The sequence below is a fragment of the Dawidia soli genome (assembly GCF_018598185.1).
GTDB lineage: Bacteria > Bacteroidota > Bacteroidia > Cytophagales > Cyclobacteriaceae > Ohtaekwangia > Ohtaekwangia soli.
This window is the reverse complement of record NZ_JAHESC010000014.1, coordinates 1-57,671: the sequence shown is the minus strand read 5'-3', so window position 1 is coordinate 57,671 and position 57,671 is coordinate 1. Positions and strand designations below refer to the sequence as shown.

Below are 57,671 nucleotides of genomic sequence, written 5' to 3'. Positions count from 1 at the left end.
TGATCTTATAATACGCCCGCCGGTCATACGGCATCGCCATGGGCTTTCCCGACACCGACGCCAGGTCAAACACATTAAAATGCCCGTGATGCTGGTTTCCTTCCGGCACCGGCATCCCCGCATCTCCCTTCCCCGCATCCCGCAGCTGCTTATAAAACTCCTCGACCGAGACGATCTTCACGACGTATTCTTTTTGAGTTACCAAACTTACGAAAATCCGAGTATATTATTTTAATGTGTTAGAGATCTCGCTAAAGCGAAACAACCGCGCGGAGCGAGCAAAAGGCAAGCTCTGGCGTGGGGTACTGTCATAAGATCCAAGCAGTGGATTAATAATTTCGTGTTAGTGATAATCGGCACAGCAAAGCTTTGGGTCATAGGGGCGAAGCCCCTATATACATTAATATCTGGCGCGAGTCTTCCGACCAGCGGGAGGGCGACTTGTGCCACGCATTGTGCCGGTCTCCAGACCGGCATGTTGACCCAGCCTGATGCGGGACCGAGATCGTATTAATCTTTTCGAGAGGTAGCCAACTCTTTTCTTTTCAAAACGACTTTCCGGTAATTGCATATTCCTTGCCTTCAGTGGTCTGCTTGATGAAAAAATATCTGTTTAGTCTAACTATTTAATCAAAGCAAACTGCTCCCGATACTGCGTCGGCGTCATCTGTGTAGCCGCCTTAAACGCCACATTGAACGACGTCACCGTTCCAAACCCACAGTCATATGCAATGCTGGCCACCTTCTCGTGCGCGTAAGCAGAATCCGCCAGCATCGTCTTCGCTTTTGCAATGCGATAGTGGTTCACAAACTCTGCAAAGTTCTTCCCCTCCTGCTCATTGATCGCCTGCGACAGATCACGGGCATTGACCGATAATTGCGCCGCCGCGCGTTTCAGCGTAAGCTCACGATCCAGGTATGCAGCCTGTTGCTCAAACAGATCCTTAACCTGCCCGACCAATCGCCTTGCCGAGGCACTGTCGATCGCAGAGCTGGTATATTTCTCCAACGCAAACACATGCCGCTTCAGCAGCATGTACGAGAATATATAAACCAGCAACGAAAAGAACACGGCGCCTAAAATATAGAACGGGATCCATCCCAGGTAGACGCCCCCATACACCAGCAGCACGATGCTCACGCCGGTCACAATATTGCGATACCACGACTTCAGCCGTGTGCCCGCCGGCACGTTAAAAAGGTAGTACCATGACAGGATGAGGTACGCCGTCTGGTGCAGAAGCACGCATGGGTAGAGGATCCGCGACAGCAGGCTGCCGTCGTTGGGAATGATGGGACTTAACAACGCATAGAGCGCAAAAGGACCCAGGTGCAGATAGCGGCGGGGAGAGAAAGCCTGCCGTTCCAGGAGCGCCTTGCCGTAGAGCCACAACAGAGGGCCGGTGGCCAGGACGGTGGCAATGGCCAGGTTGCGAATGCGCGGATCGAGATCCAGGTAGACGTACACCACAGACTTGCCGATGCGCACCGTCAGGCTCAACAGCAGGAACGCCAGCAGCAGGTTGGAGCGCCGGTCCCGCAGGCTGAACAGGTACACACACAGGAACAACGCCTGGATCACCCCCAGGCAACTCAATACTAATATGACACCTTTTGCCACCATGATCTTCGCCGTCCAACCGATTTTTCTTTCGCGCCCAATTAACCCATAAGCCGGTACTTTATCCTTACCCGACCGACAAAATTTTTCCAGGCGTCACGCCGCCGACTTTTTCGGAAAATGCCTTTTTCATATTAAAAAACATGTTTTTTAAAGCCTTCCACGATCCAACAGCGCATCCTTGCAGGAAAAACAAGAAGCGATGGAACGCCCGATACCGACACACTATACGCTGGTCTTTTTACTACTGACGCTGTTTTCCACACAGGCTTACGCCCAGGACCGCCACACGCTGACCGGCCGTATCACAAGCCCGGCCGGAGAGCCGCAAATGGGCAATGCCCTGGCCCTGTCCGTACGCGACTCCAGCCTGCTGCGGGGCGTCAGTTTCCTGGAAGGCGACTTCACGATCGCCGACCTGCCCCAGCACGAGGTGTTGCTCAAGCTCACGTCCATCCAGTTCGGCGACACGATCCTCTATGTGTCTCTGGCGGGCCGGCCCCGCGTGGACCTGGGCACCGTCGTCGTACACGACAACCCGGAGCTCCTCGGCGAGGTCGAGATCACAGGCGATGCGCCGTTGTTCACCACCCGCCCCGACGGCGTGCTGCAGATCAACGTGACCAATACCGTACTGGCTACCAGCAACTCCGTGCAGGAGATCCTGACGCGTTCGCCCAACGTCATCTCAGACGAAAACGGCGGCCTTTCGGTCTTTGGCAGGGGCCAGGCAATTTTATACCTCAACGGCAAACGCATTACGCCGGAGCGCCTGGCGTCGGTATCGGCCGCGCAGGTAAAAAGCATCGAGATCATCACCAATCCCCCCGCGTCATACGATGCCGAAGGCCAGGCCGTGATCAACATCATCACCAAAGCCGATCTGCCCGACGGCTACCGGGCCACTGTCAACCAGCAGGTAACATGGTCGGAGTATGCCGGCGGTGCCACTACTACCCAGCTCAACGCCAACGCCAAGAAAGGCCGCATCGACCTGGCCGGTAACTTCGACCTGCGCCGCGGCAACGACCGCCAGGTACTCAACACCACGCGCACCCGCCCGGCCGACACCGACTATCTTAATTCACAACTACGGTGGGATAGCCAGCGTGACTATGCGAATGTGTCGAACTACAGCCTGGGCATGTCATACGCCCTGCGCGGCGGCGGGTATGCATCGGTGGAATACAACGGCTTCTATGAACGCATCGACGATGACCTGCAGAGCCGCAACTTCATCACCACGCATACCGAAGACAGCCGCTATAGCTCCCGCACCGCGCGCATGAACCTCACCCGTAACAACGCGGTCACCATCAATAGCAAAACGATGCTCGACACCCTGGGGTCCTACCTCTTCCTCGGCGGCCAGTTCTCGGCCTATAGCTGGTACCGGGACGACGACATCCACGAAAACAATCGCATCAACAACGAAGAGTTCACCCGCGTGCTGGGAAGCTCCCAGAACAACCCCATTAAAATACTCAGTCCCCAGGCCGACTTTGTGCATGTATACCCCCGCGGGGGCAGACTGGCCGCCGGCGCCAAGCTCAGCCACGCGCGTGTGGCCGCCGACCTGTCGTTCTACGAAGTGGCCGAGGGGGGAGAGCACATCCCCGATGCCCAGCGCACCAACGACTTCTCCTACGACGAAACGATCTCCGCGGCCTACACGCAATACGACGGCGTCATCAACAAGTCCACGACATTCGGCGTTGGCCTGCGCGCCGAATGGACGCGCTATGCCTTGTATACCTCGATCCGCGAGCAAGGCACCCTCCGCGACACATATGTAAATCTCTTCCCGCAGGCACAGATCGCCGTCACGGCATCACCCGACCTGAAGCTGCGCGCCGCGTATACTTCCCGTATCATACGTCCGTCGTACCAATCACTCAGCCCAGCGCTTATTTACCAAGACGCCTTCACCTCGTCTGCCGGAAACCCCGATCTGAAACCCGAAAAAGTGCATGCATTGGAAGTGGGAGTAGCCTGGCGCATGCTCGACCTCAAAGCCGGTTACAGCTATAGCATCACCCCTCTCAGCGGTGGGGCCATACGCGGCGCCGACGACAAAAGCTACGTACTGAAAGCCATCAACCTCGGCCACGGCTACAGCTACTTCGCCACCGTCTCGGCCACCTTCAGCCGGCCGTGGCTCACATCCACCAACAGCGCGAGCGCCAGCTATACCAAAAGTGTCGACAGCGACAACGGGTTCACGACGCTCGCCATCCGCCCCCAGGTATATTTATATACGAACAACAAAATAAACGTAGGCAAACTCTTTTCCTTACAACTGCTGGGCTGGTACCTGGGTCAACGTTCCCGAGGCCTGTATTTCGACTACGACCGCTGGCTGGTCACCCTCGGCGCCGAAAAAGAATTCCTGAACAAAGCCCTCAAAGTCAGCTTCACGGCCAACGACATATACCACACCAGCTACCCCGCCGGCCACTACAATGTCAATCAAACACACATCATCTACCAACGCACCTTCAACACCGACTACTACCGGTTCATCATCACCTACACCTTCGGCCAACTAAAAAAGAGCACCTACCAAAGTCAATCCACCGGCACCACCGAAAACAGCCGCGTACGATGAACCCGCGCGAGTGTGTAGCGTGAGAGCGATGCATTCTGGTTCGAGGTACCGTCATAAAAATCAAGTGTTAGATGGATAATATTCAGTCGCCCTGACTACAGGCACAGACTAAAGCAACCAGCGCGCGCAGCGCGAAAAAAAACAACATGGAGGGCGACCCGATAGCTATCGGGTCGGACCTAGCATGCGGGCAGTCTCCCGACTGCCCCACGGTACCGTCGTAACCTGCTCAACCATATACACACGTATATAACTATACACCCATCGCAAATAAGATTAAGTTACAGTTACCCCCAATGCATTGATCAACAACTGAATATTCGCATTGCGTCCAGGCCAACCGTACTAAGTAGATTCTGCCAGCCCTGCTGAGAAGATTAAAAACCCACAAAGCGTCGCCAGCCACCACAGGATTTAAACGAGATTTCAACCCAGAAACCGTAGCAGAAAACACCTGGCGGCTCACGACTACCCAGAACAATGTTATCCACAATTTCCCCAAAATTCACATTTCCGATGGGAGCCGCCGGTCGGCGAATAAGCGACAAATAAGCCCATTCCGAAATTTCGGGCGGCATACATGCTGTTCCTGAAAATGCCAAAAAATTCCAAGACCAAGCCAAAGATCTGATTAAATATGGAATAGATATCCAATAGCTAACTAAAAGATATAAAGCTGATGTTCAATAATATATAAGATATTGAATATCTATCGCTAAAATTCAAACACAGAAAATTGTATATATTCAATTGATTGGTGAATAATACACTTTCGCTATCTTCCATCCCGACACCGTTCTGACCCCGGCGGCTGTTATTGGTAATATATTCGTTAAACGAAACTGTTTAGTCTATGGCCTTTTTAGAAGGACTGAAATTCACCGGAAAATTGGGCGAATTAAGCGCCTATCGTATGCGCGGGTGCGCAAAAATCGTTGTTCGTCGCAAGGGTGGGCCGTCTGCGGAACAGATCAAAAAAAGCCCAAAATTCAAAAACACCCGATATACCATGTCGGAGTTTGGAGGTTGCTCGCGCATGGGTAAACATGTTCGCTATGCACTTCATCCCCTAAAGACGTTGTCAGACAATAATTTTGGCAGCGACATCAATAGTGTTATGCGCAAGGTACAACTTCAGGACAACACCAGCTTGTGGGGACGTCGGAATATTATACTCTCCGACTACGCTCGCATACTGGAGGGATTTCCACTCAATTCAGAAAGCCCTACGTTCGATTCTGTTATTCGCAATCCGGTATATTATACGATTGATCGTGCGCAACGCTCCGCCAGAATAGATATACCCGGGCTGTTGCGGGGTGTTAATTACTTTCCACAAAATGGTCACGCGCTATTCCGGGTGATTGTTACACTGGGCGTTGTACCCGACATGATGTACGATGCGGTATCACGCGAATATCAGCCGGCCAAATGGTTTGACGCTGACTATTTCCCGACAGAGGTCACAACTTCCTGGTGCCCTTCCTTAGAAGGAATGCCCGCTACAACGCTGGAGCTCGGCGTAAAAGAGACGCCGCCGGACAATGGTTGGTCGCTGATGTTATCCATCGGAATCCAGTATGGATCACTAAGCGAAGGCGGCGAGATTAAGGAAGTAAAGCGTTTTGGCGCGGCAAAGATTGTGGCCTTGCGTGGACGGGGCAACACAACGGATGGTCTGGAAACGATCGATGAAGAGCAGAGGTCCGAGCCCGCGGAAGCGCCTGCGCCGGAGGTGTTGGAAACAAAAACGCAGGTGAACGAATCACCCACCGTGGCGATGCCTGACAATGAGGTCTCTGTTGCTACCGTGAAGTCAGAAACGCAGATACAAACCTTTTGTTACGATTACGTTTCCGCATCGGCATCTGCCGCGCAGCCAGCGGCTGCGGTATATACATACACGTATGCTGTAACAGAGGCTGGCTCGGAAACACCTAAGAGCACTACGAAAGAGTCTAAACGGCGACCTTCCCCATCCGTTCAGGCGCGGAAGATGAAAACCTCTACAGGCAACGCAACGGCCGTTGAACGATGGGGCATGACGAAGGCGCCGTTGTACGGGGAAGTCAGATCCACGGTCGCAACGTTGTCTTCGCGCTACGTGCTGTCGGGCCAATGGCGCTTGTAGCTTGTAAGCCATAGGTCCGTCACCGGCATTCGGCACGGTTATGCGAAATGACGCCGGAACGGCTGGATAAAACGCTCGTCGTTTGATTTGATCGCAAATACGATCCGCTCAAAACGGTTTTTGAATTTCCCTTCCAGCAGGTGCTGCGCAAAATAGCGGGCAACGTCTTCCGGATCGTTCTGGAATACGCCGCAACCCCAGGCGCCTAACACCAGCGTCTTGTGTCCGTGCAGTAGCGATACTGCCAACACTTTTTCCATGCGCCGCAGCATGATTGGTGCAATATGCACAACCTTGTCAGGCTCGTTGCGGCTTACTGCGCCGGCGTTCACCGCCGGCGAGGTAATGATCGACAGTCGATAATAATTGTCCAATGCATTGCCGTCGTCGTCTTTCCAGACGGGTACGTCCGGCGAATAGATCATGGCATCGGTATATAAGCATGTATCGAGCGCGCGGTTTGTTTGGTAGAAGTCCATGTGGTGCGTGATCGACTCGTACAGTCCGCTGGAACGTGCAATGCTTTCTTCCTGTGCCTGGCTGCCGTTCAGGAAACCGCCGCCGGGATTTTTGGCCGATGCAAAGTTCAGGCACATCACGGACGGAGCGCCGGCGAATACTAATTGCTGGCTGGCTTCCAGCGACGTGGCGCCGGTCACTTCAAAGTGTGTGGTGCCGGTGGGTGGTGTCGCCAGCAAAGCGTCGATCTGCGATGTCAGCGAGTCCAGCTTCGACTCGGTATAATGAATGGAAGACGCGACACTCCGTTGCTGGTCTTCACGGATGGAGACAGTTTCGCCTTGCGTGTTTATGTAATGGCCTTGTTTGATGATACGGAGGGAGTCTTCCGCAATTTGAATGCGTGTGGTTTTTTTCATGATAAAAAAATAAACGGGTTGTTAAAATCTAAAGTTGATCCTGCTGGTAACGTATACGGAGGATGTATTACAGGAGATGTATTCGGTGTGATCGGGGTATTATAGCCTTTATAGAGCATAGTACGGAACCAATGCCCATTGGGTTGCATTTCTCTGCCAGGTTAAATGCGCGGCGTTACGGGTTACTCGATTTTGATCTTGTACTTGTCCAGCAATCCGACCACACCGCTCAGGGAGAACTTGGCCTTGGTGATGTGGTTACGCTCGGGATCCATGGAGTAGTTGTAGGCGCTGCGGAAGTCGGCTCCTTCCAACAATGTATTTTCAAAACGTGCGCCGAGCAGGTCGCAGTCGTCGAACCGGGCGTTGGTCAGGTCGGCTTCGATGAACTCAGTCTCTTGCAGCTTGCAGTCTTTGAACGAAGTGCCTTTGAGCTTGAGCCGGTAAAACGATGCGAAGTTGATGATGCACGACTCAAAGCGGAAGGCTAATAAAAACTTGCTGCACTCGTCGAAACGCGCGCCCAGCAGCTTGCAGTTTCGAAAGGTCACGTCGCGGAACGAGGCGTCCTGCAATATGGCCATGCTCAGGTCGCAGTTGATGAACCGGCATTCCATGAATGTACTACCGGTCAAAGCGACCGAAGCAAGTGTGCAATTATTAAAGGTGCAGTTGTCGTACTCGCCGCGTTCAAAGCCGTTGGTGCGATAGTCGATACCGGCGAAATCCTGGTCCTGCGTGGAGGGTTTGCTCATAGTGATGTTTTATCGGGGATCATGACAGATCTGCCTGTGACGTTGTGAATGGCTTATGCCTGAAGGCTTGCATTGGCCGGAGATTGATGATGTATATCCCGAAAATACCATTGTAAATTCCCAGAAGATAAAAAAAGATGCTTCCTTGATCGCCGCTGCTCCAGGTAAGGTATACATAGGCCAGGCCTTGAAGAATCAGCAGAATACCTGCCACCCAGACTGCCCACAACCTTTTCTGAATCGCGAGGGAAATAAGAAGTAACAGAATTGCAGCTTTTATTATCGAGTCAAAAAAATGGTGAGGATAATAGAAGTCGTAAACGTAGGACAAGCTCGACCAGAAGAGACTAACGAGTAGTTCTGTTATATAAAACAGGGAAAATAGTATTGCCGAGACTGTCTGTCTGGGTTTTGGTGATACAGGCTGTTTCATAGAGATTAACCTCGGCGCCAATCTACATAAAAGGCCTCGCTTTCGCTACTCACCACCCCGACTACTCGTAGCGCAACGAATCGACGGGGTTGGTACGGGCCGCGCGCAGCGTCTGGATGCTGACGGTCAGCAGCGAGATCAGCAGCACGATGGCGCCCGCGCCGATGAATACAAGCGGCGAGATCGACGTGTGATACGCAAAGCGCTGCAGCCAGCTGTTCATCAGGAAGTATACCAGGGGCACGCTGAGGACGATAGACAAGGTCACCAATCGTACATAGTCTTTCGACAGCAGTACGAAGATGCCGCCTTCGCTGGAGCCGAGCACCTTGCGGATGCCGATCTCTTTCGTACGCTGTACGGCCGTGTAGGCAGAGAGGCCCAGCAGTCCCAGGCAGCCGATGGCCAGCGCCAGTGCCGCGAACGTTGTAAAGAGCATGCCGAACTGGCGCTCATTTTTATACTGGCGATTGAAGTAATCGTCCAGGAAGAAGTAATCGAAGGGGTTGCCAGGGAAGGCTTTTTCGTATGCTGCCTGTACGTTGGCCAGCGTGCGTTCGAGGTTGTCGTGGCCGGTGTTGATGCGCAGGGAATAAAACTCGCCTTCATACGGTGCACACTGGAAGACGACCGGCGTGATGGTTTTCTTGAGCGACAGCTGGTGATAGTCGTTCACCACGCCCACGATAATACTGCTGAAGTCGTAGTCTGTGAAGGTGAGCGTTTGCCCGATGGCTTCCGCGGGGGATTTGAACCCGAGGGCTTTTGCCGCCGAAGCGGTAATGATCAGCGATGTATCGGGGTCTTGCACATAAGATTGGGAGAAGGCGCGGCCGGCAAGCAGCTTCATCTTAAACACGTCGGTAAAGTCATAGTCCATCGTGTTCAGGATGACGGTGGCGGACTTGTCGTCGGTTTCGCCGTAGCGTTTCATCTGGGCCTTCCACTCGCGCTGGGCGCCGGGCACCGTCGTAGAGGAGGCAACCGACTGGATGGCGGGATCTTTGCGCAGCTCGTTGTGAAATACATCGACGGCCGGGCCGCGTTCTGACGGCATCACGCCGGGGCGTTCCACGACCAGCACCTGGTCGATGTCCACGCCGATGTCGCGGCTCATCATATAATTCAGTTGTGTATAGACAATGAACGTGCCGGCAATGAGCGCCACGGATGCCATGAACTGAAAGACCACCAGCGAACGGCGCAGCACGATGCCGCGGGTGCTGTTCTTCAGTTTACCTTTCAGGATCGTGGCGGGTTTGAACGACGACAATACAATGGCCGGATAGAATCCCGACAGTACCGTACCCGTTGCCCACAGCGCCAGTACCAACAGCATGAACCACGGTTGGAACAAATGTGCGGACTTCAGGGCCAGGCCGGAGAGTGTGTTAAACGATGGCAACGCCATGCCGACGACGGCCAATGCGACGAGCACGGACAGTAAATTAACGACCGCCGCTTCGGCCAGGAACTGGCGGATAAGCTGAAAGCGTACGGCGCCCATCACTTTGCGGACGCCCACTTCCTTGGCGCGCTCCAGCGCTTTGGCGGTGGAGAGGTTTACATAGTTGATCCAGGCGATGGCCAGTACAAAGAGGCCGATCAGGCCGAGGAAGTTTACAATGCTTTCGTCGCCGTTGGCTTCGGCTTCGTCCGAGAGACGCGAGGTAAGGTGGATGTCGCGCAACGGCTGCAGCGTCATGACGTAACGCTCGTTGCGTTCTTTCAGGTCGGGTACTTTTTCGGCGATGATCGCGGGCAGCTTGGCCTCGACCGCGCGCGGGTCGGCGCCGGGCCGCAGCTGCAGGAACGTATACATATCGTTGCGATACCAGCTGTTTTCGTAGCGGCTTACGCCGAAGTCGGGGCGGTCGGGGCGCGTGCGCGCGAGCAGGGTCTTATACGAAAAGAGGATGTCGAACTTGAGGTGCGTATTGTCGGGTACGTCGGGCAGTACGCCGGTGATGTGTACCAGCTCGTTGTTGTTGTCGTCGTCCTGCATGCGCAGGGTTTTGCCAAGAGGGTCTTCGTTGCCGAAGTAGCGGTGGGCGAGGTCCTGGGTGATGACGGCGGTATTGGTTTCGGCCAGGGCGGTGTTGACATCGCCGGCGGAGAGGGTATACCCCATCATGGACAGGAACGCGGCGTCTGCGTATAGGAATCTCCGTTGTTTGATGGCGACGGGAGGCATGGCCTCTTCGTTGGTAATGACGACGTTGTTCTTAAAGCCCATGTTATACAATCGTGCAGAGCGCTCGATTTCCGGCAGGGCAGCCGTTAGCGCGGGGCCTGCCGCCGGAAAATTCTCGGCGCTGGAGAGGACGTGTTCAGGACCGCTGTAGGTATCGAGTGTAAGGCGGTAGGTATCGTCACCTTCGGGTACAAAATCTTCATAACCGGTCTCAAACTTTACATACTGTGCGATGAGCAGGAACACGGCCATGCCGATGGCCAACCCCAGCATGTTAAGCAGAGAGAAGAATTTATTCTTTACGAAGCTACGGTAAGCACGGCTGAACATGGTCTGGATCATAGAGGTTGTGTGTTTCGGCACCTGGCGTTTTACAAAAAGGCCGCCAAAAGTTCGCCCGGCATAAAAAACAGGGTTTATTGAAACAAATTGGCCTTTTTTCTCTTCGCGGCTTGTTCGTTTTCCGATCTTTTTGTCCGCCTGCGATCGATTTTTTTTCGTTTCCGGTCGGAAGGATCGCGATTATCTATCCACAATCTATCCACAAAATATGATTTAAGGATCGAGGTATCCTTATACTGAGCGCATCGAAGAAGGTCTTTGAGGGTGACGGCGATATGGTACGGGGGTGCGTGGGGATAAACGAATGACGACGTCTTACGACATTTGATACATAAAATTTTTAAAACAAGAAAGGGGAAAACCACTGTAAGAATAAATGTTAAAAGCGAATTTTATAGCAAAAGCATTTGTTCTATAAACTTTGGGGGTGGTGCGGTGTGAAAATATGGGGGAAGGACCTGTGTTATGCATAATAAAAATTATGAAGAAAATCGTTCTGATCGTTAGATAGTTGAGGAAGTAACCTAAACGTCAATAGTTATTAATATCTTTTTTGAAGTTATCTTGTCATGGATTTTAAGAACTCATGGAACTCACACAACGGGCATACAAAGACGAAATAGAGAAATTCTCGACCGCCCAGGTGATTGATATGATCCGCCAGCTGCGCGACGGTCTGATCGCGGAGTTCTTACAGGAAGAAAAACTTCGTACTTTTTTTGTCGAGCACTACGATGTGAAGAGCCTCAGCCAGGTGCGCATCGAATTTTTAAAACGCGATCTGAAAGAAATTCAGAAGTCGCCCCTCGACCTGGCCCACTATGCCGGTCTTATCAAGCTGATCAAAGAAACCAACTCGGCCGCCTTGTCAGGGGGCAACGACGCGCTCTTCTTTAATGAGCTGGAGACGGTGTTTAAGAAGTATACGTACTAGCTCTCCAGCCTTTCTTTCCTCTTTATTATTTTTTTGGCGCGTGCAGGGGCACGGAGCATGATTTTATTGCAACGGTGCTACGATTTCGCTGTCGATCAGCCATTGGTCAAGCTGTGCCTGGACGTCCGGATTGTTCAGATAGTCGATCTTAAAGCGTTCGGTATAGTAGTCCATGGCTTCTTTTGAAGAGATAGCCATGTCGGCATACTCTTCATCCGGGATGTCCACGTTAAGCCTGAGATAATGCCTCTTGCCACTCTGGAGAAGAAAGAGGCGCTCCATATGCTCATCCACCGCCTGGCTATTTCCCCACATAGAAATATCGATGATCGGTCTTATCCAGGCTATTTGTCCACCGCTGTAAGCATGACGCGTTGAAACGAACTTATTGTGCCTGCCCGTGCCAATGGATAGAACGAAGATGTCGTCGAGCGTGATAGACTCGCCATTAGCGTATTCTCGGGGATACTTGAATACTTCAACCAAGGCCGTGGTAGTCGGATTATTTTGGAAAACGCCGCCATCAATACAAATCATTTCTCTTGGCTTTTGCAGGGTATGAGCGGGCAGATAGGTCGGTCCTGCAGACGTGGCTCGACAGACATCTGTCAGGAGTAATTCAGGTCCGGCTCCAGCGCAGCTGCTCGTGAACTGAAATAAAACGGTTTGTTGCAGCTAACATCGTACGTTGTTACAATGATAGGCCTTATGCAGCTTAAGATCCTGGTTGATTCGAAAATGTCCTTTAATACAGTCTCGATACCATGTTTGCCGAACTGAGGCCTTATATAATTTTTGAGTTTATTGTATCGCTTGACCAACCAGCGGGTTTCGTGTGGAAATATCTCTGGTCCGCGTGTGCGATAGATACTTTCAATAAAATCGAAGTCATACTTTGTGGACTGGGTATCTTCATTTGTGCCAAGGGTTGCCCCACAGGCAATTAGTCCTCCTGTAGAAGTACCCGAAACTATATTAAAATAGTTTACCAGGCGCCGGCGGGATTGCGTTGACTCCTGGACTTTTTCTTCGATATGTTTTAGAATTAACACGGGAATAATCCCTCTCAGGCCACCGCCATCGATGGCCAATGCGATACATGGCATAACGGGAAAATTTAAACAACTACTTAACCGCTACTGACTTGGCGAAGTTGTAGGTAGCTTCAGCTAAATGGGCAACGGAGTTTTTATTGGTAATATTTACGGTTTCAACTTTCTCAAACGGCGTAAAAAATGAGTCTCTTCGCAGGACGATCGCCCTTCCATCTTTTGGGGCAAATTCGATCCGTAACGCAGCAGTATTTACGCCCCGGGTTTGTTTCAGGGTGCTTTCCGGATAATAAAGAACCTCAATAAGATTGGTATCCCTGGCAGGAGTAATTACTTCTAACAACTTTCCGTTTTCCGCAAAAACAGGCTTTAATTCCTCGGCGAGGGTATTGATGGCATCTTTGATCTCCGAAACCATTCCCTCGGAGACTTTTTCGACTTCTGCGGACGCCGCTTTTTGGGCAGCAGATTCTTCTAACGCCTTACGCAAATCATTCCCCGCATCGCTGAGTCGCCCATTCATATATTCAAGATACACAATTATTTCCTTAACGAAAAAGAGACCCTGTTAGTTAGTCCTACCCACCTAATCTTGTCGGTTTTGTTCTATCGGGGCGGCGGGGTTTTGAGGTACTTGCTTCAAAAAACAACAGCTATATGTGTTATCCCGATTCAAAAAAGAGTATTCTGCGGCTGGCCGGTGTGGCGGCCCTGATGATGTTGCTGGTGGCCGGTAGCGCTTTCCGGCAGGGGCCGGCGGCGCAACATACGGGTGCCGGCGAGAGTTTATATAAACAGTATTGTGCACGCTGTCATGGCAACGATGGGACCAAAGGGATGTTTGGCGCCCGGAACCTGCAACGAAGTACATTGGCGGACACTGCCGTAACGCTGCAAATCCAGCGCGGCAAGGGGTTTATGCCCGGCTTTCGGAAAAAGCTTTCGGCCGAACAGCTACAGGAGTTAGTGACCTATGTAAAATCTTTACGCGTGCAACCATGAACCTGAACCGAACGACTACAACCGCTAAGACTATGACCGTATCAACTATTCTTTTGGTAATTGCCGTGCTTACGACGGGGCTTATGGCCGGGCTGTTCAGTGCCTGGTCGTATGCCGTCAGTCCCGGACTGGCACGGGTACAAGACATCGAGTTTATCGCTTCGATGCAGGCGATGAACCGGGCGATCCTCAATCCTGTATTTTTGTCGTGCTTCCTGGGCACGGCCTTGCTGTTGCCGTTGGATGTATACCTGCAATACCGGTCGTCGCTGCCGGTGCGCTTCTGGTTGCTGCTGGCAGCGGCGGTGCTATATATAGTCGGCGTGATCGGGATCACGATGGGCGGTAACGTGCCGTTGAACGAAGCGCTCGACGCATTCCGGCTGGAAGCGGCGTCGCCAGAGGAGATTGCCCGGCAGCGGGAGGCTTTTGAAGGGCCCTGGAACAGACTGAACGCGCTGCGAACCGTGGCTTCGTTGCTGGCGTTTGTGCTGACCGTGGTGGCTTGTGTGATGCCAGGCGAGCAGGAGGTCGCTTAATGCTCGGTGTATGCCTGGGGTTTGGGAGCAAACTTATAGGCTAAGGCGAAACTTGCGGGCCAGAGGATCAGGATCAGTAACGGCACCTGGGAACAGATCACGATTATGATCAGGGTCGAAAGAAATCCTGCCCAGCGGAAGAATCGCATCTGACGTGCTTTCGTGGTGTAGCCGTCCTCTTCGCTGTTCATGCCGAAGGCACCGATGACGATACCCAGATAGGGCGGTATGAAGAACGCAAAAAAGTAGAATACTTTCTGCCACGGGGACAGGGGTACCAGCGATCGCTCGGTGAGTATCGCTTTATTCACCGCTGTTTTGAACTTGAATTCGGTGACGTCTTTCTGCGGGATCTGGCGGTTGTCAATCTCCTGGCGTAATACCTCGAACGCTTCCGGCGTATAGTCCCGATGGTCTTCGACCATCTTTAAAAGCTGATCGTTGGAGAGTTTGGCGTAACGTTTGGCCAGGGCGATTTTGTCTTGTTCCATCCCGGTAAAGGTACAGATTCTTACCGGACTTCGCTGCTGACGTTTGTTTTAACGGGGTGTTGACGTATGCGATGCCGGTCGAACCGGGCGGCTTAAAACAAACGCACGTACATCCATAGATGATGTAAAAGTTTTTTCATAAACTTGATAGGTTATTTACATAACTACTGCTTTTCTCTGACCGGATAGTTGGTAGCTCTCAGGGTCGGGAAAAGCAGTTTTTTTTAAGACGGAAGTCTTCCGAAAAAGGATAAGATCTTTGCCGGAGCCAGCCGGAATATTCCCATACACGTTGCTTACTGTTTTTCTTCAAGACCGCGAATGACGGATTTTTAAGCAACGAACGTAAAGGAAAATCGTATCTGGATCAGAAAAGGACATTTCTGTCCCTACTTGTTACTATATGGATCTACGCGAAAAGGCAGTTGCCGCATTATTGGGTGTTGCAGTGGGTGACGCCCTGGGGGTGCCATACGAATTTTTGAGCCGCGCTGAGATGGATGCTACCCCCGCACGGGACATGCGTGGGTATGGTACGCATCATCAACCGGCCGGTACCTGGTCGGACGACAGCTCGCTGACGTTCTGCCTGGCGGAGTCGTTGGCGCACGGCTATGACCTGGCCGATATGGCGCGCAGGGTTGTGCAGTGGAAAACGGAAGCTTATTGGACGGCGCACGGAAACGTCTTCGACATCGGTATGCGTACACGCGAGGCGATTGCAACGTTGGAGGTCATTCTTGACCGCGGCGACATGACTGAGCTTGAGCTACTGCGCTACGGTGCGTCGGAGGAAGATAACGGCAACGGATCGCTGATGCGGATACTCCCTTTATTATTTCACATTCGCGGCCTTGACATACGGCAGCAGTTCGAGATCACCTGGAGGGTATCCGCACTGACACACGGGCATATTCGTTCGGGGATGTGTTGTTTGATATACCTGCGGCTGGCGGAATATCTGTTACAGGGGTTGAGCAAGGAGGAAAGTTACCAGCGCATGCGCGGGGACGTAGTTGCCCTGTGGAAGGAAATGGACTTTGATGCGGGTGAGCAACGGCACTTCGAGCGAATGATCCAACAGGATATTCGGGAAGTTTCGAAAAACACGATTCATGGAAATGGTTATGTTATAAAGTCATTGGAGGCATCCCTCTGGTGCTTTTTGGCAACGGATAATTTTGAGAGTGCCGTATTGTCGGCCGTGAACCTGGGATATGATACCGACACGACAGGGGCTATTACCGGCGGCCTGGCGGGAGTGTATTACGGCAGCGCGGCCATACCGAGCTACTGGCTGGCGGTGCTGGCAAGGTTGGAGGATATTCGCGAGTTAGGCATGGCGTTGGGTGATAAGTATAGTAAATAGATGTATGAAGGTGTTGAAAACGATCGAACTGGATGAAGAGGCCCGGTTTGAGCGTTATGTGCTCGATATTTTTTTGGTTGCGCTGCTGCCCATCGGGATTTGGTTTTTGCAGCCGAGGGTTAACAGGGTGGTGGCGGATTAGTTCCATGCTTCCGTTGTGTGGTTGTATTGTCTGTGAGTTGCTTGTGCAACACTGCGCAACTACTGCGCAACTTTGTGCAACAAAATAATCATGTTGTAAGGGCGAAAAGTATATATCTGGTTGGGATCGTTCCCGACTACGTTGCGGGAGAAAGTATATTTCTTTTAATAATTCTGCGCTGCCGTTTAATAAGTGGATTCTGTGGGTAGGGCAAGTGTCCCATAGTTTTGGGGCCTATTCACATAATCCCTTTTTTATGAAAAGATTATATCTGTTTCGATCGGTGTGCGCGTCGTTGCTGGTGCTGTTGTGCCAGCTGGTGTATGCACAGTTTAAAGTCGTGGGCTACCTGCCTTCGTGGGCGGGTAACGTGAGCGATGTGCAGTTCAGCAAGCTGACGCACATCAACTACGCGTTTGCTTTGCCGACACCCACCGGGGGTCTGCAAAGCCTGGGCGGTGGTGCTTCCAAGCTGCAAAGCCTCGTGTCGGCGGGCCATGCTGCCGGCAAGAAGGTGTTGATTGCCGTCGGCGGCTGGAACAACGGTGACGATGCTGCTTTTCGCGCGCTGGCCGCCAATGCCACGTACCGTACCAATTTCGTCAACGCGTTGATGGGCATGGTGAACCAGTACAACCTGGACGGCGTGGACATCGACTGGGAGTACCCCACCGGCGCCGAGTCGCCGAACTTCACGCTGCTGATGCAACAGCTTTCCAACGCGCTGCATGCGCAGGGCAAGCTGCTGACGGCCGCCGTGGTGGCAAGCGGGTCGACCGGTGACGGCATACAAACCCCGGTATTCGGCTACGTTGACTTCCTGAACCTGATGGCGTACGACGGCGGGGGCTCGAACCACTCGACGTATAACTATGCCGTGCAGTCGCTCAACTATTGGAAGGGCCGAGGCCTGCCGGTGAGCAAGGCGATCCTGGGTGTGCCGTTCTACGGCCGCTCGGCGACGGAATATGTCGGGTACGACGATCTGCTGGTGCGCGGTGCCAGTCCGAACGCCGACAGCTTCAACGGCGTGGGGTACAACGGCATCCCTACGATCAAAAGCAAAACCAACCTGGCGTTCGACCAGGGCGGTGGGATCATGATCTGGGATCTTTCAGACGATGCGCGGAACGCCAACTCGCTGCTGACGGCGATCGACCAGGTGGTGCAGCAACGCGGCGGCGGCAACCCCGGCTGTGTGCCCGTGGCGGCCAGCGCGGACGACGGTAACGTACCGGCCAACGTACTCGACAACGACCTCAACACACGCTGGTCGGCCAACGGCGATGGCCAGTGGATCCAGTTCTGCCTGAGCACGCCCACTACGGTAACGGGTGTTCAGGTTGCATTCTATAGCGGCAACACACGAACGACAACGTTCGACGTGCAGACTTCCGGCAACGGCACGGCGTGGACGAACGCCGCCACCGGGTTGGTAAGCAGCGGTACCTCGCTGGGGCTGGAGACCTTTAGCTTCACACCGCGCACGGCGCAGTACATCCGCATGGTGGGTCATGGCAACTCGGTCAACGCGTGGAACAGCCTGACGGAAGTAAAGATCACGACCGAAGCGCCTTCTATTCCCGTGGGGCAGACGGTATGGCTGCGCGGTTTCAACGATCAATATGTAAGCTCGAAGAACGGCGTGGGGCCGATGTGGTGTAATGCTACCGCCGTGGCGGGCTGGAACCAATTCCTCGTGGTCGATGCGGGGGGCGGTAAAGTAGCGCTGCAGAACCAGAGCCTGTATGTCTCTTCGGAGAATGGTGCGCAAGCCATGACGTGTAATCGTGCCACCGTTCAGGACTGGGAGAAATTCGACTGGATCGTAAACACAGACGGAACGGTATCGCTGCGCGGCAACAACGGTCTGTATGTTTCTTCGGAGAACGGCACACAGGCGATGACCTGTAACCGTGCCACGATCGGCGGCTGGGAAGCTTTTGCCTGGGGTGTTGCAACCCCCGCGGCGGCAGCGCGTGTGGCTTCGGTCGATGCGGCCGGCCTGACCGTGTATCCCAACGAAGTATCCGACAAGGTATACTATGTGTTGCCGGCAGGTGCCAGCGTACACGAAGTGAAGGTGGTGAACCTCAGCGGCGAAGTGGTATATCAGGCTACGGCCAAGGCACAGGCCGAGAATACCATCGAAGCGTCGTCGTGGAAGCGCGGCATCTATTATGTGACGATCGCTACCGACGGCTTTACCAAATCTATCCGGATCATTAAAAACTAATCGTACCCTAACTATGAAGAAGATATTATTAACGGGTATGCTGGCCGTTGCTCTGTTGACGGCAGCGTTTGCCCAGGCCCCGGCGGTGTTCCGTCATCCGGGCGTGTTCAGCAGCCAGGCTGAGCTGGACTTTATCAAAGCGAAAGTAGCGGCCAACAGCGGCCCGATCGTGCAAGGCTACAATGTACTGGCGGGTGATTCGCGTGCCAACCTGAATTACAATCCGGAGCCGTATGCGGTAGTATATGTAGTAGGCTCGGGCGGCTCGCCGCAGGAGGCGGCGTTCCGTCGCGATGCGCATGCGGCCTACGCACATGCCGTCCGTTGGGTGGTGACCGGCAACGTGTCGTATCGCAACAAGGCGGTACAGATCCTGAATGCCTGGTCGGCAACGTTCCAAAGCATGACGACGGATGCCGGCACGCCGAACCAACGCACGCTGGAAGCTTCGTGGGCACTGCCGATCTGGATCGCCGGCGCGGAGATCATCCGGTATTATAACAACGGCGCGGCCGGTTGGGCGGCTTCGGAGGTAACACGTTTCGAGTCGTTTGTCAACAAGGTGCTGACGTATGTGAACGGCCCGATCTACCAAACAGCCAACTGGCTGATCTCGAAAGACCTCGCCCTGCTGTCGGCCGGTGTGTTCATGAACAATGCGTCGTTGTATAACCAGGGTTACAACCACGTAACGGGTCAGCTGGATCAGATCAACACGGCCGGTCAGATCCCGGAGCTGTTCCGTGACTTTGTGCACTCGCAGTATGTATTGATCGGCCTCGCGCAGTGCGCGGAAGTGGCACATCAGCAAGGCAGCGACGCGCTGTTCACCCGCACCAGCGGGGCTTCGCAGCCGCGCCTGTTGCTGGGGGCTGAAGCCTATGTAAAAGGCCTGCTGGGTACCGGCTCGCCGAACTATCGCGCCGACTCGGAGTGGGCCCGTAAGAGCGCTCCGTATGAGATCCTGCTGTCGCGCTACACGGCCCTGGGCATGAGCGTACCGCAGACGCGCACGTATGTATTGAACCAGAACCGCCCGGAGAATGCCATTGAAGATCACTTCCTCGGTTGGTTGACGGCGACACACTCCGAGCTGCCGACCGGTACGGATCCCAACCCCGGCTGTGTGCCGGTAGCGGCCAGCGCAGACGACGGTAACGTTCCGTCCAATGTACTCGACAACGACCTCAACACACGCTGGTCTGCCAACGGCGACGGCCAGTGGATTCAATTCTGTCTCAGTGCTCCGGTGTCGGTCACGGGCGTGCAAATCGCTTTCTATAGCGGCGACACCCGGACGACGAGCTTCGATGTACAGGTATCAGGCAACCCGAATGCGGGCTGGACAACGGTAGGCGCCGGTCTGGTGAGCAGCGGTACGTCGCTGGCGCTGGAGACGTACTCATTCGCCCCGGTAACGGCGCAGTATGTGCGTATCGTCGGTCACGGCAACTCGGTGAATGCCTGGAACAGCCTGACCGAAGTGAAGGTGAATACCGCGGCGCCGACGATCCCCATCGGACAGACGATCTGGCTGCGCGGGTTCAACAATCAATATGTAAGCTCGAAGAACGGCGTGGGGCCGATGTGGTGTAATGCCACGGCTGTGGCCGGTTGGAACGGATTCCTGGTGGTAGATGCAGGGGGTGGTAAGATCGCGCTGCAGAACCAGGCGATGTTCGTATCGTCCGAGAACGGCGCCCAGGCGATGACCTGCAATCGTACTGCTTACCAGGATTGGGAAAAGTTTGATTGGGTGGCGAATGCTGACGGTACTGTTTCGCTGCGCGGCAACAACGGTATGTATGTCTCTTCGGAGAACGGTACCGTGGCGATGACGTGCAGCCGTGCGACGATCGGCGGTTGGGAAGCTTTTGCGTGGGGCGTTGTGGCCCCGGCGGCGCGTATGGCTGCTGCGGCGGGCGATGCGGTGTCGGTATATCCGAATACGGTGTCGGACAGGGTGAATTATACCCTGCCGGAAGGGACACAGGTGCATCGCGTGCAGGTGAAGGATCAGACGGGGCGTGTGGTGTATACTTCGGTAGCGGCCGATGCGAGCCTGGATGCTTCGGGATGGAAGAGCGGGTTATACTATATTACGATTATTGCTGACGGCATAGAGAAGTCTTTTAAGGTGATCAAGCCGTAGTGAACGATACACAACATAAGTAGGGTAAACGTTGTGGTGCCGCCAGTGCCAGGCGGGGACTGGCGGCTTAAAAACAGTGTGAGTGTGAGAGCGGGAGCGAAGAAACGTGTTCTGTTTTTTCTTCGCTCTCACGCTCACACTTTTAGAGCTATTGAGTTATCGGTAAGATTATATAGAAAGTGGACCCTTGCCCGGGTGTCGAGTGGGCGTAGATCTCGCCTTTGTGGTTCATGACGATCTTTTTGCAGAGGGCCAGGCCGATGCCGGTGCCGGGGTAGGACTGGCGGTCGTTGAGGCGTTGGAAGATGACGAAGATTTGCTCGGCGTATTCTTCGGAGAAGCCTATGCCGTTGTCGGCGAACTCGAGTTGAACGTAGGGACGGCCGGGGTCGATCTCGGGGTGTGTTCTTACTTCGGTTTCGGCGAGCGTGCGTGCGTGGATGTGAATGAGCGGCGGCCGGTCTGTTGCCACGAACTTGAGCGCGTTGCTCATGAGGTTGGTGAAGAGCTGGTTGAGTTGCAAGGGTATGCCCCGGATAACCGGCAGCGGATCGACGCGCACGGTGGCTTTCTTTTGCTCGATCAACAGCTCGAAGTCATTGTGTACGTTGGCGACGATCTCGTTGAGGTCGACAGCGGTAAAGATCTCGCCTTCGCGCGCGAGCTGCGAGAAGTTGAGGATGCTTTTGATGAGCGCCTGCATGCGGGTGGAGGCGGCGGTAATTTTGGCGAGGTAGCTGTCGGCGCGCTCGGGCACCGTGCCCAGGGCGCTGCGCAACATTTCAGAGAAGGTGGCGATCTTGCGCAGCGGCTCTTGCAGGTCGTGCGAGGCGACATAGGCAAACTGCTGCAGCTCGATGTTGGAGCGTTTGAGATCACGGGTGCGCTCTTCGATCTTGCTTTCGAGGCTTTCCTGGAAGATCTTTTGATCGTGCACGTCGGTACAGGTTCCGACCCACATCGTCAATTCATGATGCGCGTTGAAGATCGGCACTCCTTGTGTGAGGTGCCAGCGGTATTCGCCCCAGTTCTTCTTATACCGGGCTTCGTATTTAAAGGGATGGTGTAATTGTATGGAAGTGTTCCACTCGGCCAGGTACCCCGCGACATCGTCGGGATGGACGACTGCCAGCCAGCCGTTGCCTTCGCCGTCGTGGGGTCGCTGGCCGGTATAGTGATACCACTGCTCGTTGAAGTATGTGGCTTCGCCGGCAGGGTTGGTCGTCCAGGCCATTTGTGGAAGCGACTCGAGGATCGACTGCAGGTAGTCGCGCGCCTCTTCCAGTTTTTTGCGGGCGGTGACACGGTCGTTTACATCGAGGATCATGATCATGACCCGATTGTCCTCGGTGTCGGGGTCGTTGATCGGCGCGTAAGCCAGGTCGACAAATATGCTTTGCAGTACACCGCGCCGCTTTAGCCGCAACGGTATTTCTTTTATGTTGTGCGGCAAGCCGGTTTGCATGGCGTGTGCCAGAGCCGCCTCTAATTCCGGCGTATGCCCATCGATCAATACTTGCCAGAGCGGTTTGCCGAGATAGTCTTCGCGGGCGCTGCCGGTCCACTCGAGGTAAGCGTCATTGACGATCTCGATGGTAAAGTTTTCGTCTTTGACGATGATGATGGCGGCGGGAGTTTCGTTTATGAGCGCGCGAAAATTCCGCTCGTTCTCGATCAGCTCTTTCTTCGCCAACACGGAGTCCGTCACATCGACGGCCATGTGATGGATGCCGTAGATCACGCCCTCGGTATTGCGCAGGGCCTTGTAGGTATAGTTAAAGTAAAAGTCGCGGAGCTTGCCATCTTCAAACAGCTGTGCCCGGTCTTCGCGGCCTTCATAGGTCTGGCCGGTGGTATAGACGGCTTTCAGCCGATCGATGAAGGGCTGCCCTTTAAGTTCGGGGATAGCTTCTTCAATGGGCTTGCCCGTGATGGACTTGTCTTTATCCCAGAACTTCAACATCACGTCGTTGGCATACCGGATGCGGATCTCCGGGCCCGTGTAGAGTGCGGAGCCGACCATGGAGGTTTCGGTGATGAGCGTGCGGAACCGCTCTTCGCTTTCGCGCAGCACGCGTTGCGAAGATTCGTTGGCCAGGCGGATCGCTTGCTGTGCCTTTTCTTCGGCTTCCGCAACTTTCTTGCGTGCTTCGACCTGGTCGGTCACTTCATAGCCCATGAGTAATACAGACCTGATGGTGCCGTCGGCGGCACGCAGGGCTTTGGCCATAAAGTTGGCATACACCACGCGGGTCGTGCCGTCGGCTTCCTGGAGGTAAACCTTATTTTCCCGGCCTTCATACCCCTGGCCCGTGCGGTAAACTTCGGTAACGGCCTGGTAGGCGGCTTGTCCGGTAAGCTCGGGCATCGCATCGAGCAACCGCTTGCCGATGATAGAAGCATCTTTGCCCCAGAGCTTTAGCGTAGCATCATTGGCCAGTTCGACGATCAGGTCGGGGCCGGTGAGCAGGGCGGTGGAGACGGGTGCTTCCTTGAGGAGATATTGTAATCGTTCTTTGGATTCCTCCATGTCGGATGAGGCTAGTCTGTTCGGGTGGCCGGATCATGTCGCGAAGCGGTAAATTAAAAAAACTATGCCGTAGATCACAGGCTATTTGGTGATTTGAGAGAGGAATGCAGCGGTTTTTGTATCTTGCTCTTGTTATTATGAACTGTTATGAACGCACTACAATACCCCAGTAAAAAAGGCGTGCTGACCGGCAGCATCATGGCCGGCGTAGTGTTATTCCTGATCGGTGGAATGGTGCTGCTGCCCTTTCATGACAAACCGATCGCGTATGTGCTGATGGCGCTGCCGATCGGGTTGATAGCATGGACGTGGTTCGGTACGTCCTATACGCTCGACGCCACCCACTTGTATTTTACCTCGGGGCCTTTTCGCGGGAAGATCGCGTTGACAGACATCACGCAGCTGACGTGCGGTGAAACGATGTGGGCCGGCTACCGGCCGGCTTTAGCGCGTAAAGGTATCGTTGTGCGTTATGGCCGTTGGAACGAGATCTATATCTCGCCCAGAGATCAGGAGGCCTTTGTCGCCGAGCTGGCGGAGCGCAATCCGAAAATTGCGATCGTCGTTAAGAAATGATGAGAGGTTTACCGGGCGATAACCTGGTAGCTCTTCTGGCCAGACCCTTCTACTTCGCGGATCACGCGGCTTTGTTGCAGCTCGTGCAACATCTGGTTCATGGTTGCTTCGTTTTCGGCACCCAGGTGGGCGAGTAGTTCCTGGTATGTCTTGATGTCGTTGGGGGCTTTGCGGAAACTTGTGATGAAGTTCAGAATATCAATTTTTCTCATGGACGTTGGCCGGTTTGGTCGGCTACAAGGGCCGACATCAATCCCTATGCCATACGGAAATGTGCCCTTCCCCGGCGTTAATCCGCATGTGTCCGCCCACGGCTGTCCGCAGTCGGTCAATGTCTGCGCGCTTGCGAGCGATGTGGTCAGGATGGCCGTGCCTTTGTGCGCAACGACGACTCGCGGATGATCAGCTCGGTCTTGAGTATGCGCTGCATGGGAGCGTAGGGTCCTTCTTCCTGTTCGATCTCCTGTAATAAGAATTGCACGGCAGTCTTGCCGATCTCATCGAGCGGTTGCGCGAGTGTTGTCAGCGCCGGGTCGATGAGTGCGGACGTGGGCTCGTTGCTAAAACCCACTACGGCCAACTCAGCGGGTATGCGAATGTTGCGGCTCTTGGCGACGAGGAGCAGCTGGATCGCCGCCGGGTCGTTGACGGCAAAGATGGCGTCAGGCGGTTGCGGCAGATCGAGCAGCCGGCGGGCGCAGGTTTGTGCGCTGGCATTGCTGAGGTCGTAGTATACGATCAGCTCTTCGTCGATGGGCAGGTTGTGGTCGCGCAGGGCGTCGAGGTATCCTTGCAGCCGCTCGCGGCCGATCTGCAGGTTTTGCGGGCCGGCCAGGTGCGCAATGCGGCGGCAGCCTTGCTGGATGAGGTGTGTCACGCCTTTATAAGCGCCGTCGTGATCGTCGACCAGTACTTTGGAAACATCCAGCCCTTCGCAGATGCGGTTAAACATCACGAGGGGGATACCCGCCTTTTGAAACTTGCTGAAATGTTCGAGCGTTTTTGTTTCCCCGGTAACGGAGGCGATGACCCCGTCTACGCGGCTGGCCAGGAGCACCTGCGTGTTGGCGATCTCGGTCTCGAGCGACTCGTTGCTTTGGCAGATGATGACGTGGTAGCCCGCGGGGTTGGCGACTTGCTGCGCGCCGATGATGATATAGGGAAAAAAGCTATTGATAAACTCGGGAACGATGATGCCGATGGTATAACTGCGGCTCCTGGCGAGGCCGAGGGCGAGCAGGTTGGGTTGATAGTCGAGCTGTACGGCCATGTCGAGTACAGCCTTGCGCGTGTTGGCGTTGATGTCGGAGTGACCTTGCAGCGCGCGCGACACGGTGGATTTTGAGATGTTCAGGGCGCTGGCGATATCCATGATCGTCGTCTGGTGACGGCGGTGCAGGGCCGGTGCTTCGGGCTCGGCGTGGGTGGGTTGACTGAAATAACAGTCGCAGCGCTTACAGTAGTACCGTTGTTTGCCGCGCACGATGCCCGCTTTTGCAATGGCATCAACATCCCCGCATTTAATGCACTTGACCATGTTCAGATTTAGGCTCGGAAGGACCAGGGTCTGCGGTCATCCACCATGAAAGTAACGAAAATATTCCGGCTTCAGAACGTCGCTATCGATTGAAATTTTTACCGTGGTAACGATTACAAAAACTACCGGGAGCGCTTTCGCAACCGGTCTCGATAGTTCCTGGAGGTCAGTTTCAATCGTTAGCAATCAGTTTTTTGAATGCTTCCATTACTTTTCCGGTCACAAACAACACACCTATGAGAAAAAACTCTACAAACCTGCAGGTCCTGTTACTGGGGTTCCTGCTTTATTTTCTGGTCAGCCCCGGCCTCGTCTACGGTCAGGGGGCCACGGTGCGGGGGAAGGTGAGTGCGGAGACGGGCGAAGCGCTGCCCGGCGTGAACATCGTTGTAAAAGGATCGTCGCGGGGTGCTACCTCCGACGCCAATGGCGAATATGTATTGCAAGACCTCAAGCCGGAAGATGTACTGGTATTTTCCTTCATCGGCTACACGGCGCAGGAGATCACCGTCGGCCAGCGCACCACCCTCGACGTGGTGCTGGGCGCCGACATCGAGACGCTGAACGAAGTGGTGGTCGTGGGGTATGGCACGCAGCGGAAGATCGAGACCACGGGCTCCATCGCTTCCGTGAAATCGGACGACATCGTGCAAACGCCGGTGACCAACGTTGCGCAGGGCCTGCAATCGCGGGTGGCGGGTGTACAGATCACGCAGAACTCGGCGGCGCCGGGGGGTAACATCAGCGTGCGCATCCGCGGTACGAACTCCATCAACGGTACGTCTGAGCCTCTGTACGTCGTGGACGGCATACAGATCTCCAACACGGGGGGCATTACGGATGTAAGCCCGCTGTCGATGATCAACCCGAACGACATCGAGTCGGTTGATATTTTGAAGGACGCTTCGGCGACGGCCATCTACGGCGCCCGTGGTGCGAACGGCGTGGTGCTTATTACGACGAAGCGCGGCAAGGCGGGCTCCACCCGGGTGACGTACGACGGTTACTACGGCGTGCAGGAGGTTCGCAAGAAACTCGACGTGCTGAATGCCACCGAGTTTGCGCAGCTGGAGAACGAAATATACAAGACGGCCATCTATGCCGACCCGGCGTCGGAAGGCGAAGGGGTAGACTGGCAGGACCTCATCTTCCGCTCGGCGCCGATGCAAAGTCACCAGCTTTCGGTGAACGGTGGCAGCGAGAAAACGCAGCTGGCGCTGTCGGCCAACTATTTTGACCAGGACGGTGTCATCATCAACTCGGGGTTCAAGCGTTACTCGTTGCGCCTGAACATGGACCACCGCGTGAGCGACCGCGTCAAGATCGGCACGAGCATTATGGGCAGCAGTACTGTCAACCAGGGCATTCCCACCGGTACCCAGGACGTTGGTAATGCCGACGTCGTGACGGCGAGCATTGTCGGGGCCGCCATCGGGGCGCCGCCTACGTTGAAGCCTTACCGCGACGACGGCACCTTGTTCCCGTTTGCCGAACAGCGCGACGGCCGCTACCGCGAGGTGACGAACCCGCTGGGGCTGGCGTCCGTGAAGAATGAAGACAAGATCCAGCGTATGTTGGGCAACGTCTATGGCGAAGCCACGCTGGTAAAGGGGTTGACGTATCGCGCCTCGTTCAACGTCGACCTCCAAAGCGGCTTGCGCGATTATTATTCGCCGCGGTATATCATTGCGACGAAAGACCTGAACGCCAGCTCGGGCAGCGCGAAGAAGACCAATACCAACAACGTGATGCTGCTGCACGAAAGCATCCTGACCTACGAGCAGCGCCTGGCGGTAAACCACAGCCTGAAGTTTACGGGTGTGTTTGCCACGCAGTCGACACAATACCGTGAGAATTATACCATCGGCAACGGCTTTCCGAACGATGCCACGACCGACGAGGCCCTGCAACTGGCCACGAGCGTGTCGACCTCCAGCAAGCGTACAAAGGAGCGCCTGGACTCGTACATGGGCCGGATCAACTACGGGTATAAAGACAAGTATTTCTTCGACGTCACCGCCCGGGTAGACGGTTCGAGCAAGTTCGGGGAGAACTACAAGTATGGTTTCTTTCCCGCGGCGTCGTTCGGCTGGCGGATCATTGAAGAAAATTTTATGCAGGCCATTCCGGTTATCAGCGACCTGAAGCTGCGCGGCAGCTATGGACTGACGGGAAATGCGGGGGCGATCGATCCGTACAAGTCCCTTCCGCTGCAGGGACCGGGGAGCGATTACCAGCTCAATCACACGTATGTAAAAGGCATCAGCCCGCTGGGGCTTTCCAACCCCGACCTGCGGTGGGAAAAGTCGTTGCAGGCTAACTTGGCGTTGGATGTGAGCTTGTTCAACGACTGGCTGAACCTGACGGTGGAAGTATATAAAAAGAAAACAACGGATTTGCTGTATGAAAAGACACTGCCGCTGTCGTCCGGCTACGGTACGATCATGACCAACCTGGGGGGTATTGAAAACAGAGGCATCGAGCTTTCGGCCAACGCCCGCATCCTGGACGGTGATTTGAAATGGAATGTGTCGGCCAACTTTACCGCCAACCGCAACGAGGTGACGGACATTGACGGTGGCGTGACGAAAGAACGATTCATTACCAGCTATACCTTGTTGAAGGTCGGCCAGCCGCTGGGTGTCTTTAAAACGTATCTGTTTAACGGCATCTACCAGACGGGCGAGACGATCATACCCGGTGCCGACGGACGCATCGGCGGCACGAAGGTGGTGGACTACGATGAGAACAATCTGATCACCGCTGGTGACCAGGTTATCACCGGCAATCCCAACCCCGATTTTATATTCGGTTTTTCCACCAACCTGGCGTATAAGAGCTTTGATCTGAGCGTGTTCCTGTCGGGCACGTACGGCAACGATGTATACAACGTGAGCCGAGCCTCCTTTGAAAATCCGTTGGGGCAACGAAACCTGCTGCAGGGTGTCGTAAATCGATGGACGCCGGAGAATCCGAACAACGAGTACGCCGGCGCCTTGCAGGCGGGCCGTTTGCCGATCACCAACCGGTTTATTGAAGACGGCTCCTACCTGCGGTGCAAGAACGTCACGCTGGGGTATGTGTTGCCGGCGATCAAGGGTATCAACCGGGCGCGGATCTATGTCAGCGCAAACAACTTGTTTACGGTCACGGACTACACGGGGTATGATCCGGAGGTAAACACGTTTGCCGGGCAGAACACCGCGATCGGTATCGACAACCTGGTGTACCCGTCGTCGAAGTCGTTCCTGGGAGGTATACAGGTAACATTCTAATCGGAAGCATTCGCAACAGAACATTTTAATAAAAGCTATATGAACCATATTCTCAAGGCTTTTCTTCTCACCGGCGGCGTAGCGCTGGCGCTCGTGTCGTGTGAGCTGCAAGAAGAAGTTTATTCTTCCATTTATACCGCGAATTTTTATAAGACGGCGTCAGACGCCGAGGCGGCTATTGCCGCGGCGTACGACCCTATTTCAGATATGTATGGCGGGCCGGCGGCGTTGCTGTCGTCGGATCTGAGCGCCGATCAGACCTACCCGCGGGTGGCGGTGTCGCGCAATACGTTGACATTATTCTCGTACGACGCGAACTATACCGCCCAGCGCACGGCGGGACGTATAAACGAGTCGCCGCAACAGATCTGGACGTCGAGCTATGATGGCATTGAAAAGTGCAACTGGGTCATTGAAAAGGTGCCCGGTACACAGATGGATGCCAATCGTAAAAAGGAGATCATCGGCGAGGCCTACTTCCTGCGGGCATTTTACCACTGGACGGTCACGAAGAACTTTGGGGATGTGGTGGTAAAGACAAAAGCCAGCGATGTGGAGGCCAATGCGTATGTGGGCAAGAGCGCAAAGGCGGATGTATATGCACAAATCTATATCGACCTCGATTCGGCGGTGGCAAAGTTGCCGGAGCATTCCGCCGGATTGGTGAAGGGCCGTCCGTCGAAGCAAGCGGCGCTGGCGTTGTACGCCAAAGCGGCGCTGTACAACGAAGACTGGCCGACGTCACTGGCGAAAGCAGAGGCCGTGATGGCCAACGGCTACCTGACGCTGATGGACAGCGTACGCGATATTTACGATGTGGCGAAGGAAGATATTGCCCGGATGGAAAACATCTTTGCTTATGAAGCGGAGTCGATCAACTCGGTGTCGGGCTCTACATCGTCGAAGTCACACCAGATGACCGGTCTGTGCGGCCCTCCCGGAAATGCCGCGCCGGCGTATGGAAAGACCACGTATGGTTCGTTCTTTGCCTATCAGGCTTTCTTCAATTCGTTTGACCCGCGCGACCGTCGGCGGGGCATGCTCGATACCGCGTACGCAAAGTCGAACGGCGATATTGTGCACCAACAGAATATCACCCCGGTAACGAAGGACGCCGTGCTGGTGAAGAAATACCAGGACCCGGTGTCGCCGACGGGCGCCACGACGAACAACATTTCCATCCTGCGCATAGCGGATGTATACCTCATAGCCGCCGAAGCCGAGGCGCGTGGTCAGCAGGCTGCTACGCAAAAGGCATACGACTATATCAACGCGGTTCGCCGCCGGGCGATGATCGACGATCTGCCCGCGGGCATGGGCCTGCCGGACTTTACGGCGGCGGTATTGCAGGAGCGCTCGTGGGAATTCTTCGCCGAGGGCGACCGTTGGTACGACCTGACGCGCACCAATACGTTTATGGACGTGATACCGGATGCGGTCAACAGCTACTACCCGGAGCGGCACCCGGAAGCCAAGCACCGGTATTTTCCGATCCCGCAAGATGAGATCAATGCCAATACAAAGCTGGTACAAAACGATCCCTGGAAGTAAGGGGTACAGCACATGCGGATCCTGTTCACACTTTGGGTTTTACATATGGTAGGGTTGGGCTATGCCCAGGACCTGCAGCTATACCTGCTGGCGGGTCAAAGCAATGCCGTGGGGCAAGGTGACAGTGCCTTGTCCCCCGCTTGCTCCGCGGGCACGGCGTGGGAGTATATTGCCACGCGCGATGCGCTGGTGGTGCTAAGGGATCCGTTTGGGCAGGATGAGCTGCATTTTCAGCGGGCGCATACAGGCAGCCTGGCACCGGCGTTAGCGGAAGCGTTGTATCGCCGCACGGGTAAGCCGGTGGTGCTGGTGGCCGCGGCCCGGGGTGGCAGCGCGTGTCACACACTGGCCGAGCTGAACGACTACGGCACGTGGGATGTGCAGGGGCGTCTGTTGCTGATGCCATTCGCCATTCAAAAGGTCCAGGCGGCGGAGCGGAAGACAGGCAAGCGTCTGCAGGGCGTTGTGTGGGTGCAGGGCGAGCGCGATGCGAACGCCATAACGATGGAAAGCTTACTGCCGGGCAGTACCGGCAGGCACTGCAACGTGTCATTGCGCGGTTTCGCGAGGCATTTGGGAAGGAGCTTCCCTTTTATATTGTACAGACCGGGTATTATACCGGTCATCCGCACACGGGCTTTGATGCCGTGCGGCAAGAGCAAGAGGCCGTGGCGGCCGCGGATCGCCATACACAGATCGTGTACCGCGGCACCACATCTTTTGCCGACCAGGGATGGATGCACGACGCCATTCACTATAATCAAACAGGTTTAAATCATATCGGCGCCGCGGTAGCGGAGGCCCTTGTAAACAATTATCGTCCATGAAGCTTAGGTATCTATTGATCGTCTTTTGTTGTCTTCCGGTTTGTCTTTTAGCCCAGCAACGCACGGCCTTGCACGGCGAGTGGAGCTTTGCGCTTGACCCGGTACAGGTAGGTGAACATCATGCATGGTACAGGCCCGATTTTCCCCTGACCCGTTGGGACAAGGTAACGGTGCCGCATTGTTTTTCTGTCGACCCGCGGTATATGCTCTACACGGGCACGGCCTGGTATGTAAAGAAATTTCAGCACGCGGCAATACCGGCCGGGCATCGTGCATACCTACGCTTTGAGGCCGTGTTCTACAAAGCCCAGGCATGGCTGAACGGGCAAAAGGTAGGCGGGCACGAAGGGGGCTATACGCCGTTTGAGTTGGATATCACGGCGGCGTTGAAGGGTGAGAACACCCTGGCGCTGCAGGTGACCAATGCGTGGGACACCACGACAATTCCCGGCGCGAAGACCCGCATTGCGGATACGGATGAAAATACGGGCCAGCTCTTTCCATGGATCAACTACGGCGGCATTACCCGCGAGGTGTATGTCATCGTACGGCCGGAGGTATATCTACAGAATGTAAAGATCACGACAGATCCCGATCTTACCCGGAAGACGGCGAAGGTATCGCTGGCGGTGCATGTGCGGAATACCGGCGGCCGCGCGGCGAAGCCGGCCGTACAGATAGCGTTGTATCGTGCCGGGAACAAGGTGCCGGTCAAGATGTCGGTAAAAGTGCCGGAGGTACCGGCGGGGGCGACGACGGTCGTGCAGGCGGAGGCGGTGCTGCCGGCGAAAGAGGTGAAGCTGTGGTATCCCGATGACCCGGTACTGTACCAGGCGGAGATCATTACCGGTACAGATACGTTGTCGCGCATGTTCGGCATCCGGCAGGTGGCGGTACAGGGCACGCAGCTGTTGCTGAACGGTGAGCCTATCCGCATGGGCGGCTGCAACCGGCCGCTGGACTATCCGGGCTATGGCTCGATGGACCCGGCGGTGGTATTGGAAAAAGATCTGACGCTGATCAAGAACGGCAGCATGGAGCTGTCGCGCATCAGCCACTATCCCGTGTCGACGCAATTGCTCGATTGGGCCGATGCCCATGGTTTGCTGATCATTGCCGAGGCGGGCAACTGGCAGCTGACGCCCAGGCAGATGGCGGACCCCGCCATGCGGGCGCGGTACCAGGCACAGCTGCGCGAGATGATGGAGCGCGACTGGAACCACCCGTCGGTAATTGCGTGGAGCGTGGGGAACGAATATCACTCGCATAAGCCCGAGGGACAGGCCTGGACGAAAGACATGTATGCCTATACCAAGTCGATCGACGCCTCGCGGCTCGTAACGTTTGCCAGCATGTTTGTGTTTCGCGACATCATTCGCACGCCGGAAGATGAAGCATCGCAGTACGTAGACTTTGTCAGCGCCAATATCTATGGCGACCACCTCAAGAACTTAAAACACATACACGAATTATATCCCAACAAGCCGGTATACATAAGCGAGTTCGGCTTGCGCACCGACGGTGTGAAAGACGAGCAGGACCGTGTGCGGCACCTGCAGAAGGCCATGCAGGATTTTCGCCAGTGCGATTTCCTGGTGGGTGCGTCGGTATGGACCTTTAACGACTACATGAGCCGGTTTCCCGGCACCAATCCCAATGGCTACCGGCCGTGGGGGCTGGTGTCGCCCGAGCGTGACCTGCGCGGCATGTACCGGGCATGGCAGGAGGAGTTTGCACCGGCCACCCTTTCGGTACGGGTGTCGGGTACGCAGGCGTCTGTGACGGTGACGGCGCGGAACGATTTTCCGCGCTACACACTGCGCAACTACACGGTACAGTGCGGAGGCAAGTCCGCCATGATCGATATGCTGAAGCCGGGCGAAAGCAGGACGCTTACCCTGGAGGTTGCACCGGGTGCGGCCGATGTGAGCCTGGTGAAGCCGGGTGGCTTTGTCGTGGTTAAAAAATCCATTCATCCTTAAACGTTCAACGGTAACATGATTGTATCGGAAAGTATAGCTTCCAGATCGCTGCGGCAGGATGTGCTGTCGGCGGACCTGGTCATTGTGGGCGGAGGTTTGTCGGGTGCCTGTTGTGCGATCACCGCGGCGCGCGAAGGTCTGAAGGTTGTCCTCGTACAGGACAGGCCCGTGCTGGGGGGTAATGCCTCCAGTGAAGTGCGGCTGTGGGTGCTGGGTGCGACGTCGCACATGGGCAACAACAACCGGTGGTCGCGCGAGGGCGGCGTGATCGATGAGATCCTCGTCGAGAATATGTATCGCAACCCCGAAGGCAACGCGGTGATCTTTGATACGGTGCTGTTGGACAAGGTAATGTCGGAACCGAACATTACCCTGCTGCTGAACACGGTCGTGATGGAGGTTACAAAAGCAGGAGACGCGATTGCTTCGGTACGTGGTTTTTGCAGCCAGAACTCCACGGAGTATGTGTTAAAGGCTCCGCTGTTCTGCGACGCCTCCGGCGACGGGGTAGTGGGTTTTCTGGCGGGGGCTGCGTTTCGAATGGGGGCGGAGACGCGCGAAGAGTTCAACGAACAGTTTGCGCCGGAGAAGGAATATGGTGAGCTGCTGGGGCACTCCTTGTATTTCTATAGCAAAGACGTGGGCAAGCCTGTCAGCTTTGTTCCACCGGCCTATGCCTTGCAGGATATTACCCAGATTCCCCGCTACCGCAGGTTCAATGCAAAAGAATACGGGTGTAATCTTTGGTGGGTGGAGTACGGCGGCCGGTTGGATACGGTGCACGACACCGAGACGATTAAATGGGAGCTGTGGCGCGTGATCTATGGCGTGTGGAACTATATCAAGAACTCCGGCAAGTTTCCCGAGGCGCGTAACCTGACGCTCGAGTGGGTGGGGACGATCCCCGGTAAACGGGAGAGCCGCCGGTTTGAGGGCGACTATATCTTAACACAGCAGGACATTGTCGAGCAGCGGCCGCAGGAAGATGCCGTGGCATTTGGCGGGTGGTCGATCGACCTGCACCCCGCAGACGGTGTGTTCAGCGAGCGGCCGGGATGCAATCAGTGGCATGCCAAGGGTATATATGATATTCCGTATCGCAGCTACTATAGCCGCAATGTCAAGAACCTGTTCCTGGCGGGGCGGATCATCAGCGTCAGCCACGTGGCGTTCGGATCGTCGCGGGTGATGGGCACGAGCGCCTACGGGGGCCAGGCGGTGGGCATGGCGGCGGTGTTGTGCAAGCAGTACGGTGTGCTGCCCGCCGAATTGCCGGCGAAAGGTCTGGTGCCCGCGCTCCAGCAGCGGCTCATGGCGCGGGGCCAACATTTACCGCACCGGCGCCTGCACGATGCGAAGAACCTGGTGAACGAAGCGACGCTTCAGGCCTCGAGCACGCTGTCGCTGCAGGCGTTTCCCGAAGGCGAGCTGCGGCCGCTGGACCCCGCGGTGGCACAAATGCTGCCGCTGCCGGCAGGGCCCATGCCGGGCGTATCGTTCCACGCGTATGCCGAGCAGCCTACTACGTTGGAAGTAGAGTTGCGGGTGAGCAGCAAGGCCGGTAATTATACGCCGGATGTGACGCTGGCCGCGGTGCGCAAGGAACTGGCGGTGGGCAAGAATTGTGTCGACCTCGCGTTTGACGTTTCCCTTCCGGCAACGGCGTATGCCTTTGTTGTATTTCGGAAGAACCCACTGGTGAAAGTGCCTTTCTCTTCGCAGCGTGTAACGGGGGTGCTATCGGTATTTAATCACATCAACGAGGCCGTATCGAATTATGGCAAGCAGACACCTCCCGACGACATTGGCATCGATGCTTTTGAGTTCTGGTGCCCGCAACGGCGCCCGGGCGGGCAGAATGTAGCACTGCGGTTGTCGCAGCCGCTAACATGCTTTGGCGCCGAGAATATCCGGAACGGCATCGCCCGGCCGGTAGATGCACCCAACGCGTGGGTGGCCGACAGCAAGGATGCAAACCCGGCGCTCACGCTCACGTGGGATGCGCCCCGTACCTTTCGCACGGTGGTGTTAAAGTTTGATACCGACTTCGACCACCCGATGGAGACGGTGCTGATGGGACATCCGGAGCAGGTGATGCCCTTCTGCGTGCGGCAGTATACATTGCGCGACGAGCACGGTGCCGTGCTGTATCAACGTGAAGGGAATTATCAGACGCAGAACGTGATCCGGTTCCGGGAGCCGGTAACGACACGTTCGCTGACGTTAACCGTGGCCCACCCGTCGGCGGAAGTACCGTCGGCCGTATTTGAAATACTGTGTTATGAAGATTGACATGAGCAGGATCGTATCGATGAGCGTTTTGATCACGGCGCTCGGTGTGGCGGGCTGCCAGCAACGGGACGTAAGCCTTGGCAATGACCGGCTGCAGCTGCACTGGAAGCAGGAGGCAGATGGCTGGCACGCCACGGGCGTGCAGGTGCGAGTCGGGAATGCCTGGCAGGACGCCGGCACGCCGGATGGAAGCTATACGTTGTTATATAGCGAGCAGAAGCCAGACAGCACCCCCACGGTATTTAAGACCAACACGGGCGTGCCATTTCCCGAGCCGGTGTATAAATATCAGCAAGGCTTTTGGAAGGACGCGACCTCGCCGGTATCGTTGAACACGGCGGGCGAGGCGGTAACAGCCTATCCGTCGGACGTGCGGGAAGACGGTAAGCACCTGGTATTTACCGTCGACAACGCCTGGGCGAGCATCACGGCATCGTGGGCGTTGGACGAGCGGTTTCCGAACGACGTGGTGGTAGAGCATCAATGCATCGTCAAGAAACCGGGGTATTATTCCTTTGCTACGCCCACGCTGGCGACAGTGGCGGAAGACGATATGGCGTGGGCCACGGTGCCGGGGTATTTCCAGGGCGACTCGATCCAGCCTGACTTTATCCGGGCATATGCGTATGGGCAGGGCGTGCCGGCGCTGCCGGTGATCTATCGCGAGCGTTGTGCCAGCACACTGGCGGCGATCATCGATACGAAGCAGTCGGTGTCGCTTGCGGTGATACCCCGTCCGGGGCTGGGCCGCGATCCCTGGGCACACGATCACATCACACACGCGGACTGGAACATCGGGCTGTCGCACCGCAACCGTGCGGGGGCCTTATCACCTTCGCTTTATTACCCGGTACTGGGTCAGAAACCTTCCCGCCTGGCGGCCGGCGACACGGTAAAATTCTCCTATCGCTATAGTTTGCGCGAGGGTACCTGGTACGACCAGGTGAAACACACGGCGAATGATGTATATCAATTCAAGGAAGCATTGGCGTTGCGGCAGAACAAACAATCCCTGACGCACCGCATCGAGGCGATGTACCGCTACCTGACCGATACAAAAACGTCGATGTGGCATGTCGAGTCTTTTGAGGGCCGACAGATCGGGGGTCAGTCGTATCTCGGCGGCGTGGTAGGCTCGCAGGGTGATGCGATCAAGAACTCGGACTACGGTGCGATGTGGATGCTGGCCAGGGCTACCGATGATCCGGCGTTGCAAAAGCAGGTATTGCCCTATGCGCTTAATTTTAAACTGGCGCAACAGCAAACGACGCCGGGCTTCTTTCAGGGAGCAGCCGTGGGACAATATTACCTCGCCAAGCGCAAGGTATTTGTAGAGGAGTGGGGTGAGTTTGTCGAGCCGGTGAGCCTGACGTACTACACCATGCTGGACGATGGAAACATTTTGTTATTCGAACCCGATCACAAGGTCTTGCTGGAGCGCTTACGCCTGGGCGCGGAGCTATTGTTAAAGTGGCAACAACCGGACGGCAGCTGGAAGGTGGCGTATGACCGGAAGACAGAGGAGCCATTGTTTCAGGACATTGACGATCTGCGACCGACGTTCTATGGGTTGATCGTGGCGCATCGCATTTTGAAAGATCCTAAATACCTGGCGGCGGCGGAGAAAGGTGCGGCGTGGTTTATACGGCACGGCGTAGAGAAGGGACACTTCATCGGGGTGTGTGGCGATGCCCGGTATGCCCCCGACTTTGCCACGGCCCAATCGGCGCAAGCTTTGTTAGACCTGTATGACATTACCGGTAAAAAGGAATACCTGGAGGCGGCCCTGCAAGCGGCGCGCATCTATACCACGTCTGTTTATACGCACCCCATTCCCAGCCGGCAGCCGAAGATCGTATACGGCACGCCGCGCGAGGATTGGGAGATCTCACAGGCAGGGCTAAGCTTTGAGCATGGCGGCATTATGGGCTCGGCGCAACGCCAGGGGCCGATACAACTGGCGAGCCATGCGGGCTTGTTTGTACGGGCATTTCAACTGACGCAGGATTCCTTGTTCATAGACATGGCCCGTGCGGCAGCGATCGGGCGCGATGCCTTTGTGGATTCCACGACGCGTGTGGCCTCGTATTACTGGTACGCGATGAACAAGGGGGCGGGACCGTATCCGCACCATGCATGGTGGCAGATCGGGTGGATCACGGATTATTTATGGGCGGAGGCGCAGCTGCGCTCCGCGGGCGACATTTCGTTTCCGCGCGGTTTTGTGACGCCGAAGGTCGGTCCACACCAGAGCTACGGTTTTGTGCCCGGTACCATCTATGGAGATCTGGCCGACCTCGTGATCCGGCCGGGGCTGGTCGTGTGCGACAACCCGTCGGTGGAGTATCTTACAGCATATTCTGCTTCCAAAAATCGTTTGTTTATTATACTATTGAATGATCTACCCACGGCGCAGCATGCACCGGTGGCGATACACGTGGATGCGTGGAAGCCCGGCACGCGGGTAAAGGCGGTGACGTCGCTGCCGGGTGGGCAGTCCGTGGCGGCCCAGGATGGGCCGACGGTCGACGTTTCACTGCCGCCGTATGGCCTGACCGTGTATGCGCTGGATCTTCAATGATGTTTTTCAATCTCTGATTTCATGGTACAATTGGATTTTATTGTCATGGCGGTATTTGCCATGTTGATCTTTGCGATCGGGCTGGCGTTTACCCGCACGGGCAGCAAAAGCAGTCAGGCGTTTTTTGAGGCGGGGGGCGAGACGCCCTGGTGGATCAACGGTCTGTCGCTCTTCATCAGTTACTTCTCGGCCGGTACGTTTGTGGTGTGGGGGTCGATCGCCTATAAGCACGGTCTCGTGGCAAATACCATTCAGCTCACGATGGCCATCAGCGGGTTGATCGTGGCGGTGTTTATCGCAGCCCGGTGGAAACGGACGGGCACGCGCACGGCAGCGGAATATATCGGTATCCGGTTCGGAACGAAGGCGCAGCAATTTTATACCTATCTTATCCTGATCCTGAGCCTGGTCAACACCAGTGCCGTGCTCTACCCGGTGGGCAAGATGGTATATGTGGCGACGCCGTTTTCGCTGGAGGCCTGCATCATCGGTATCGGCATCCTGATCGTATTGTATACCGCGGCCGGCGGGCTGTGGGCGGTATTGGTGACGGACGTCGTGCAGTTTATTATTTTGATGGCGGCGGTGTTGATCGTTATACCGGCGTCGTTCGCGCAGATCGGAGGCGTTAGTAGTTTCTTTCGCCAGGCTCCGGCCGACTTCTTTGAGCCGTTCGCCAATGATTATACCGCCGGTTTTATGCTGGCCTTTATCGGCTATCAAACCGTTTACATCGGTGGGAACTGGTCGTATGTACAACGGTATACCAGCGTGTCGAACGAGCGCAATGCGAAGAAGGTGGCGTATCTGTTTGCTTTTCTGTATGCGTTGAGCCCGATCATCTGGATGCTGCCGCCGATGGTATACCGCATCATCAATCCCGGCTTGCAGGGGTTGGAACCGGAAGGCGCGTATATGATGCTCTGCCAGCGTGTATTACCGGCGGGGTTGATCGGCCTGGTGTTGTCGGGTATGATCTCCGCCACGTCGAGCAAAGCGAATACTACGATCAACCTGTCGGCTACGGTGTTCGCCCAGGATGTATACCGCAGTGTGTTCCGGCCGGATGCTTCGGAGAAGGAGCAGATCCTGGTGGCGCGGCTTTTCACGTTACTGTTTGGCGCCGGAACGATTGGCGTGGCGCTGTTGGTGCCGCTGGCGGGCGGCATCGTGGAAGTGGTGTTGAGCATCGCGGCCATTGCGGGTGGTGCCTTGTTTGCGCCGATCATCTGGTCGTTATACTCTTCCCGACAAACAGCGTTCTCGGTCGTGTTCACTACGATCGTGGCGTTGGTCGTGAGCTTATCGTTCAAGGTATTGCTGCCGGCACTCGCGGGATTTAAACTGGATCGCTCGGTGGAGACCCTGCTGGGCGTGGGATTGCCGCTGGTCGTGCTGGGCATCTTTGAATACTATTATTATAGCCAGGGCATAAAATCGCCGCGCGCATTAGCCATGCAACGAGCAGCAGCATTGGAGCCGCCGGCGGTTCAACAGTTACATCACGAGGCCGCGCAGCAGCAGAACCGGTTTGGTATTACCGTCATTACCGCGGCGGCGGCCTTTGTCGGTGCAGGCATTGCATTGCTGGGCGTGCTCGCCGGCGGTAACATGACCGTGGTGGCGGTGGGCAGTATCATTTTTCTGCTGGCAGGCACGGCGCTGTATCGCTATGTGCTGAAGAAGGCGTAGATTATTCCCATGCGTCGAGCAGGCGCCGCACGACGATGATCTCGCCCGTGTGATAGGCGTTGTGGTCGGCAATGAGCAATGCTTCGCGCAGCAGGTTTTGTCCGTCGCCGTGCTCAAAGGGTTCGAGCAGGTCGCGCTTGGGGTTCTTCAATAGATTAAAGAAACGCGTGCGGTCTTCTTCGATCTGGGCCAGCGCCTTTTTCCAGGCATAGTCGCTTACTTCGTCCGGCACTTCTTCGGGCCAGTAACCTTTGGGCCACGGGGGCGACTCGTGCGTGGCGGAAGAACAGAACTCTACAATGTCCCATTGGGTGATGCGCATGTGCTCGACGAGTTGCCAGATGCTATAGGGCAGTGACCGGGGCGTACGTGTGCGGAGCGCTGCGGGCAACCGCGCAACGGACTCTTCGAAGGAGACGTGGGCGTTGCCTTTTTGAATGCATTGGATCAGTTCGGTGACGATGGTTTTGCGTTGGGCCGTTTCCATGGTTGATCGTTTAAGATAGTCTATAAAAAATCTTGCCTTCGCTAAAGCTCCGGCGGGCAGGCTCGCCTACCGGAACTCAGCGAAGGCAGGGCGTTAGTGTGCGTTTTAGCACATCCCAATCTTTTACCGGTTATCCGGCCATTCATTCTTCTGACGCAATCGTTGTTTGAAATCGTCTGTCGGTAGAAGATGTTATCTTAAAATTCCAATCCCTATGCCCAACCCAAAACCTTATTTTGCTCTCTTTATTCTTTCGCTGTGGCTGTTGCCGCTTTTTACCCACGGTCAGCAGCTTCGTATTTTAACCAATCACCTGGGCTATGAGGCCTTGGGGCCTAAGCATGCCGTGGTGCAGGGTAAGGCCGGCGACGGTGTAACGACTTTTCAGGTGAAAGACAGCCAGACCGGTGCGGAAGTTTTTTCCGGCACGGTGGCCCAGGTGGGCCCGGTGCAGAAGTGGAAGGACTGGCACTTCTGGACACTGGACTTTGACGGCGTAACCCAGGAGGGTTCTTACTATATAGAGTGTACCACGGGCAAGGGCGTGATCCGCTCCTTCCCGTTTGTGATACAGACCGATGTGTTGGAACGCAACACCCTTTCAAACGTAGTCTATTATTTTAAAGGACAGCGGTCGTCGGGGTTGCTCGACAAAGCAGACCGCAACCTGAAGCTGGAAGATACCAACACGATCGTGGATGCGCACGGTGGCTGGTTTGATGCCACCGGCGACTATGGCAAACATATTTCGCATTTGTCGTTCTCCACCTATTTTAATCCGCAGCAAATATCGCTGACGGCGTGGGGTCTTTTTAAGACGTATGCTTTGCTGGACGCCCGTGACAAGACTGCCTTTAAACAATATAAACGCCGGGTGCTGGACGAGGCGATGTTTGGTGCCGACTACCTGGTACGTGTGAAAAACCCGAAGGGTTCGTTTTATCGCTCGGTATCGGGACACGGACCGGAGAAGCGCCCGGAAGATCGCAAGATCGGTAAGGACTCAAAGGGCTATGCGATCAAGACGATCGATACCAAGGACAAAACAAACCCCGGCAACATCGAACGTGTGTCCAGCCAGGCTACGTACGAGGTGAGCTATCGTGCGGGCGCGGGTCTCTCCATTGCCGCCCTGGCGATGGCCAGCACATATCCCGTATCGGGCGATTATACGGCGGCCGACTATCTGCGCACGGCGGAAGAAGCCTTCGCTTTTCTGGAAAAGAACAATATATACTATACCAATGACGGTAAGGAAAATATAGTGGATGACTATTGTGCGCTGATGGCTGCCACGGAGCTATACAAGGTCACGAAGAAACCCCTGTATAAACAAGCGGCGGACAAACGTGCCCGGAACCTGATGGGCCGTTTGGTGACATCCGGTACCTATCAGGGCTCATGGCGTGCCGATGCGGCCACGCGTCCGTTCTTCCATCCGTCGGATGCAGGCCTGCCCGTCGTGGCATTGTTGAATTATGCGCCGATGGCCGACGAGGCCGTGCGCAAGGAAGTGCTGGCCTGTGTTAAGAAGTCACTGACATATGAATTACAAGTCACGGGCGAAGTAAACAATCCCTTTGGTTATGCCCGGCAACTGGTGCAGAACAAAGAAGGGGTGAAGCGTACTGCCTTCTTTTTTCCGCACGATTCGGAAGCGGCGCCATGGTGGCAGGGCGAGAATGCGCGGCTTGGTTCACTGGCTGCCGCGGCCCGGTTGGCCACACCGTTCTTTGCCGGCGACGATGCCTTCCAGCGCAAGCTGCAGGCATATGCGTGGGATCAATTGAACTGGGTGCTGGGCTTAAATCCGTATGACGCCAGCATGCTGCATGGCATGGGGCGCAATAATATTGCCTACATGTTCTTCGGCACATATCAATATACCAATGCGCCCGGCGGCATCAGCAACGGCATTACCGGCGGGTACAGCGATGAAGCCGATATCGATTACGACCTGAGCTACCTCAAGACCGGGAAAGATGACGACTGGCGTTGGGCCGAGCAGTGGCTGCCGCATGGAGCATGGTACCTGGTGGCGGCGGCCGTAGGTCAATAAGACGTTTACGCGGCGTTATTCTTCCAGGATAAAGGTATGCGGACTGGTTTCGCTATAGAAACGCTGGCTGTAGTTGTCCCATGTGCGCATGCCTTCGCGAATGTCTTTGATGTCTTCTACTTTCGATTCTGCGAGGATGTTCGTTCCCAGCATTTTATCGACGGCCAGACGTTCCTCCCATTCTTCGTTGGTGTAGAAGGTGACCTTTACGTATCCTTTGCCTATGACGCGGCTTACCATTTTCATAGGCGCAAGCTACTAAAAAACGACCGTTCACATACGCTCTGTGGACTTCTGCCAAACTTTCGCGAACTTCCACGCAAACAAGCATATTCAACCACAACTATTTTCCACTATGGAATACAGACAACTTGGCGGCTCGGGACTTCGCATTCCCGTCCTGAGCTTTGGTACAGCCACTTTTGGTGGGGGCAATGAATTCTTTAAGGCCTGGGGCTCGACACAGGCGGCGGAGGCTACACGCATGGTAGATCTTTGCCTGGAGGCCGGCGTGAACCTGTTTGATACGGCCAATACCTATTCGCGGGGCTTGTCGGAAGAAATCCTGGGAGCCGCCATCAAGGGGCGGCGCGACAAGGTGCTGGTCTCGACAAAAGCAACGTTCCCCATGGGCGACGGCGTGAACGACTTTGGTTCTTCGCGTCATCACCTGATCCGTCAGTGCGAAGACAGCTTGCGCCGGCTCGGCACCGACTGCATCGACATTTACCACATGCATGGTTTCGATGCCAACACGCCGGTGGAAGAGACCCTCAGCACGCTTAACACGTTGGTGCAAAGCGGCAAAGTGCGGTATATCGCGTGCTCTAACTTTTCGGGGTGGCACCTTATGAAGTCGCTCTCTGTTTCTGAACGCTACGGCTGGGCGCGGTATGTAGGCCACCAGGCGTACTACTCGCTGCTGACCCGCGACCTGGAATGGGAGCTTATGTCGCTGGGTGTCGATCAGAAAGTGGGTACGTTGGTATGGAGTCCGCTGGCGTCGGGTTTGCTGAGCGGCAAGTACCGGCGCAACCAGCCGGTGCCGAAAGAAGCGCGTGTAGCCCAGGGGGGAAGCCCTGTGCCGGCGCATGCCACCCCCGACGAAGTACTATACAAGGTGCTCGACGCCCTGGATGAAGTCGCGGCCGAGACGGGCAAGAGCGTCGCGCAGGTATCGTTGAACTGGCTGTTGCAGCGTCCCACGGTCTGTAACATTATCATCGGTGCCCGTACAGAGGAGCAGTTAAAACAAAACCTGGCCGCCGTGGGGTGGAACCTCACGACCGACCAGGTTAAACGACTGGACGAAGCCAGCGCCATGCCGACGGCTTACCCCTACTGGCATCAACGCGACCACGCCATGCTGAACGCAGCACCCGATCTGTACTGACCTAACGTTACCAAACCTAAACCATCAATATTTGCTGTGGAGTGATCACTGTGGTGCCGGCGCCATCGCACCGGTACCGCAGTTTTCAAGTATTACGAGGGAAGTATTACTCTTTTTCAGAAAAGCCGTCTTCGTCGGCAGAGATGCGACCCGACCCGTCATCAATCCAATACCCGCTGGTGTTATCGCCGTTGTCGAGCATGAAGAGCGAATAGTATAGGTCCTGGATGCCGGTGTCGGTCATGGTGCCCGACGTAACGAGGATCAGCCGTGCTTCGTCGCCACCGGAGGTTGCATGGATCTCGGCAAACACCGAAAACTTGTTGCCCGTACCAGATATAAAGCTGCCGATGCCTTCGCCGCTTTCGGGACCGTTCTGGTAATTCTTTTTAATGGTGAGTTTCTCATTGTCCTGGTCAAAGAATGTTACGACGTAATCTTCAAAGATGTGGCCCGGCTGGTACGGGTCGTTTTCAATATTGGAAGCCTTCAATTCCAGGAGCGATGCACGGAACGTGCCGGTGAGATCGGGGGGTGTTGTGCCCTCGTGAACGGGCATGCCCAGCGACTTCATTTCGGTCAGGAGCCCGGCGGGCACGAGGTTGGTGATGTCTTTCGACAGGCCGTCAGCCGGCGCATTGTCGTCATCGTCGCTGCCGCAGCTGCTCACCAGGGCCAGTAAAGTGCCCGTCAGCACACAAAGAACGATCTGTTTCATACGGGATAGAGGGGTTATAGAGTTCAAAGAAACAACGGCCAGGGCCGTCAGGCAATAACCCTTTTGGGTATGGAAAAAAGCCTTTTTAGCTGTTGCAGCACCTGTTTTAAATTATTTGATACTAAATTGTAGAACATATCAGCCAATTCCCCGTTATTTACTCTACAATTTAGTAACAAATGAAAGAGACACGTTTAGGTGAATTCGAAGAGGTCATTCTGCTGTTGGTGGGGATCCTCGGCGAAGAAGCGTATGCCTTTAAGATCGCAGAAGAGTATGAGACCCAGTCGGGGCGCGCGACTTCCATCGGGGCCACGCACTCTACGCTGGATAGAATGGAGGCAAAAGGCTTTTTAAAATCCGAGATGGGCAACGCCACGGCGGAGCGTGGCGGCCGGCGCAAACGCATCTTTACCATTACGGCCCTGGGCAAGCGCGTGCTGAAAGAGTCGCGCGATTTTCGCATGTCGCTGTGGAGTCAATATCCTGCGTTTGCTGACAAACTGAATTACCTCGGTGCCCTTTGAAACCAACTGATATGATACCGCCACCGCTGGCCCAACGCCTGTTACAGCGTTTTCTGCGCGAGGATCTGGCCGAGGATGTGATGGGCGACCTGGAAGAAGATTTCCACCGCACACTGAGCCGCAAACCGCCCTGGCGTGCCCGGCTTCATTATTGGTACCAGGTCGTTCACTATATACGGCCCTTTGCCCTGCGCAAGTCATCACCCCGACCCTTAACCCATTACGCCATGCTACAAAGTTACTTTACCGTGGGATGGAGAAACCTCTCCAAGAACAAAATGTATTCGTCGATCAAGATCGGCGGCTTCGCCCTGGGCATTGCCGCGTGTATGTTGATCACCTTGTTTATCCGGGACGAGCTGCGTTACGACACGCACTACCCGGAGAAAGACCGGATCTATCGCGTGTACCAGATATTCAATGACAATGGCGAGATCCTCAAAGCCGTTTGGTTTCAGGCGCCGTTTGCCCGCGCATTGAAAGAAGACTTTCCGGAAGTAGAAAAGGCCGGACGTTACCTGTCGAGCGAGTTGTTCGGCGCGGGCAACAACCAGCTGCGCCGGGTGGATGAGACCGATAACACGTACGAAGAAGGTTTTATCTATATGGACCAGGAGCTGCTGGATATTCTGAAGCTGCCGGTAGTATATGGTCACCCCGCCCATTTGCTGGACAAGCCCGGCACCATCGTCATCACCAAAAGCAAGGCCGATAAATATTTTCCGAACGAGAACCCCGTCGGCAAACAATTGGTCATGAACAACGACCGCGACAATCCTTTCACAGTGGGGGGTGTGATAGCGGACCTGCCGGCTACGTCGCATCTTCAATTCAACTTTGCGATGACGATGCAGGGAAGGGAGTTCTGGCCGGGCGAGCAAAACACATGGTCGGCTACGAACTATCCCACCTATGTATTGCTACGGCCGGGTACGGACCCGCGCGCGTTTCAAAAGAAGCTGGGCCTGATAACCGATAAATACCTGCTGCCGATGTTGAAACAGCTCGGCCGCGTCAACGCCGAGGAGATGGCGAGAAATTTCAAGATGGATGTGCAACCGGTCTCCGACATTCATCTCTACAGCGCCGGTATTCAGGATGGGCTCAGTCATAGCGATATACGCTTTGTATGGTTGTTCGGCGCGATTGCCGGGTTTATACTGCTGATCGCCTGTATCAATTTTATCAACCTGTCTACCGCCAAGTCGGCGAACCGGGCAAAAGAGGTTGGCTTGCGAAAGACCGTGGGCTCGCATCGCAGCAACATTGTATACCAGTTCCTGACCGAGTCGTTGCTCTTCAGCCTCATCTCGTTTGCACTGGGTATGGTACTGGCGTGGCTATTGATACCGTATTTTAATCAACTGGCGTCCAAGTCGCTTGTATTCCCGTGGACGGTCTGGCAAGTATACCCTATATTGATCGGGGCGATTTTCGTAGTGGGTATATTGTCGGGGCTTTACCCGTCATTCTATCTTTCGTCTTTCAAACCCATCAGCGTATTGAAAGGAAATCTGGCCCGGGGCAGCAAGAGCGGCTCGATGCGTAGCACGCTGGTGATCTTTCAGTTCGCTACTTCGATCGTCTTGATCGCCGCTACGGTGATCATTTACCGGCAGATGGACTATATCCTCAATAAAGACCTGGGATTCGACAAGGACCAGGTGGTATTGATACAGGGTGTCAACACGCTGGATCGTCAGCGGCAAACGTTTAAAGAAGAGCTGCAGCAGCTGTCGTACGTAAAAAGTGCCACGTTGGCAGACTTCCTGCCCGTGCGGGGTACAAAACGCAATGGCAATGGTTTCTTTCTGGAAGGTAAGCGAAATGTAAACAAAGATGTGAGCGGTCAGTTCTGGGAAGTCGATCACGACTACATCCGCACGCTCGGCATGAAGATCGTAGAAGGCCGCGACTTTTCTGCGAAGATGCCTACCGACTCGGGCGCTGTTATCATTAACCAGGCCATGGCGCGCGAGCTGGGGTTAAAAGAGGCCGTTGGCAAACGCATTGAGAATTACCGCGGGTGGGAAGTTATCGGTGTGGTGGAAGACTTCCACTACGAGTCCATGCGCGGTAAGATTGAGCCTTTGGCCATGGTGATCAGCCCGGGACGGAACATTCTCTCGGTAAAGGTAAACGCTACGGATATGAAGAGCGCCCTGACGGGCATCGAGAACGTCTGGAAGAAGTTCGCTCCGCATCAACCGGTGCGGTACACGTTCCTGGATGACCAGTATGCCCGGATGTATGCCGACGTGCAGCGCATGGGCCGAATCTTCGTCACGTTTGCCTGCCTGGCCATTGTGGTGGCGTGCCTCGGACTGTTTGCCCTGTCGGCCTTCATGATCGAGCAACGAGGCAAGGAGATCAGCATTCGCCTGGTGTTGGGTGCCTCCATGAAGACTATATTCCGTTTGCTGACGGTTAATTTCTTAAAGCTGGTATTGATCGCGCTCGTGATCGCCGTTCCCATCGCCTGGTTTGCCATGCAGAAGTGGTTGGAGGACTTTGCCTATCGTATCGAAATTACCTGGGATGTCTTTTTGTGGGCGGGTGTCCTGGCGGTGTCCATTGCCGTGCTGACGATCAGCTACCAGTCTATCCGCGCCGCGCTGGCAAGACCGGTGGACAAGCTGCGGGCGGAGTAAGTGCCGTCCCTATAAAAAAGCGTGTCATATCTGTCACAAGATGCTTATCTTGCCTGTACAGATATGACACGTTTTTTTATACCCCTGCTGAAACGCTCCCTGCCGCTGATGGCCCTGAGCCTGTTATTTGCCACCTGTAAACCTTCCACACCGGCTACGGAGGAGGGGGAGTGGATATCTTTGTTTAACGGCAAAGACCTGAACGACTGGATCGTCAAGATCCACCACCACGACGTCGACGTAAATTTTGGCAATACCTTTCGCGTGGAGGACGGTATGATCAAAGTTCGTTACGACCAGTATGGCGACTTCCAGGATCAGTTTGCGCACCTGTACTACAAGCAGCCTTTCTCGCACTTCCACCTGGTGGTAGAATATCGCTTTACCGGCGAGCTGCAACGGGGCGCCCCCGACTATACCGTGTTAAATAGCGGTGTGATGTATCATGCGCTGGACCCCCACACCATGTTAAAAGAACAAGACTGGCCCATTTCCGTCGAGATGCAGTTCCTGGCCGGCCTCGGCGATGGCCAGCCGCGGCCAACCGGTAATATGTGCTCGCCCGGCACAGACATTGTTTACAACGGAACGTTATACGACGGACACTGCCTGAATTCGACGTCGAAGACCTACGACCGCGATGCCTGGGTGCGTGCCGAGTTGATCGTGCTGGGTGATTCGCTGATCACACACATTATCGAAGGCGACACCGTGCTGCAGTATACACATCCCACTATTGGAGGCGGTGTGGTGCATGGCTACGACTCGACGGTGTGGAAGCCGGGTACGCCGCTAAAGGAAGGGTTTATTGCGCTGCAAAGCGAAGGGCAGCCGATCGATTTCCGCAAGGTGGAACTACGCAACCTGGCGAAGTGACCGGGTTAAAGCCGCTTGGGAGGTGCGAGGTTGATCTTGGCCAGCTCCCGGATGAGCAGCACAAAACATAAAAAGGTGATGACGTTGATCGCGACGGTACCGCCCAGGCGTACTTCGATATTAAGTCCCGTTTTGGAATAAAAGCGGAAGCTCTCCCCATAGATGTTGAATGAGCGCAGGCCGTAGTACACCAGCAGCGCGACGATCGCCCAACCCTTGCCCTGTACGACCTGGTAGGCTATCCAGCAGGTAAACAACTCTACGACGCATAAAAACAGAATAAGGCCATTGGCCATGTTGCCACTGACGGCTGCAGCAGCCACATCGATCACAAAAGAAACGACGGTGACCACCAGGACGATGAGGCTGATAATGCTTTTCTTCATTATTTGGACTTCTTTGCCACTGCAATATGCATCAAAAGTTCCAGTCGCGGGCAGGTGCCCAGCACCGGGTCAGGCCACCGCGACCTGTTTCAGCTTCGCTTTTTGCGCGCGCAGCGCATCTCTCCCGAAACGGCGGAGCAGGCGATAGTGCGAGGCCAATGCCGTTGCAAAGGACTTATTCTCATAGTAGGGAACACCAAATTCCGCGGCTGTCTGCTGTACGATGTCTGACAATGCGCGGTAGTGCGTGTGGCATACTTTGGGAAACAAGTGATGCTCTACCTGCATATTCAATCCACCACAGAGGAAGGTTGTCAGGAAGCTTTTCCGGCCGAAGTTGGCCGTTGTGCGAAGTTGATGTACGGCCCAGGCATCTTCCATACAGCCGGAAATATGGGCTTCGGGAAATTCGAGGTCTTCTACAATATGCGCCAGCTGGAACACCAGGCCCAGGACAAACCCTTTTGCCATTTGCATCGCGAAGAAACCGATGATAAACTGCCACCAGGTGATCTGATCGAGTACGATCAGGGGCAATACTATAACCAGGCCGTAGTATAGCGCTTTGAAAAAGAACAATTTGTAGTATTCTATGCGCGGATGTTTTCGGGTGTCGTAGCTCCCGATGCGGTCCTGGAAAAATTTTTGATAGTCTTTTACGAAGATCCAGGATAAACTGGCAAAGCCGTAGAGCAGAAATGCGTAGAAGTGCTGATACCGTTGTATACCCGAAGGCGTGTCTTGCGGACAAACGCTGACAAGTCCGGGCGCTACCACCAGGTCGTCGTCATGGTCATGGATATTAGTATACATGTGGTGCACCAGGTTGTGCGAGATCTTCCAGTTATAGGTGTTGGCACCGATCAGGTGGAAAATTCCACCGAGCGCCGTGTTTACGGCAGCATGGCGTGAGTAGGAACCGTGCAAGGCATCATGGCAAACGTTGAACCCTATAAACGCTGAGAACATTCCCAGAACGATCGCCATGGCCAGCAGGACAAGCGGGCTGAATCCGCCGAACAGGATGAGTAAATATAGGCCCAGTGCACCCCCTGTATAAAATACGGTTTTGGCGATCATCGCCCCATCTGCATCCCGCGCGATGTTATTGGATGAGAAGTAAAGGTCCGCCCGCTTGCGCAACAGCGCGTAGAAGCCGCGATAGTCGCTGGTAAATTTAAGAGTCGCTGGAATCAAAATAGGGGGATAATAAATACAGTACGATGGGACAGCATGGGAATGAAGTATAGCTCATTCTCTTGTAAGATAGGGCTAATTCGGTCCGCTCACAAGCTGACAAGCGTAAGGGTAGGAAAAATGCGGTAAAAGGGGCACAAATACCGGCTATCCGGTAGGGGATATACGTAATTTAAGGTAGGAAGGATGTTATTCCCGTGCGTCGTTTACTTCCACCCAATAGCCGTCGGGATCTTGCACCCACAGTTGCTTGACGCCGTCCATGCGGGTAGTGACCGCTTGTTTGTTGCCGTCGCGGTCTTCCCAGCGCATGTTGAATTTCTTCAGCACGCCGACAAACGCGTCTACGCTGGCCACGCTAAAACACGTGTGTTGGTTCTTATAGTATTCTTTCCGGGCGGGTGCCCCTTGTATGATGTGTAGGGCCATGCCCGGGCCGGTGCGTAACCAGGTATGTTTACCATCGCGGAAGGGATTGGCAATGGTGTCCAGCCCCAATACCGTTTGATAAAAGAATGTACTTGCGGCGAGGTCTTGTACATAAATGGCCGTGTGGTTGAGGCGGGCTTTGGTGGCAGACGTCTGTGCGTAGGAAGCGGTGCAGGCCGTAGCGACCACCAGCAGTATAGGAAGCATGCGATTCATATCGTCAAGATACAACAGTAACCGGCCCCTGCCAATCGCGGCAGGATGGCCGGTCGAATAGATCATTTCGCGGTGAGCGGGTGCCCCAGGTATATAATCATCAGCGAAAGCAGGAAGAACGGTACCTCGATCGCGAACCCCCGCAGGTCTTTGTGCTGCAGTTCCAGCGCCATGATGAACAGGATGCCGGCCGCCATCAGAAAGTTGCCGTACAGGAACGTGCGGGGAAAGGGGATGAGGACGGCGCTGGCGAGTGTGATCACGCCCAGCGCCGTTATCCCTGTACCGGCCACGCCCAACCGTCCGAACATACGCAGCATGTCGGGCTTTGCGGCAACCATTGCCCACCCTTGTTTCAGCCCCATGACGATAGCGAACAGCATCAGCATAGCCTGGAGGATCTTTAAAAGTGTTGCCATGAGTATAGTATTTATAGTATGGGTTAATAGATCGATCCGCCGTTTACCAGCAGGTGTTGTCCGGAGACAAAGCCCGCCAGGTCGCTGGCAAAGAACTCGGCGATGTCGGCTACGTCGTCTACCGTCGTGAGGCGGCCCATCGGTGAGCCGTTCAGTAGCTCCTGGTAGAACGGATCGCCGGTAGACATCTCGCTGAACACGCCGGTCGCGGCTACCGGACCGGGTATGATGGAGTTAACGGTCACACCGCGGTGGCCGATCTCCTTCGCGAGGATCTCCACCAGGTATTTGGGTGTGGTCTTGCTGCCGCCGTATACCGCCATGCCGGGCACGGGCGATGTGGTGGTGCTGGACGAGATATAGAGGATCCGGCCGTTGTCGGCAATGTGGCGTGCGGCCTCCTGCAGGGTAAAGTACGAGCCTTTTACGTTGATGCTGAAGACGCGGTCAAATTGTTCTTCCGTAAAATCGGTCACGGGCAGTTGGATCAGTTCGATGCCGGCATTGGCCACCACGATGTCGATCTTGCCAAAGGCCTTCAAGCCCTCCTGGAACAGCCGGGCCACGTCCTGCGGCTTGGTAACGTCGGCCTGCACGGCAATGACCCTGGCGCCCATGCCGGTGATATTTTTGACGACCTCTTCGGTAGAGGCTTTGTCACGCGAGTAGTTCAGAATGATGCTGGCGCCGAGGGCGGCGTAACGTTCGGCGATAGCTTTACCCAGGCCCCGGGCAGAGCCTGTAATAAGAGCGACTTTGTTTTGGAGGGTGTTCATATAATGGATATTTGGAATTGTAAAGGCAATAGGGTTCTGTGCGGCCTTGCGGCCGCGGATGGAATGATGATAAAAGGATAGTAAGGAAGTGGTGCGACCGGATCAGGCCATGGCACCGTTTACGCCGATGTTCTGGCCGCTGATCCACTTGGCATCGTCGCTGGCCAGGAATGTTACCACGGGAGCGATATCCGAAGGCTCGCCAATGCGGTTAAAGGCCGACAGCGCCGCCAGGCGGCCGATGAGCTCTTCGCTCTTACCGGTGGTGAACAGCTCGGTGTTGGTCGGTCCGGGCGAAACAGAGTTGACGTTGATATTACGTTTGCCGATCTCTTTGGCGAATACCCGCGTGAGCTGCTCGACGGCACTTTTGGTAGCGGCGTAGACAGCATACCCCGGTGACATCGGCCGGTTTACCGACGTTGAGAAGTTGATGATCGTGCCGTTGTCGGCCAGTTTTGTAGCGGCCACCCGCAAGGTGTTGAATACACCGCGTACGTTAATGTCAAACTGACGGGTAAAGTCTTCATCGGTGGTGTCGGCCAGGGACTTGACGATCATGATGCCGGCGTTGTTTACCAGTACATCCACTCGGCCGAAGGCCGCGATGGCTTCGTCAAACAGACGGTCTACGTCGGTCGGCTTGCTGACATCGGCCTGCACGGCTTTGGCCTGGCCGCCGGCGGCGGTGATGCTTTTGACGACCTCTTCGGCCGAGGCCTGGCTGCCGGCATAATTGACGATGACTTTTGCGCCGGCCTGGGCTAATGATTGTGCTACGGCGGCACCTATACCCCGGGATGCTCCCGTGACGATGGCTACTTTGTTTTTTACAGTGCTCATAATGTTGTGTTGTTTAATAGAACGATACAAAGGTGCATCCTCCGACCCTCCGAAAAAGTACGGATTCTTAAGGACTACTTGTAAATATCCAAGATCGGGCTTCTAACCCTGGCTGGATTCGCGCCGGAAGGCGTTTGGCGTCAGGCTGGTGTGTTTTTTAAAGTAGTTGCTGAAGTGAGCAGACTCTGAAAAACCGAGCCGAAAGGCAATTTCCTTTACAGGAATGGAAGAATTGCGCAGCAACGACTTGGCTTCGCCGATGGTCTTGTCGGTGATCCACGCGCTGACGGCGCGCCCCGTTTTGCTTTTGATCACATTGCTGAGATAGTTGGGGTGCAGGTTCAGGCTGCGGGCATAGTCCTGCGCCTGGAACAATGTGTTGGTTTTACCGTCGGCCAGGTCGCGGTAGTGTTTTTCCAGCAGGCTTTTGAACGCCTTTACGAGCTGCGAGCTGCGATTGCCCTCGTAGATGGGATTGTAGTCCTCCCAGAAATATTCCTTTACCTTAAGAAGCAGCACCACAAAGAGGCTACCGATCAGGCGGTGCTTGTAAGGCGACGAAGCCTCGTGCTCTTTTAAGATCTGCAGGTACAAGCGCTCGAATTCTGTGTATACCTCGGGCTGCAGGGTGCGCGGTGGCACGGTCTCGGCCAGCAGGAACGAAAATTCCTGGAACACATCGGGGTGTACGTTCTCCTTTAAAAAGGACTCGCTGAACGTAACGAGGTAGACCTCGTCCAACTGCAGCCACTCAAACGACTTGTAATGACCGGGGTTGGTGAAATAGATCGTGCCAGGCGAGGTATCGAAAACATGGTCGTCGGTGGAATACCGGCCGCGGCCGTTCTTGACAAAGACAAAAGAAAAGTAGTTGGCGCGGTATACCGGCGACTTAAAGGGCAGGTCCAGGTGTATCCGGGCCAGGTTGTGGATGGTAAATTCAGCCTCTGCGTCGATCAGGTCTACCGGCAGCCCGATGTCGTGGTAGGTGTCATACAGATTGTCGAACCGTTCAATTTTTTCCTGCTCCTTCATAAACCGGGCAGACGCCGGGTGCGAGGCTGCCTGCCCGCTATAATACGATTTCGGGTGGATTTTTGCGAATCAGATCTGCGAGAAGATCCGTTCGACGCCGTTGTCGGAACGGTCATAGCCGGCACGCAGCCGCCCAAACGCTTTGTCCACCACCGCAATGTTCCGCACATGGCTGAGGTCTACCAACAGCCAGTCAAAGGTGCGCGACGCGCTGCCGCCGCCATATTGGTAGCACCATAGCACGGGTATGCCCGCAGGCGATAAGCCATAGCAGTACGGCTCTACAAGACGGTGAAATCCTTCGTAGTGAAATGAGAGTACTCGCCGGTACTGAATGGCCAGTAGGATCTCGACATTTGCGGGGGCCGTTGTCGTGGGGTGCTTATACATGTTGGTCGCCGAAGCGTAGGGTCCAAAATATATCTGTACATGAGAGCTGCCGGTGGATGAACTCCTGGATCCGCCGCAACCCGTGCTTAGCAGAGATGCTGTACTTTGGCTTTTCAGCAAAACTTGATTCAAGTTAAAGATTATACAGATAGTGTCAAACGTGGAGTTACATTTCTTTTCGCAGCGTGCAGCATAGGTGCACACTTGTTCGGCATACAGCCTGCAGCGTGCAGTATATATGCACACTTATGACACTTGTTCGGCATAAAGATCTTTTACATAGCGGCTGATGTACGTACTCAGGCCTCTTCCCTCGCGTGCCAGGGTTTTCATATTCTGGACGTGCTCTTTTCCGGTAATGGCATGATTATACTTATAGGTGTGTCCGCCTTTGAACGCAACAATGATCGAGTCGCGTTCGATGCTATACGATGTAATGCCCGAGTTTCCCTGTAGATTTTTGTACCGGTCCATAGGAATGTATATACTAAAATTATACCACGTGAATTTCCTGTCGGGCTGACCCACAATGCCCCTGCTGCTGCCGGCCACGGAAGAACCGCTGGGTCTTTTATACCGGAAAAATAAGGTATAGAGCCGATGCATTAACTTCAGTTCAGCAAATATGCACTCCGTTGATACTGTGAAGTGAGTTTTTTGTCGTTTTGTCAAAATTATACGGCTTTTTTGTCCGATTGCGTATATCCCAGGCGATACGAGAACGGCTGAAAACCGTTGCGACTAGTACAATTGTACTACTTCGGGTAGTACAATTGTACTATTCCGAACAAAACACTTACGGGTGGAGGCCATGTATGGATGTGTACGAAAAACAAGTGTTTAGTATAGCTATTAAAAGCAACTTTATTTAAACGACTCGGTGAAACGTTCTTGTAGCCGGTCGAAATGATCAATCAAAAATTTTTAACCACAATTAACCCCTTTTGACATTGTATGAAACTTGTCGAAGAAAAGAATGGTACTCTCGAGTACGACCCTTCCGTGCCCTGCATCACGGCTACTTTTACAGACTTTATGCCGACCGAACAGTTCAAGGCATTTTTAGAAAAAGGACTCGCGCACCTTATTGAAAAGAAAAAGAACCATTCACGGATTCTGTGGCTGGCCGACACCAGCCGTCACGCCGTGCAGCCCGAAAAAGATATCCAGTGGGTGGCAGAGGAATGGAATCCGCGCGCGCTCAAGGCCGGTATCAATCACGTTGCCTTTGTGTTACCGGAAAATGTTTTTGCCGTTCGCTCCGTGAAGGGTTATGCCGCAAAATCGGCAGCCAAGGAGGATGAAATGACGATCGAGTTTTTCGGCAAAATAGAAGATGCCAAGGATTGGTTCCGGAACCTGAAGCCGGCTACGGCTGCTCTCCGATAAGATTTGTTATTCAGCAGGGGCCTACGGGCCCCTGCGGCCTTTTCAGGCTTTGTTGTGAATATGTTTTTGTATCGTCTCAACTTACCCTACCTACCGTATGAAAGTCCAAACCGCCATTTCCACCCAAAACAAAAGAGGGTTTACCTACACCCTCACGTCCTTCGGAAAAGCCTTTATTAACGCCGCCTCCAAAGCCACCCACCCGGTGATGGATATCGGTGCCGCCTATGGCGTTGCCACGCTGCCCGCGTTGCTGACCGGAGCGCACGTCGTGGCAGTAGATATTGATGAAAGCCATCTGCAGGCTATTCGCGATACCGTCGGCGACGTGTTGAAACCACACCTGAAAACAATGCAGGGCCGCTTTCCGCATTTCGACATGGAAAGCGAATCGCTCAGCGCAGTGTACATGTCGCAGGTTTTACCCTTCCTGAATGGTGAAGAAATTGAAACAGGCGCCCGCAAAGTATACGACTGGCTTACGCCGGGCGGCGAAGTCTTTATTGTGTCGTTCACGCCCTACATCGACCACGTCAAAGCCTTCATCCCCGTATATGAAGAGCGCCGCCGTCAGGGAGTACGCTGGGCCGGATATATCGACGACGTGGCGCACTACAGCCACGACCCGGCAATCTATAGCCACTTGCCGAACCAGATCCATCACGTAGACGCCGATGACCTGACGTGGGCATTTGAAAAAGCCGGCTTTGTCATTCGCGAAGTCCGCTATTTTGGCGAAGAAGAAGGCGAGCTGCCCTCGGGCATTCGCATGGATGGCCGTGAGCGTGTGGGTCTGGTTGCCGTAAAGCCCTTTGCGCGCGGCTACCGTGGTGAACTGGGCCACTGGGAAAGTATTGCGACTGTCCCTGCCGATATCGTGCCGCCTATACTGCGCGAGTGGCTGTACAAGCCGTTTATATTGAGCCATGCCCTGAAGCGCGTGTGCAGCAATTTTGCCGTGAGCATCAGTGATCAATCCATCAAACCCATGTATGCCGACGAGGTCTCTGCCCTGCAGTGCTATACCTGTCCGGATGGCTATGTGCGCGAGACCTACCTGGGCAACGTAGAAGATCCGCTGGTCTATGCCCGCGTGACGATGCCCGAAACCACCTATCGCGCATGCCAGGAAGCGCTCGACACCCTCGGCAACCGCCCCATTGGTGAAACGCTGCTGTACAACAACCCGAACGTTACGCGCAGCGGGTTCGAGATCAAACGCGTAACCGAAAACGACGAACTCTTGTTTGACGTGCTCGTTCACTCGCACTTCTATAAAGCCGTCATCGAAAAGAGCAGCCGCGTGCCCGAGCTGTGGGCGCGTCGCTCGATCTTCCACCTGTACGGCCACCCGTTACTGATCACCGAAGTATTTTTGTGTAACATTCCCGACTACCGCGATTGAACCCGTGTGAGCGTGGAGTGTGAACGCGAAGAAAAGGCCAACGGCTTGTCGCGCTCACACCCACACGCACGCTGGTTCAGTTCCTGACATTTATCATGTTTTGGAATAATGTTTATCAACCCCCGCGCTGCTGGAAAGTCGGTACTTCGTTACCGCTGGGGATAGCCCTCTCCCCACGCATTTTTTAGTCAGGAACGTATATGAGAACAGAACAGAAATGGGCCGCGATCGGCCTTGCCATCGGCATGCTTTGTCCGCTGCTGCTCGTGGCACAACGCCTTGGAGAAAGTGACGAGACCTGGGGGGAAACCGCGGCCAACGGACTGGCCATCGCAACCCCCGCCGTATGCGCCGCAGGAGCCTTCCTGGCCGGCCGCAGGATCACCCGCGGGAAGGAGCGGTATGCACAGCAGGTCGACAACGACCGGAAACAATGGCTCATGCTCGACGACTTCATCGGCAGCCTCGACCGGGGCGACATGCATGCGCAAGTAGCCGAAGGGTTTGAAGACCGCAAGATCGCCGCCTTGCTGGAGGGGTATAAAACCAAGCTGATGGCCGAGAAGGAAGAAGAAGAACAGCGCACCTGGGAGACACGCGGCCTGGCCAGCTTTGGTGAGCTGCTGCGCGCCAGCACCGACCTGCAGCAACTGGCTGACGACGTCGTACGGTTCCTGGTAAAATATGTCGGGGCCAACCAGGGCTCGATCTTTTTCCTACAGGAGCAACCCGGCGAAGAACCGGCCTTAACCC

At 55.0% G+C, this 57,671-nt stretch carries 48 protein-coding genes and 1 pseudogene (1 of these 49 running past the window's edge); 25 read left to right on the top strand and 24 right to left on the bottom strand.

The window, feature by feature from the left end:
- Both KK078_RS11385 and KK078_RS11380 read right to left on the bottom strand, forming a co-directional pair.
- On the bottom strand, positions 1 to 181 hold the 5' portion of the coding sequence (locus KK078_RS11385; protein ID WP_254090400.1) for a helix-turn-helix domain-containing protein. It extends 737 nt beyond the left edge of the window; 181 of the gene's 918 nt are visible here — the first part of the coding sequence; its start codon is at positions 179 to 181; its stop codon lies beyond the left edge, outside the window.
- Positions 182 to 622: 441 nt separating this feature from the next.
- Positions 623 to 1,624 carry a helix-turn-helix domain-containing protein gene (locus KK078_RS11380; RefSeq protein ID WP_254090399.1) on the bottom strand — a complete coding sequence of 334 codons (1,002 nt, stop codon included), beginning with the start codon at positions 1,622 to 1,624 and terminating at the stop codon, positions 623 to 625.
- A gap of 199 nt (positions 1,625 to 1,823) precedes the next feature.
- On the opposite strand from KK078_RS11380, the gene KK078_RS11375 reads away from it, so the two are divergent.
- Together KK078_RS11375 and KK078_RS11370 are read left to right on the top strand one after the other, a co-directional pair.
- Complete coding sequence (locus tag KK078_RS11375) at positions 1,824 to 4,229, top strand: TonB-dependent receptor domain-containing protein (RefSeq protein WP_254090398.1); 2,406 nt, start codon at positions 1,824 to 1,826, stop codon at positions 4,227 to 4,229.
- 1,009 nt (positions 4,230 to 5,238) lie between these two features.
- Positions 5,239 to 6,360: a hypothetical protein gene (locus KK078_RS11370; RefSeq protein WP_254090397.1), complete on the top strand. Its 1,122-nt coding sequence runs from the start codon at positions 5,239 to 5,241 to the stop codon at positions 6,358 to 6,360.
- 38 nt (positions 6,361 to 6,398) lie between these two features.
- Here the strand turns inward: KK078_RS11370 and KK078_RS11365 are convergent, their stop codons facing one another.
- The 3 genes from KK078_RS11365 to KK078_RS11355 all read right to left on the bottom strand — a co-directional run bounded on the left by KK078_RS11365 (position 6,399) and on the right by KK078_RS11355 (position 10,962).
- Complete coding sequence (locus tag KK078_RS11365) at positions 6,399 to 7,238, bottom strand: TIGR02452 family protein (RefSeq protein WP_254090396.1); 840 nt, start codon at positions 7,236 to 7,238, stop codon at positions 6,399 to 6,401.
- A 182-nt stretch (positions 7,239 to 7,420) separates the two neighbouring features.
- On the bottom strand, positions 7,421 to 7,993 hold the full coding sequence (locus KK078_RS11360; protein WP_254090395.1) for a pentapeptide repeat-containing protein: 573 nt from the start codon (positions 7,991 to 7,993) through the stop codon (positions 7,421 to 7,423).
- Between the two features lie 494 nt (positions 7,994 to 8,487).
- Positions 8,488 to 10,962, bottom strand: a complete 2,475-nt coding sequence (locus tag KK078_RS11355) for an ABC transporter permease (protein ID WP_254090394.1) — start codon at positions 10,960 to 10,962, stop codon at positions 8,488 to 8,490.
- Between the two features lie 586 nt (positions 10,963 to 11,548).
- Between KK078_RS11355 and KK078_RS11350 the strand changes: the two genes are divergently transcribed.
- Complete coding sequence (locus KK078_RS11350) at positions 11,549 to 11,896, top strand: hypothetical protein (protein ID WP_254090393.1); 348 nt, start codon at positions 11,549 to 11,551, stop codon at positions 11,894 to 11,896.
- 63 nt (positions 11,897 to 11,959) lie between these two features.
- Here KK078_RS11350 and KK078_RS11345 read toward each other — a convergent pair whose 3' ends face one another.
- From KK078_RS11345 to KK078_RS11340, 3 genes are all read right to left on the bottom strand, one after another.
- Entirely contained in the window at positions 11,960 to 12,433 is a 474-nt protein-coding gene (locus tag KK078_RS11345) for a patatin-like phospholipase domain-containing protein (RefSeq protein ID WP_254090392.1), read from the bottom strand.
- A 71-nt stretch (positions 12,434 to 12,504) separates the two neighbouring features.
- Positions 12,505 to 13,002: a patatin-like phospholipase family protein gene (locus KK078_RS30795; protein ID WP_394370560.1), complete on the bottom strand. Its 498-nt coding sequence runs from the start codon at positions 13,000 to 13,002 to the stop codon at positions 12,505 to 12,507.
- A 19-nt stretch (positions 13,003 to 13,021) separates the two neighbouring features.
- On the bottom strand, positions 13,022 to 13,486 hold the full coding sequence (locus KK078_RS11340; protein WP_254090391.1) for a hypothetical protein: 465 nt from the start codon (positions 13,484 to 13,486) through the stop codon (positions 13,022 to 13,024).
- 119 nt (positions 13,487 to 13,605) lie between these two features.
- Between KK078_RS11340 and KK078_RS11335 the strand changes: the two genes are divergently transcribed.
- Positions 13,606 to 13,950 (top strand): c-type cytochrome, encoded by a 345-nt coding sequence (locus KK078_RS11335; RefSeq protein WP_254090390.1) that lies wholly within the window; start codon positions 13,606 to 13,608, stop codon positions 13,948 to 13,950.
- Positions 13,951 to 13,982: 32 nt separating this feature from the next.
- Entirely contained in the window at positions 13,983 to 14,489 is a 507-nt protein-coding gene (locus KK078_RS11330) for an anthrone oxygenase family protein (RefSeq protein ID WP_254090389.1), read from the top strand.
- On the opposite strand, the gene KK078_RS11325 is transcribed toward KK078_RS11330, so the two are convergent.
- Positions 14,486 to 14,980: a hypothetical protein gene (locus KK078_RS11325; protein WP_254090388.1), complete on the bottom strand. Its 495-nt coding sequence runs from the start codon at positions 14,978 to 14,980 to the stop codon at positions 14,486 to 14,488. The genes KK078_RS11330 and KK078_RS11325 overlap by 4 nt on opposite strands.
- A gap of 403 nt (positions 14,981 to 15,383) precedes the next feature.
- Here KK078_RS11325 and KK078_RS11320 point away from each other — a divergent pair, with 403 nt between their 5' ends.
- The 4 genes from KK078_RS11320 (at position 15,384) to KK078_RS11305 (ending at position 20,879) form a co-directional block, all read left to right on the top strand.
- A complete protein-coding gene (locus KK078_RS11320) occupies positions 15,384 to 16,349 on the top strand; it encodes an ADP-ribosylglycohydrolase family protein (RefSeq protein ID WP_254090387.1) in 966 nt (321 codons plus the stop codon).
- A gap of 4 nt (positions 16,350 to 16,353) precedes the next feature.
- Positions 16,354 to 16,491 carry a hypothetical protein gene (locus KK078_RS11315; protein WP_254090386.1) on the top strand — a complete coding sequence of 46 codons (138 nt, stop codon included), beginning with the start codon at positions 16,354 to 16,356 and terminating at the stop codon, positions 16,489 to 16,491.
- A gap of 256 nt (positions 16,492 to 16,747) precedes the next feature.
- The gene (locus KK078_RS11310; RefSeq protein WP_254090385.1) at positions 16,748 to 18,727 is read left to right on the top strand and encodes a glycosyl hydrolase family 18 protein; all 1,980 of its coding nucleotides are present in this window, start codon (positions 16,748 to 16,750) and stop codon (positions 18,725 to 18,727) included.
- A 13-nt stretch (positions 18,728 to 18,740) separates the two neighbouring features.
- A complete protein-coding gene (locus tag KK078_RS11305; protein WP_254090384.1) occupies positions 18,741 to 20,879 on the top strand; it encodes a discoidin domain-containing protein in 2,139 nt (712 codons plus the stop codon).
- Between the two features lie 148 nt (positions 20,880 to 21,027).
- Here KK078_RS11305 and KK078_RS11300 read toward each other — a convergent pair whose 3' ends face one another.
- Positions 21,028 to 23,409 (bottom strand): PAS domain-containing sensor histidine kinase, encoded by a 2,382-nt coding sequence (locus tag KK078_RS11300; RefSeq protein WP_254090383.1) that lies wholly within the window; start codon positions 23,407 to 23,409, stop codon positions 21,028 to 21,030.
- 147 nt (positions 23,410 to 23,556) lie between these two features.
- Between KK078_RS11300 and KK078_RS11295 the strand changes: the two genes are divergently transcribed.
- Positions 23,557 to 23,985, top strand: a complete 429-nt coding sequence (locus KK078_RS11295; protein WP_254090382.1) for a PH domain-containing protein — start codon at positions 23,557 to 23,559, stop codon at positions 23,983 to 23,985.
- 8 nt (positions 23,986 to 23,993) lie between these two features.
- On the opposite strand, the gene KK078_RS11290 is transcribed toward KK078_RS11295, so the two are convergent.
- Both KK078_RS11290 and KK078_RS11285 read right to left on the bottom strand, forming a co-directional pair.
- Complete coding sequence (locus tag KK078_RS11290; protein ID WP_254090381.1) at positions 23,994 to 24,197, bottom strand: hypothetical protein; 204 nt, start codon at positions 24,195 to 24,197, stop codon at positions 23,994 to 23,996.
- A 146-nt stretch (positions 24,198 to 24,343) separates the two neighbouring features.
- On the bottom strand, positions 24,344 to 25,522 hold the full coding sequence (locus KK078_RS11285; RefSeq protein ID WP_254090380.1) for a LacI family DNA-binding transcriptional regulator: 1,179 nt from the start codon (positions 25,520 to 25,522) through the stop codon (positions 24,344 to 24,346).
- Positions 25,523 to 25,758: 236 nt separating this feature from the next.
- On the opposite strand from KK078_RS11285, the gene KK078_RS11280 reads away from it, so the two are divergent.
- Genes KK078_RS11280 through KK078_RS11250 form a run of 7 tightly spaced genes read left to right on the top strand, consistent with a single transcriptional unit; the run spans position 25,759 to position 39,722 of the window.
- Positions 25,759 to 28,797 carry a SusC/RagA family TonB-linked outer membrane protein gene (locus KK078_RS11280; RefSeq protein WP_254090379.1) on the top strand — a complete coding sequence of 1,013 codons (3,039 nt, stop codon included), beginning with the start codon at positions 25,759 to 25,761 and terminating at the stop codon, positions 28,795 to 28,797.
- Positions 28,798 to 28,836: 39 nt separating this feature from the next.
- On the top strand, positions 28,837 to 30,348 hold the full coding sequence (locus KK078_RS11275) for a RagB/SusD family nutrient uptake outer membrane protein (RefSeq protein ID WP_254090378.1): 1,512 nt from the start codon (positions 28,837 to 28,839) through the stop codon (positions 30,346 to 30,348).
- A 12-nt stretch (positions 30,349 to 30,360) separates the two neighbouring features.
- Positions 30,361 to 31,122: a sialate O-acetylesterase gene (locus tag KK078_RS11270; RefSeq protein ID WP_254090377.1), complete on the top strand. Its 762-nt coding sequence runs from the start codon at positions 30,361 to 30,363 to the stop codon at positions 31,120 to 31,122.
- A 49-nt stretch (positions 31,123 to 31,171) separates the two neighbouring features.
- On the top strand, positions 31,172 to 33,157 hold the full coding sequence (locus KK078_RS11265; protein ID WP_254090376.1) for a glycoside hydrolase family 2 protein: 1,986 nt from the start codon (positions 31,172 to 31,174) through the stop codon (positions 33,155 to 33,157).
- Positions 33,158 to 33,172: 15 nt separating this feature from the next.
- On the top strand, positions 33,173 to 35,449 hold the full coding sequence (locus tag KK078_RS11260) for an FAD-dependent oxidoreductase (RefSeq protein WP_254090375.1): 2,277 nt from the start codon (positions 33,173 to 33,175) through the stop codon (positions 35,447 to 35,449).
- Positions 35,439 to 38,030 carry a glycerophosphoryl diester phosphodiesterase gene (locus KK078_RS11255; RefSeq protein WP_254090374.1) on the top strand — a complete coding sequence of 864 codons (2,592 nt, stop codon included), beginning with the start codon at positions 35,439 to 35,441 and terminating at the stop codon, positions 38,028 to 38,030. Before KK078_RS11260 ends, KK078_RS11255 begins: the two co-directional genes overlap by 11 nt.
- Before the next feature lie 21 nt (positions 38,031 to 38,051).
- Complete coding sequence (locus KK078_RS11250) at positions 38,052 to 39,722, top strand: sodium:solute symporter family protein (RefSeq protein ID WP_254090373.1); 1,671 nt, start codon at positions 38,052 to 38,054, stop codon at positions 39,720 to 39,722.
- A 1-nt stretch (position 39,723) separates the two neighbouring features.
- Here the strand turns inward: KK078_RS11250 and KK078_RS11245 are convergent, their stop codons facing one another.
- Positions 39,724 to 40,209 (bottom strand): DinB family protein, encoded by a 486-nt coding sequence (locus KK078_RS11245; RefSeq protein WP_254090372.1) that lies wholly within the window; start codon positions 40,207 to 40,209, stop codon positions 39,724 to 39,726.
- Positions 40,210 to 40,423: 214 nt separating this feature from the next.
- On the opposite strand from KK078_RS11245, the gene KK078_RS11240 reads away from it, so the two are divergent.
- The gene (locus KK078_RS11240) at positions 40,424 to 42,268 is read left to right on the top strand and encodes a glycoside hydrolase family 9 protein (protein WP_254090371.1); all 1,845 of its coding nucleotides are present in this window, start codon (positions 40,424 to 40,426) and stop codon (positions 42,266 to 42,268) included.
- A 15-nt stretch (positions 42,269 to 42,283) separates the two neighbouring features.
- Here the strand turns inward: KK078_RS11240 and KK078_RS11235 are convergent, their stop codons facing one another.
- Entirely contained in the window at positions 42,284 to 42,514 is a 231-nt protein-coding gene (locus tag KK078_RS11235; protein ID WP_254090370.1) for a hypothetical protein, read from the bottom strand.
- Positions 42,515 to 42,623: 109 nt separating this feature from the next.
- Here KK078_RS11235 and KK078_RS11230 point away from each other — a divergent pair, with 109 nt between their 5' ends.
- Entirely contained in the window at positions 42,624 to 43,661 is a 1,038-nt protein-coding gene (locus tag KK078_RS11230) for an aldo/keto reductase (protein WP_254090369.1), read from the top strand.
- A gap of 106 nt (positions 43,662 to 43,767) precedes the next feature.
- Here the strand turns inward: KK078_RS11230 and KK078_RS11225 are convergent, their stop codons facing one another.
- Positions 43,768 to 44,379, bottom strand: a complete 612-nt coding sequence (locus KK078_RS11225; RefSeq protein ID WP_254090368.1) for a hypothetical protein — start codon at positions 44,377 to 44,379, stop codon at positions 43,768 to 43,770.
- Positions 44,380 to 44,558: 179 nt separating this feature from the next.
- On the opposite strand from KK078_RS11225, the gene KK078_RS11220 reads away from it, so the two are divergent.
- The 3 genes from KK078_RS11220 (at position 44,559) to KK078_RS11210 (ending at position 48,433) form a co-directional block, all read left to right on the top strand.
- Positions 44,559 to 44,906 carry a PadR family transcriptional regulator gene (locus KK078_RS11220; RefSeq protein ID WP_254090367.1) on the top strand — a complete coding sequence of 116 codons (348 nt, stop codon included), beginning with the start codon at positions 44,559 to 44,561 and terminating at the stop codon, positions 44,904 to 44,906.
- Positions 44,903 to 47,557, top strand: a complete 2,655-nt coding sequence (locus KK078_RS11215) for an ABC transporter permease (protein ID WP_254090366.1) — start codon at positions 44,903 to 44,905, stop codon at positions 47,555 to 47,557. The genes KK078_RS11220 and KK078_RS11215 overlap by 4 nt, the downstream gene beginning before the upstream one ends.
- A gap of 63 nt (positions 47,558 to 47,620) precedes the next feature.
- Complete coding sequence (locus KK078_RS11210; RefSeq protein ID WP_254090365.1) at positions 47,621 to 48,433, top strand: 3-keto-disaccharide hydrolase; 813 nt, start codon at positions 47,621 to 47,623, stop codon at positions 48,431 to 48,433.
- 5 nt (positions 48,434 to 48,438) lie between these two features.
- On the opposite strand, the gene KK078_RS11205 is transcribed toward KK078_RS11210, so the two are convergent.
- The 9 genes from KK078_RS11205 to KK078_RS11165 all read right to left on the bottom strand — a co-directional run bounded on the left by KK078_RS11205 (position 48,439) and on the right by KK078_RS11165 (position 54,730).
- Positions 48,439 to 48,819 (bottom strand): hypothetical protein, encoded by a 381-nt coding sequence (locus tag KK078_RS11205; RefSeq protein ID WP_254090364.1) that lies wholly within the window; start codon positions 48,817 to 48,819, stop codon positions 48,439 to 48,441.
- 69 nt (positions 48,820 to 48,888) lie between these two features.
- Positions 48,889 to 50,016, bottom strand: coding sequence for a fatty acid desaturase family protein (locus KK078_RS11200; RefSeq protein WP_262898651.1), 1,128 nt, complete (start codon positions 50,014 to 50,016; stop codon positions 48,889 to 48,891).
- A gap of 189 nt (positions 50,017 to 50,205) precedes the next feature.
- On the bottom strand, positions 50,206 to 50,652 hold the full coding sequence (locus KK078_RS11195; protein WP_254090363.1) for a VOC family protein: 447 nt from the start codon (positions 50,650 to 50,652) through the stop codon (positions 50,206 to 50,208).
- A 71-nt stretch (positions 50,653 to 50,723) separates the two neighbouring features.
- A complete protein-coding gene (locus tag KK078_RS11190) occupies positions 50,724 to 51,080 on the bottom strand; it encodes a hypothetical protein (RefSeq protein WP_254090362.1) in 357 nt (118 codons plus the stop codon).
- A 23-nt stretch (positions 51,081 to 51,103) separates the two neighbouring features.
- A complete protein-coding gene (locus KK078_RS11185) occupies positions 51,104 to 51,856 on the bottom strand; it encodes an SDR family oxidoreductase (protein WP_254090361.1) in 753 nt (250 codons plus the stop codon).
- Between the two features lie 102 nt (positions 51,857 to 51,958).
- On the bottom strand, positions 51,959 to 52,699 hold the full coding sequence (locus KK078_RS11180; protein WP_254090360.1) for an SDR family oxidoreductase: 741 nt from the start codon (positions 52,697 to 52,699) through the stop codon (positions 51,959 to 51,961).
- 102 nt (positions 52,700 to 52,801) lie between these two features.
- Positions 52,802 to 53,734 (bottom strand): helix-turn-helix domain-containing protein, encoded by a 933-nt coding sequence (locus KK078_RS11175; RefSeq protein ID WP_254090359.1) that lies wholly within the window; start codon positions 53,732 to 53,734, stop codon positions 52,802 to 52,804.
- 69 nt (positions 53,735 to 53,803) lie between these two features.
- Positions 53,804 to 54,124, bottom strand: a complete 321-nt coding sequence (locus KK078_RS11170; RefSeq protein ID WP_254090358.1) for a hypothetical protein — start codon at positions 54,122 to 54,124, stop codon at positions 53,804 to 53,806.
- 246 nt (positions 54,125 to 54,370) lie between these two features.
- Entirely contained in the window at positions 54,371 to 54,730 is a 360-nt protein-coding gene (locus tag KK078_RS11165) for a hypothetical protein (RefSeq protein WP_254090357.1), read from the bottom strand.
- A 348-nt stretch (positions 54,731 to 55,078) separates the two neighbouring features.
- Here KK078_RS11165 and KK078_RS11160 point away from each other — a divergent pair, with 348 nt between their 5' ends.
- The 3 genes and pseudogenes from KK078_RS11160 to KK078_RS11150 all read left to right on the top strand — a co-directional run.
- Positions 55,079 to 55,513 carry a hypothetical protein gene (locus KK078_RS11160; RefSeq protein WP_254090356.1) on the top strand — a complete coding sequence of 145 codons (435 nt, stop codon included), beginning with the start codon at positions 55,079 to 55,081 and terminating at the stop codon, positions 55,511 to 55,513.
- 97 nt (positions 55,514 to 55,610) lie between these two features.
- On the top strand, positions 55,611 to 56,918 hold the full coding sequence (locus tag KK078_RS11155) for a chorismate lyase (RefSeq protein WP_254090355.1): 1,308 nt from the start codon (positions 55,611 to 55,613) through the stop codon (positions 56,916 to 56,918).
- Between the two features lie 200 nt (positions 56,919 to 57,118).
- Positions 57,119 to 57,671: pseudogene (locus KK078_RS11150) on the top strand (hypothetical protein); the annotation flags it as partial.

Bases quoted from the DNA above. Each gene is read 5' to 3' on its own strand.
- KK078_RS11380 (WP_254090399.1), bottom strand. From the start codon at position 1,624: ATGGTGGCAAAAGGTGTCATATTAGTATTGAGTTGCCTGGGGGTGATC.
- KK078_RS11375 (WP_254090398.1), top strand. From the start codon at position 1,824: ATGGAACGCCCGATACCGACACACTATACGCTGGTCTTTTTACTACTG.
- KK078_RS11370 (WP_254090397.1), top strand. From the start codon at position 5,239: ATGTCGGAGTTTGGAGGTTGCTCGCGCATGGGTAAACATGTTCGCTAT.
- KK078_RS11365 (WP_254090396.1), bottom strand. From the start codon at position 7,238: ATGAAAAAAACCACACGCATTCAAATTGCGGAAGACTCCCTCCGTATC.
- KK078_RS11360 (WP_254090395.1), bottom strand. From the start codon at position 7,993: ATGAGCAAACCCTCCACGCAGGACCAGGATTTCGCCGGTATCGACTAT.
- KK078_RS11355 (WP_254090394.1), bottom strand. From the start codon at position 10,962: ATGATCCAGACCATGTTCAGCCGTGCTTACCGTAGCTTCGTAAAGAAT.
- KK078_RS11350 (WP_254090393.1), top strand. From the start codon at position 11,549: ATGGAACTCACACAACGGGCATACAAAGACGAAATAGAGAAATTCTCG.
- KK078_RS11345 (WP_254090392.1), bottom strand. From the start codon at position 12,433: ATGATTTGTATTGATGGCGGCGTTTTCCAAAATAATCCGACTACCACG.
- KK078_RS30795 (WP_394370560.1), bottom strand. From the start codon at position 13,002: ATGCCATGTATCGCATTGGCCATCGATGGCGGTGGCCTGAGAGGGATT.
- KK078_RS11335 (WP_254090390.1), top strand. From the start codon at position 13,606: ATGTGTTATCCCGATTCAAAAAAGAGTATTCTGCGGCTGGCCGGTGTG.
- KK078_RS11330 (WP_254090389.1), top strand. From the start codon at position 13,983: ATGACCGTATCAACTATTCTTTTGGTAATTGCCGTGCTTACGACGGGG.
- KK078_RS11325 (WP_254090388.1), bottom strand. From the start codon at position 14,980: ATGGAACAAGACAAAATCGCCCTGGCCAAACGTTACGCCAAACTCTCC.
- KK078_RS11320 (WP_254090387.1), top strand. From the start codon at position 15,384: ATGGATCTACGCGAAAAGGCAGTTGCCGCATTATTGGGTGTTGCAGTG.
- KK078_RS11315 (WP_254090386.1), top strand. From the start codon at position 16,354: ATGAAGGTGTTGAAAACGATCGAACTGGATGAAGAGGCCCGGTTTGAG.
- KK078_RS11310 (WP_254090385.1), top strand. From the start codon at position 16,748: ATGAAAAGATTATATCTGTTTCGATCGGTGTGCGCGTCGTTGCTGGTG.
- KK078_RS11305 (WP_254090384.1), top strand. From the start codon at position 18,741: ATGAAGAAGATATTATTAACGGGTATGCTGGCCGTTGCTCTGTTGACG.
- KK078_RS11300 (WP_254090383.1), bottom strand. From the start codon at position 23,409: ATGGAGGAATCCAAAGAACGATTACAATATCTCCTCAAGGAAGCACCC.
- KK078_RS11295 (WP_254090382.1), top strand. From the start codon at position 23,557: ATGAACGCACTACAATACCCCAGTAAAAAAGGCGTGCTGACCGGCAGC.
- KK078_RS11290 (WP_254090381.1), bottom strand. From the start codon at position 24,197: ATGAGAAAAATTGATATTCTGAACTTCATCACAAGTTTCCGCAAAGCC.
- KK078_RS11285 (WP_254090380.1), bottom strand. From the start codon at position 25,522: ATGGTCAAGTGCATTAAATGCGGGGATGTTGATGCCATTGCAAAAGCG.
- KK078_RS11280 (WP_254090379.1), top strand. From the start codon at position 25,759: ATGAGAAAAAACTCTACAAACCTGCAGGTCCTGTTACTGGGGTTCCTG.
- KK078_RS11275 (WP_254090378.1), top strand. From the start codon at position 28,837: ATGAACCATATTCTCAAGGCTTTTCTTCTCACCGGCGGCGTAGCGCTG.
- KK078_RS11270 (WP_254090377.1), top strand. From the start codon at position 30,361: ATGCGGATCCTGTTCACACTTTGGGTTTTACATATGGTAGGGTTGGGC.
- KK078_RS11265 (WP_254090376.1), top strand. From the start codon at position 31,172: ATGAAGCTTAGGTATCTATTGATCGTCTTTTGTTGTCTTCCGGTTTGT.
- KK078_RS11260 (WP_254090375.1), top strand. From the start codon at position 33,173: ATGATTGTATCGGAAAGTATAGCTTCCAGATCGCTGCGGCAGGATGTG.
- KK078_RS11255 (WP_254090374.1), top strand. From the start codon at position 35,439: ATGAAGATTGACATGAGCAGGATCGTATCGATGAGCGTTTTGATCACG.
- KK078_RS11250 (WP_254090373.1), top strand. From the start codon at position 38,052: ATGGTACAATTGGATTTTATTGTCATGGCGGTATTTGCCATGTTGATC.
- KK078_RS11245 (WP_254090372.1), bottom strand. From the start codon at position 40,209: ATGGAAACGGCCCAACGCAAAACCATCGTCACCGAACTGATCCAATGC.
- KK078_RS11240 (WP_254090371.1), top strand. From the start codon at position 40,424: ATGCCCAACCCAAAACCTTATTTTGCTCTCTTTATTCTTTCGCTGTGG.
- KK078_RS11235 (WP_254090370.1), bottom strand. From the start codon at position 42,514: ATGAAAATGGTAAGCCGCGTCATAGGCAAAGGATACGTAAAGGTCACC.
- KK078_RS11230 (WP_254090369.1), top strand. From the start codon at position 42,624: ATGGAATACAGACAACTTGGCGGCTCGGGACTTCGCATTCCCGTCCTG.
- KK078_RS11225 (WP_254090368.1), bottom strand. From the start codon at position 44,379: ATGAAACAGATCGTTCTTTGTGTGCTGACGGGCACTTTACTGGCCCTG.
- KK078_RS11220 (WP_254090367.1), top strand. From the start codon at position 44,559: ATGAAAGAGACACGTTTAGGTGAATTCGAAGAGGTCATTCTGCTGTTG.
- KK078_RS11210 (WP_254090365.1), top strand. From the start codon at position 47,621: ATGACACGTTTTTTTATACCCCTGCTGAAACGCTCCCTGCCGCTGATG.
- KK078_RS11205 (WP_254090364.1), bottom strand. From the start codon at position 48,819: ATGAAGAAAAGCATTATCAGCCTCATCGTCCTGGTGGTCACCGTCGTT.
- KK078_RS11195 (WP_254090363.1), bottom strand. From the start codon at position 50,652: ATGCTTCCTATACTGCTGGTGGTCGCTACGGCCTGCACCGCTTCCTAC.
- KK078_RS11190 (WP_254090362.1), bottom strand. From the start codon at position 51,080: ATGGCAACACTTTTAAAGATCCTCCAGGCTATGCTGATGCTGTTCGCT.
- KK078_RS11185 (WP_254090361.1), bottom strand. From the start codon at position 51,856: ATGAACACCCTCCAAAACAAAGTCGCTCTTATTACAGGCTCTGCCCGG.
- KK078_RS11180 (WP_254090360.1), bottom strand. From the start codon at position 52,699: ATGAGCACTGTAAAAAACAAAGTAGCCATCGTCACGGGAGCATCCCGG.
- KK078_RS11175 (WP_254090359.1), bottom strand. From the start codon at position 53,734: ATGAAGGAGCAGGAAAAAATTGAACGGTTCGACAATCTGTATGACACC.
- KK078_RS11170 (WP_254090358.1), bottom strand. From the start codon at position 54,124: ATGTATAAGCACCCCACGACAACGGCCCCCGCAAATGTCGAGATCCTA.
- KK078_RS11165 (WP_254090357.1), bottom strand. From the start codon at position 54,730: ATGCATCGGCTCTATACCTTATTTTTCCGGTATAAAAGACCCAGCGGT.
- KK078_RS11160 (WP_254090356.1), top strand. From the start codon at position 55,079: ATGAAACTTGTCGAAGAAAAGAATGGTACTCTCGAGTACGACCCTTCC.
- KK078_RS11155 (WP_254090355.1), top strand. From the start codon at position 55,611: ATGAAAGTCCAAACCGCCATTTCCACCCAAAACAAAAGAGGGTTTACC.